This is a genomic window from Citrobacter cronae (genome assembly GCF_016893685.1).
GTDB lineage: Bacteria > Pseudomonadota > Gammaproteobacteria > Enterobacterales > Enterobacteriaceae > Citrobacter > Citrobacter werkmanii.
Map to the genome: position 1 here is coordinate 4900683 of NZ_CP069763.1, position 46037 is coordinate 4946719.

The window sequence follows — 46037 nt, forward strand, 5'->3', positions numbered from 1 at the left end:
TAATGCGCGACAGCGGCACATTTTGGCGCAGCGCCGTGGCAATAGCCGTGGCCGGATCAACGGGCTCATCAATGCTGCTGGTAATATCGATAAAACCGCCTTTGCGGGCATACTCCAGTGCCGCCTGGAACAGGGGTTCCGCACGATTAACGTGAGTCGGCAACAGTTTAGTTATCGGCACGTCGCAGTTTTCAAGGATCTGATATAACGGTTCCAGCATGCGCGGGCTGTCGCCCATATGGAAAACGCTGATCCCCGGTTTGCGTCCTAACAATCCACCGACGCGCGACTGCGCCGCCATGTTCGCCAGTGCCTGAGTATCTGGTGCTGAAGAACGATGGTCCGAAATCGCACACTTCACGCCAATCACTTTATCGATCAGCGCCACGTCGCGATCGATGCTGCCGGTGATAGTCGGGGAAGGCAGAGAATACGCTCCGGTCAGCATCCAGGCGCTGATACCTTCAAACTCCAGCGCGCGGGTTTTCGCCAGCAGCGACTCCGGATGACGGGTAATACCATCTGTGCCCAGCAATCCCACCACCGAAGTGACGCCAGCTTCAACCAGCCGTGACAAACGCACTTCCGGCGTGCGGGTGTGCGGCCCCGCTTCACCGCCACCGCCAATCAAATGGACGTGCTGATCGATAAACCCCGGGCACACAATCGCGCCGTCCAGATTGACGCACTCGCAGCCGGGAAAGTCTTCAGGGGAAATCGACGGCGCGATGGCAACAATTTTGCTGCCGGATACCAGTATATCCTGTCGCCCTAAATCTTCCGGCGCGTACACATGTCCCTGCTGGAACAATGTCAAATTAAGAATTGAACAGTTCATAACCTTCCTTGTCAGGCAATAACCTGCATGACCCAAATAGAGAGCAGTGCATTAATGACGCACACCGCAATAATAAGCGGATAGTAACGAGGATGGACCCCCGCAGTCCCCAAACAACGTCCCACATTTTGCACCGGATTACCCATCAGGTAGATAGCGGGTAATAATACCGTGGCATCATGTCCCGAAAGCGTACCGGCAACAACCAGGCTGGCGCAAACACCGACGCCGCCTCCCATACTCATGACCGCCGCCAGCAGGACGGTGGCAGATTCGCCCGGCAGCCCCCATAACGCCATCACGGGCTCACATACCCGCCCAACAATCTCGAGCAGCCCCGTTACTTTCAGCGCCTGGATAATCACAAACGCCATCACCACGTTCGGTAACAGGCTGGTTGTTGCTATGGTAAACCCGCGCCGTGCGCCATCGATAAACATATCCATGACGTTTTTACGTACCTGCGTTGTCATCTCAGGCCTCCTGCTGCGTACGGCGATTTTCCAACTGCGCAATCCATAAGCGCAGCAGGTTAGCCCCCACAAATTTGAACACGAGGATCACCGCCAGCGGCGTAATCACCGGAACGGTAACCATCGTAAACAGCGCGGCCCCTGAGGAAAAATAGTTGGTAATACAGGCGCTGCCGCTGGTTTGCCAGCAGGCAAAAACGGCACGTTCCTGTTCAGTGATAATGCCCTCTTCAGCCATTTCTTTCGTCATCCCGGCTGCGGCATCGGTATTTTGCAAATTCGCGATCAGCGCCAGCGAACAAACACCTGGAATTCCGAGCAACGGGCGCAGGACTGGCGTCATTAACTGTTGTGCGGCGCGCAATCCACCTAACCCTTCGGTGACGGAGATAATCCCCAGAGAAAGAATGACGGAAGGCGCCAGCTCCAGTGCGAATAAAAAGCCATCTTTAGCGCCCATGCCACCCGTGCCGCGAAAAGAGATGGCCGTATCGCCTGCCGCATTAACCTTCCCAAACGCACCGTTAAGGACGGTGAAGTCAAATACCCGCCACCATTCGGTACTTTTCGCAAACATGCCGGAAAAAAGAATAATTGTAATAAAAAAAGCGAGATAACCGCCCCATCCCACCTTTTGCTGCGTGTGTGTGTTGTGACCCATGTTGTTCTCCTGTTGGTCTTATTCCTTGCGTGACGAAAAGACATCACGCGGGTCAAGTTAAAGACAAACGCGGAGAAAAACGACACCAGAGGAGATTATTCAGAAAGTGTGGATAGAGGTCAGACAAGTTCAGCTCCGGCGACATTGCATCGCCGGAGTTTGCAGATTAAGGTTCGTCAACGGCCTGACCATCAGGCCAGGCATGCATGACGGCTTTGATAAGCGTCGCCAGAGGAATCGCAAAGAATACGCCCCAGAATCCCCACAGCCCGCCAAAAATAACGACCGACAGAATAATCACCAGCGGGTGCAGGTTAACGGCCTCGGAGAACAGTACCGGGACCAGCAGATTACCGTCCAGCGCCTGGATTATCAGGTACACGGCAAAGCAGCTCCAGAACTCGGTGCCAAGCCCGAACTGGAACAACGCCACTCCGACGACCGGAATCGTCACCACAAAAGCGCCGATATACGGGATCAAAACCGAGAACCCCACCAGCACCGCCAATAGCAGAGAATAGTTGAGGCCAAACAGCAGGAAGCCGAGCCAGGTCGCCACGCCGACCACCACCATTTCCAGCACCTTTCCGCGGATATAGTTGGTGATTTGCTGATTCATCTCTTTCCATACCTGTCCCGCCAGTCCGCGATTACGCGGCAGTACCCGACGCACGGCGTTCAGCATCTGACCTTTATCTTTGATCAGGAAGAATACCATCAACGGGACAAGCACCAGATAGACCGCCAGCGTCAGCAATCCGACCAGAGAGGCTAACGAATATTTCACCACCGAATCGCCCATGGTGAGCATCCGCGAGCGCATATTCTCCGCCATCGCATCAATAATGCCCGCATCCATCAGCGCCGGATAACGTCGTGGTAAAGTGGCGGCAAAATCAGATAATTTATTGAGCATACCGGGCATATCGCGGATCAGGTAAATCCCCTGCTGCCACGCGACGGGCATCACCACAAACGCCATCAGCAACAAAATACCGACAAACACCACCAGCACGATTGATGTCGCCCAGCGCCGTGAACAGCCGATATGTTCCAGCCGTACAGTCGGCCATTCGAGCAGGTACGCCAGCACAATGGCGACCAACAGCGGCGCCAAAAGACCGCTAAAGAAGAACAGGATGCCAAAACCGGCAACCAGAATAATTAGCAGGGCGATGGCCTCGGGGTCGCTAAAGCGGCGGCGATACCATTGCATCAACATTTCGAGCATAAAACCCTTCCATGAACCCAATAGCGGGATTGCGATCCCGAATTGTATCGAAATGTCACAAAAAAGACTTCGCTTTTTATGGCTGATTACGCAAAGTGAAAAGACATTTTTCCTGGGTGTTCATCGTCAGGTTTCACAGTTACACTCCCTAAGCTTGCGGAGTGTGAACGATACTTCACGGCATTGGTCAAATGGCTATCTCAAAAAAGAATACAGGACAGAGGTTATGTTCAGGCAGTTGAAAAAAAACCTGGTTGCTACCCTCATTGCCGCACTGACCATCGGTCAGGTTGCGCCCGCATTTGCTGACCCCGCGGACACCCTGCCTGATATGGGAACCTCGGCAGGGAGTACCCTTTCCATAGGACAGGAAATGCAGATGGGCGATTTTTATGTACGCCAGCTGCGGGGCAGCGCGCCGTTAATTAACGATCCGTTGCTGACCCAATATATTAATAGTCTGGGGATGCGTTTAGTTGCACACGCCGACTCGGTAAAAACGCCCTTCACCTTCTTTTTAATCAACAACGATGAAATTAACGCCTTTGCCTTCTTTGGCGGTAACGTTGTTTTGCACTCCGCACTGTTCCGCTATTCCGATAACGAAAGCCAACTGGCATCGGTTATGGCGCACGAAATTTCCCACGTCACGCAGCGTCACCTGGCGCGAGCGATGGAAGATCAGAAACGCAGCGCCCCGCTAACGTGGGTCGGTGCGTTAGGATCCATTTTATTGGCGATGGCCAGTCCCCAGGCGGGTATGGCGGCGCTGACCGGTACGCTGGCGGGTACGCGCCAGGGAATGATCAGCTTTACGCAGCAAAACGAACAGGAAGCGGACCGCATCGGTATTCAGGTACTGCAACGCTCGGGATTCGATCCCCAGGCCATGCCGACGTTCCTGGAAAAACTGCTCGATCAGGCCCGTTACTCTTCGCGTCCACCGGAAATTTTGCTGACCCACCCCCTGCCAGAAAGCCGTCTGGCAGATGCGCGTAACCGCGCCAACCAGATGCGCCCGGTCGTCGTCCAGTCTTCAGAAGATTTTTATCTGGCCAAGGCGCGAACCTTAGGCATGTATAACTCTGGTCGCAACCAGTTGACCGATGACTTGCTGAGTAACTGGTCGAAAGGTAACGTACGCGAGCAACGTGCGGCGCAATATGGCCGGGCGTTGCAGGCAATGGAGGCCAGTAAATACGACGAGGCGCGTAAAGCGCTGCAACCATTGCTGACGGCCGAACCAAACAATGCCTGGTATCTTGACCTGGCAACGGATATCGATCTCGGCCAGAAGAAAACCGGCGACGCGATTAATCGCCTTAAAAATGCTCGAGACCTGCGAGTCAACCCGGTACTGCAGCTCAATCTGGCAAATGCGTATTTACAGGGCGGACAAGCCAAAGAAGCAGCCAATATCCTGAATCGTTATACGTTTAACCATAAGGATGACCCTAACGGCTGGGATTTGTTAGCGCAAACGGAGGCTGCTCTCGGTAACCGCGATCAGGAACTGGCTGCCCGTGCGGAAGGGTATGCCCTTGCAGGGCGTCTTGACCAGGCGATTTCGATGCTCAGCAGCGCAAGTTCGCAGGTCAAACTGGGAAGCCAGCAGCAGGCCAGATACGATGCCCGTATCGACCAGTTGCGCCAGTTGCAAGAACGTTTTAAACCGTATACGAAGATGTAATTATCGAACTCTCACCGGATGGCGATGCTGTAGCGTCGCCATCCGGCAGTATTGTGATGCAAGGAGAAGTCATGTCAGACGCGATTAAAATCTACCATAACCCACGTTGTTCCAAGAGCCGCGAAACGCTGGAATTGCTGAAGTCCAACGGCGTGGACCCGGAAGTAGTACTGTATCTGGAAACGCCGGCAGACGCCGCAACCTTGCGCGAACTGCTGCAGATGCTGGGCATGTCCAGCGCGCGCGAACTGATGCGCCAGAAAGAAGATCTCTACAAGTCGCTTAACCTGGCGGACAAGAATTTGAGTGAAGATGCGCTGATTCAGGCGATGGTTGAAAATCCGAAGCTGATGGAGCGCCCCATTGTGGTTGCCAAAGGCCAGGCGCGGATCGGACGTCCGCCGGAGCAGGTACTGGAAATCGTCGGTTAACCTGAAATCGCCGCACTCTTTTCGGCTGCGGCGTTTACAGTTTCAAAATCTCTTTTACGAACGGAATGGTCAGCTTACGCTGGGCGGTGATCGATGCGTGATCAAGCTGATCCAACGTCATAAACAGCGTACGCATTTCCCGATCCAGACGTTTAAGCAGGAAACGTCCCACATCTTCCGGCAGTTCAAACCCACGAAGCCTGGCGCGTAATTGCAGCGCCTGCAGCTTATCTTCATCGGAAAGCGGCTGCAGCTTGTAGATCTGTCCCCAGTCCAGTCGCGAGGCGAGATCCGGTAACCCCAGATTGAGCTGCCTTGGCGGGCGATCGCCGGTGATCAGCAGACGCGTTTTCCCAGACTCCAGAATACGGTTGTAGAGATCAAAGATTGCCATTTCCCACAGCGAATCACCGGCCACACATTCGATGTTATCAATGCATACCAGCGATAAATGCTCCATACCGTCGAGCACCTCGGGAACAAACCAGGTGCGCTTATCGAGCGGCACGTAGCCTACCGCATCGCCGCGCGCAGACAGTTCCGCACAGGCTGCATGCAGCAAATGACTACGGCCAGCGCCTTCACGCGACCAGAGATAAATATACCCGCTATGTTCCTGACGCAGCACGTTTTGCAGTGCAGCCAGTAAAGAGGAGTTATCCCCCGGCCAGAAACTTGCAAACGTTTCGTCGTCAGGAAGATAAAGTGGCAAAGAGAGCTGTGCCGGTGTGTTCAGAGATACCTCAACCCAGGATTTCATAAAATCGCGTTGAGTTTAACACAGAAATGCGTCGCGATAGAACCGGGCAGCGATGCCGCCCGGTCAGAGACTTACTGTTGCGAGCTGTCTGCATCTTTTGCGTCGAGCACCACTTCTTCCGGACGCAGCAGGCTGATGACTTTAAAAATCAGGCTCAGGCAGACACCGACGATGGTCGCCAGCGCCATGCCTTTCAGCTCTGCGGCGCCAATGTGAACTTTCGCGCCACTCACGCCAATGATCAAAATGACCGAGGTCAGGATCAGGTTCTGAGCTTTGTTGTAGTCAACTTTTGATTCGATCAGTACGCGAATACCGGAAGCACCAATCACGCCATACAGTAACAACGATACGCCGCCCATGACCGGCAACGGGATGATCTGGATCGCTGCCGCCAGCTTGCCTACACAGGAGAGCAGGATGGCAAAAATCGCGGCGCCGCCAATAACCCAGGTACTGTAAACGCGGGTAATCGCCATTACGCCGATGTTTTCGCCATACGTGGTGTTCGGCGTAGAGCCGAAGAAACCGGAGATGACCGTAGACAGGCCGTTGGCGAACATAGAACGATGCAAACCAGGATCGCGAATCAAATCTTTTTTCACGATATTTGCCGTCACTACCAGGTGTCCGACGTGTTCAGCGATAACCACCAGCGCAGCAGGCAAGATGGTCAGAATGGCAACCCATTCAAAACGCGGCGTGTAGAGAGTCGGCAGCGCAAACCAGTGCGCCTGGGCAATCGGCGTGGTGTCCACAACGCCCATCACGAAAGAGAGCGCATAACCGGCCAGCACCCCAATCAGAATCGGGATAATCGCCATAAAACCGCGGAACAGTACGGAGCCAAATACCGTCACCGCCAGCGTCACCATCGAGATGATGATGGTTTTCGAATCCGGTAATTGCCCTTCAGCAGGCAGTAATCCCGCCATGCCCGCAGCAACACCTGCCAGCTCCAGGCCGATGACGGCAACGATTGCGCCCATCGCCGCCGGAGGGAACATCACATCCAGCCAGCCGGTGCCTGCTTTCTTAACGATGAAAGAAACCAGGCAGAACAGGACGCCGCACATAATGAAACCGCCCAGCGCCACTTCATAACCTAACGGCAGCAGCAGCAGCACCGGAGAAATAAACGCAAAGCTGGAACCGAGATACGCGGGAATTTTACCCTTACAGATAAAGAGATACAGCAACGTACCAATGCCGTTAAACAGCAAAACGGTAGCCGGGTTGATGTGGAACAGAACTGGCACCAGTACCGTAGCGCCAAACATGGCGAACAGGTGCTGCAAACTAAGCGGGATTGTCTGTAAAAGCGGCGGTCTTTCACTTACCCCGATAGCACGGCGCGTCATAGTGTTTTCCTCTGAGTGTTGTTTGTTATTAGCGATTAGGTTGTTGTATTCAAAAAAAAGCCGACTCTTAAAGTCGGCTTCTTTTCACTTATTCGTTTACTTGGTACCAAAAATCTTATCGCCGGCATCGCCAAGCCCCGGAATAATGTATCCGTGCTCGTTCAGTCCCTGATCGATGGAGGCCGTGTACAGCTCAACATCCGGGTGCGCTTTTTCCAGCGCCGCGATACCTTCCGGCGCCGCAACCAGCACCAGCACTTTAATGCTGGTGCAGCCTGCATTTTTCAGCAGGTCGATGGTGGCGATAACGGAACCGCCGGTCGCCAGCATCGGGTCTACGATCAGCGCCATACGCTCATCGATGTTAGAAACCAGCTTCTGGAAATACGGAACCGGCTCCAGCGTTTCTTCGTTACGGTACATACCGACAACGCTGATACGCGCGCTCGGAACGTTTTCCAGTACGCCTTCCATCATGCCCAGACCGGCACGCAGGATTGGCACAACAGTGATTTTTTTACCTTTGATTTGGTCTACTTCAACCGGACCGTTCCAGCCCTCAATGGTCACCTTTTCGGTTTCCAGATCAGCGGTTGCTTCATAAGTCAGCAGGCTGCCAACTTCCGAGGCGAGTTCACGAAAGCGTTTAGTGCTGATATCGTTTTCACGCATCAGTCCCAGCTTGTGTTTGACGAGTGGGTGTTTGACTTCCACGATCTTCATACTCTTCTCCTTTCCTCAGACGAGTGGCAACCACAAAAAAAATCGCCGGATTATACCGCTTTTCGTCTCTGGCGCAACACTGCATCCGCTTGATATGGATCAACCAAAGTCGTTTGCGTCTGGATGATGAGTATAAAACAAGCCCCGTACTCATGGCGGAGCTTGTTATCAATGCTATGAATTTTAAAGATATTCAGCATTAGTCTGGATGACGTTTTGATACCATGAAAAAGATTTCTTAGGCGAGCGTGCTAATGTCCCACTACCGTCATTATTTTTATCGACGTAGATAAACCCGTAGCGTTTTTTCATCTCCCCCGTCCCGGCCGAGACTAAATCAATACACCCCCACGGGGTATATCCCATCAGTTCCACGCCATCTTCCACCACCGCTTTTTTCATCTCACGTATGTGGGCGGCAAGGTAGTCGATACGGTACTGGTCGTTGACTGTACCATCGCTCTCGCGCACGTCGATGGCGCCAAATCCATTTTCGACAATAAATAGCGGCAGTTGATAATGATCCCAGAACCAGTTCAGCGCATAGCGCAGACCGACCGGATCAATCTGCCAGCCCCAGTCCGATTTTTGCACGTACGGGTTAGGTACCAGACTTTTCGACTCATCGTAATCCAACTGGGGGTTATCCGCCGTAGCCTGCGTCGCGAAAGACATATAGTAGCTAAAACCGATGTAATCAACGCAGCCCAGGGCCAGCGCCTGACGGTCTTCCTTGGTGATATCGAGTTCAAAGCCACGGCGAGCAAAGTAGTTGAGAAGATGTTGCGGGTATCTACCACGCACATGCACGTCGGTAAACCAGTAACGACGGTGCATGGCGTTCATCGCCATCATCATATCGTCTGGCGCGCAGGTCAGCGGGTAGATTGGACACATGGCAATCATGCACCCTACCTGCAACGCGGGGTTAATTTCACGCGCGGTCTTCACCGCCAGCGCGCTTGCCACCAGTTCATAGTGCGCCGCCTGGTACATGACCGGCTCGCGATCTTCACCAGGCTGGTACTTCAGACCAGAATTAGTAAAAGGGGCGAAGTCTTCGTGATAATTCGCCTGGTTGTTAATCTCATTAAACGTCATCCAGTACTTCACTTTGTGCTGATAACGCGTGAAAACCACCCCGGCAAAACGGACAAAGAAATCGATAAGTTTACGATTGCGCCAGCCGCCGTATTCCGTCACCAGATGGTAAGGCATCTCAAAATGCGACAGCGTAATTACCGGCTCAATGCCATGTTTCAGACATTCGTCGAACAGATCATCATAAAACTGCAGGCCGGCTTCATTAGGTTGCGCTTCATCGCCTAATGGGAAAATACGCGTCCACGCAATGGAAGTACGAAAACATTTAAAGCCCATTTCAGCAAACAGCTTTATGTCCTCTTTATAGCGGTGATAAAAATCAATCGCCTCATGGTTAGGGTAATTTTTACCGGCGATCACACCGTCAGTAATTTCACGCGCTACACCATGCGCCCCCGCCGTCATCACATCAGCAACGCTAATTCCCTTTCCACCTTCCCGCCAGCCACCTTCCAGTTGGTGAGCGGCTACAGCACCCCCCCACATGAAATCTGCTTTAAATCCAGACATACCTTCCCCCTATCATGATTACCCTGTTCAAAACACTCTCGGTGAGGTCCGTAACAGAAAACAGAAACCGGTTTCAGTACGATACTGCGCATTTGGCTGGCTGGTTTCAAGCACAAGAATGTACCCGGTTTCATTTTCGTGGCGCGATTCAAACAAATAGATAAATGACTGTAAAATGCTGAAAAAATCAGCAGATAAAACTTGATGCAGAGCAGGCTCGCAAACGTTTGCTTTCCCTGTTAGAATTGCGCCGAATTTAACTTTTACTGCAAGTAAACATGTGGGGAAGCAGGCAGTGACCGATAAAACCTCTCTTAGCTACAAAGATGCCGGTGTTGATATTGATGCAGGTAATGCTCTGGTTGATCGAATCAAAGGCGTAGTAAAGAAAACGCGTCGCCCGGAAGTAATGGGTGGTCTGGGTGGCTTCGGTGCGCTGTGCGCATTGCCGCAAAAATATCGTGAACCGGTACTGGTTTCCGGCACAGATGGCGTAGGCACAAAACTGCGTCTGGCGATGGACCTGAAACGCCACGACACCATTGGCATCGACCTGGTCGCGATGTGCGTCAACGACCTCGTGGTTCAGGGTGCTGAGCCGCTGTTTTTCCTCGACTACTATGCGACTGGCAAACTGGATGTGGATACCGCAGCCAGCGTCATTAATGGTATTGCCGAAGGCTGTCTGCAGTCAGGCTGTGCGCTGGTGGGCGGTGAAACGGCTGAAATGCCGGGCATGTACCACGGCGAAGATTACGACGTGGCTGGCTTCTGCGTTGGCGTCGTCGAAAAATCCGAGATTATCGACGGTTCAAAAGTGGCTGACGGCGACGTGCTGATTGCGCTCGGCTCCAGCGGCCCGCACTCCAACGGCTACTCCCTGGTACGTAAAATCGTTGAAGTCAGCGGTTGTGACCCTGAAACCACCGAGCTTGAAGGCAAGTCGCTGGCCGATCACTTACTGGCCCCGACCCGTATTTACGTAAAATCCATTCTGGAGCTGATCGAGAAGGTTGATGTGCATGCCATCGCCCACCTGACCGGCGGCGGCTTCTGGGAAAATATTCCGCGCGTCCTGCCAGACAACACGCAGGCAGTGATCGACGAATCCTCATGGCAGTGGCCAGCCGTCTTCACCTGGCTGCAAACGGCGGGTAACGTCAGCCAGCACGAGATGTACCGTACCTTCAACTGCGGCGTAGGCATGGTCATCGCCCTGCCAGCTTCGGAAGTGGACAACGCCCTCGCTTTGCTCAATGAGAAAGGTGAAAACGCATGGAAAATCGGTATCATCAAAGCCTCTGATTCCGAACAGCGTGTGGTCATTGAATGAAAAACATTGTGGTGCTCATTTCCGGTAACGGAAGCAATTTGCAGGCGATCATCGACGCCTGCGAACAGAAAAAAATCAATGGCACCATACGGGCAGTATTCAGTAACAAGGCCGATGCGTTCGGCCTTGAACGTGCACGAGAAGCGAATATTCCGGCGCATTCGCTGGAGGCCGCTCAGTTTGCCAGCCGCGACGCATTTGACCGCCAACTGATACAAGAGATTGACGCCTACGGCCCCGATGTCGTGGTGCTGGCCGGTTATATGCGCATCCTCAGCCCGGCGTTTGTCGCTCACTATTCGGAACGGTTGCTGAATATCCACCCGTCTTTATTGCCGAAGTATCCCGGTTTGCACACGCACCGTCAGGTACTGGATAACGGCGATGAAGAGCATGGAACCTCCGTCCATTTTGTTACTGATGAACTGGACGGTGGACCGGTTATTCTCCAGGCCAAGGTTCCGGTATTTGAAGGCGACAGCGAAGATGACGTCACTGCCCGGGTTCAGGCCCAGGAACATGCGATTTACCCGCTGGTGGTAAGCTGGTTTATCGATGGTCGCCTGAAGATGCGCGATAACGCAGCATGGCTGGACGGCGTTCGCCTGCCGCCGCAAGGCTACGCCGCCGACGAATAATCACATCTTCCGGTAGGCCTGATGGCGCTTCGCTTATCCGGCCTACTATTCTTCCCCCCTTTCTCTTTGCTATCAGACAGTTTATTGTCATATTTTTCTGGCACAGTTGGACATCTGAGAGCAATGCTCGCCATAATAAATCGGTAGTGTCCCGTGAATGAAACGGAGTAAAAGTGGTAATGGGTCAGGAAAAGCTATATATCGAGAAAGAACTCAGCTGGTTAGCGTTTAACGAACGTGTACTCCAGGAAGCTGCTGATAAATCAAACCCCTTGATCGAACGGATGCGTTTTTTAGGCATCTATTCCAATAACCTCGACGAGTTTTACAAGGTTCGTTTTGCCGAACTGAAGCGCCGAATCATCATTAGCGAAGAACAGGGTTCAAACTCTCACTCCCGCCATCTGCTCGGCAAAATCCAGGCCCGCGTATTAAAAGCCGATCAGGAATTTGACGGCCTGTATAACGAATTACTGCTGGAGATGGCGCGTAACCAGATTTTCTTAATCAACGAACGCCAATTGTCGGTGAATCAGCAGAGCTGGTTACGCCATTACTTCAAGCAATATCTTCGCCAGCACATTACGCCGATTCTGATTAACCGTGAGACGGATTTAGTCCAGTTTCTGAAAGATGACTATACCTATCTGGCGGTGGAGATTATTCGTGGTGATACGATCCGCTACGCGCTGCTGGAAATCCCTTCTGACAAGGTTCCCCGTTTTGTGAATTTGCCGCCGGAGACCCCGCGTCGTCGTAAACCGATGATCCTGTTGGACAACATTTTACGTTATTGCCTTGACGATATTTTCAAAGGGTTCTTTGATTACGATGCGCTGAACGCCTATTCGATGAAAATGACCCGCGACGCGGAATACGATTTAGTGCACGAGATGGAATCCAGCCTGATGGAGCTGATGTCATCCAGCCTGAAACAGCGTCTGACCGCCGAGCCTGTGCGCTTTGTTTATCAGCGAGATATGCCTAATGCGCTGGTCGAGGTGCTGCGTGAAAAACTGACCATTTCTCGCTACGACTCCATCGTTCCCGGCGGGCGTTACCATAACTTCAAAGACTTTATTAACTTCCCCAATGTTGGCAAAGCTAACCTGGTGAATAAACCACTGCCCCGTCTGCGTCACATCTGGTTCGATAACGAGAAATTCCGTAACGGATTTGACGCAATCCGCGAGCGTGATGTACTGCTTTATTATCCGTATCACACCTTTGAACATGTGCTGGAACTGCTGCGTCAGGCCTCCTTCGACCCAAGCGTACTGGCGATAAAAATCAACATCTACCGTGTGGCAAAAGACTCGCGCATCATCGACGCGATGATCCATGCCGCGCATAACGGTAAGAAAGTCACTGTCGTCGTGGAACTGCAGGCACGCTTCGATGAAGAAGCCAATATTCACTGGGCCAAACGTCTTACCGAAGCGGGCGTTCACGTCATCTTCTCCGCCCCAGGCCTGAAAATTCACGCCAAGCTGTTTCTTATCTCACGTAAAGAAGGCGATGACGTCGTGCGCTATGCGCATATCGGGACCGGTAACTTCAACGAAAAAACGGCGCGCCTCTATACCGATTACTCATTGCTTACCGCCGATTCACGCATTACTAACGAAGTTCGCCGGGTGTTCAACTTCATTGAAAACCCATATCGTCCGGTAACATTTGATTATCTGTTGGTTTCTCCGCAGAACTCACGTCGCCTGCTGTACGCCATGATCGACAAAGAGATCGCTAACGCACAGCAAGGGTTACCTTCAGGAATTACGTTAAAACTGAATAACCTGGTCGACAAAGGTCTGGTGGATCGTCTCTATGCAGCCTCAGGCTCGGGCGTGCCGGTCAATTTATTGATTCGCGGTATGTGTTCTCTGATCCCGAACCTTGAAGGCATCAGCGATAATATTCGCGTTATCAGCATTGTTGACCGCTACCTCGAACATGACCGGGTTTATATCTTTGAGAACGGCGGCGATAAGCAGGTGTATCTCTCCTCGGCTGACTGGATGACAAGAAATATCGACTATCGTATCGAAGTCGCTACCCCACTACTTGATCCACGCCTCAAGCAACGCGTGCTGGATATCATTGATATTCTGTTTAGCGATACGGTGAAGGCCCGCTTCATCGATAAAGAACTGAGTAATCGCTACGTGCCACGTGGAAACCGCCGTAAGGTTCAGTCACAATTGGCGATTTACGACTACATCAAATCACTCGAGCAACCTGACTAACGATATGCCAATACACGACAAGTCACCACGACCGCAGGAATTTGCTGCGGTCGACCTGGGTTCAAACAGTTTTCATATGGTCATTGCCCGCGTGGTTGATGGTGCAATGCAAATCATCGGACGACTGAAACAACGCGTACATCTGGCGGATGGGCTCGGCGCAGACAACAAGCTGAGCGAAGAAGCAATGGAGCGCGGATTAAGCTGTTTGTCGCTTTTCGCCGAACGACTGCAAGGTTTTCCCCCGTCGAGCGTATGTATCGTGGGAACCCATACTCTACGTCAGGCGCTGAACGCGACCGATTTTCTCAAGCGCGCAGAAAAAGTTATCCCCTACCCGATTGAGATTATTTCTGGCAATGAAGAAGCACGTCTGATTTTTATGGGCGTTGAACACACCCAGCCGGAAAAAGGCCGCAAGCTGGTTATCGATATCGGCGGCGGTTCAACGGAACTGGTGATCGGCGAAGATTTCGAACCCAAACTGGTCGAAAGCCGCCGTATGGGCTGCGTTAGTTTTGCTCAGATGTATTTCCCGGGCGGCGCTATCAGTCGGGAAAACTTCCAGCGCGCCCGCATGGCGGCAGCGCAAAAACTTGAAACGCTAACCTGGCAGTTTCGTATTCAGGGCTGGAACGTTGCGCTGGGCGCGTCGGGTACCATTAAAGCGGCACACGAAGTGCTGCTGGAGATGGGGGAGAAAGATGGTTTTATCACCCCCGAACGTCTGGAAAAACTGACCGCTGAAGTGCTGAAGCACGCGTCATTCGATGCGCTCAGTTTGCCGGGACTGTCAGAAGAACGAAAAGCGGTGTTTGTACCTGGGCTTGCTATTTTGTGCGGCGTTTTTGATGCGCTGGCGATTCGCGAGCTTCGGCTGTCCGATGGCGCGCTACGTGAAGGCGTGTTGTATGAGATGGAAGGCCGTTTTCGCCATCAGGATGTACGTAGCCGCACCGCCAGCAGCCTGGCGAATCAGTACAACATTGACAGTGAGCAAGCCCGGCGTGTGCTGGAAACCACCATGCAGATGTATGACCAGTGGCATATTCAGCAGCCAAAACTGGCCAATCCCCAGTTGGAAGCGTTACTGCGCTGGGCTGCGATGCTGCATGAGGTTGGGCTGAATATTAACCATAGCGGCCTGCATCGCCATTCTGCTTACATTCTACAAAATAGCGATTTACCGGGATTCAATCAGGAACAGCAACTGATGATGGCAACATTAGTTCGTTACCATCGTAAAGCGGTGAAACTTGATGATTTACCCCGCTTTACGCTGTTTAAGAAAAAACAGTTTCTGCCGTTAATCCAGCTATTGCGTCTGGGGGTATTACTGAATAATCAGCGTCAGGCGACAACCACGCCGCCGACCCTGACCCTGCTAACCGAAGACAACCACTGGACCTTACGCTTCCCACATGACTGGTTCAGCCAAAATGCGCTGGTACTGCTCGATCTGGAAAAAGAGCAGCAATACTGGGAAGCGGTAACCGGCTGGCGTCTCAAAATTGAAGAAGAAAGCTCACCCGATATCGCAGCATAAGCTCTTAACAGGTGCCGGCTCGTCTGGCACCTGCTCTTCCAGCGTTTCGCGCAGCGGCAACGGTTTGCCAATCAAATACCCCTGCAGGTAATCAATTCCCAGCGAAATCACCGCGCTGCGTATTTCTTCGCTTTCGACATACTCCGCAACCACCAGCATTCTTTTCATCCGCGCCAGATGACAAATGGAGGCCACGATTTGGTAATCGAGGCTGTTCGAAACGATATTACGAATAAAACTGCCGTCAATTTTCAGGATATCGGCATTCACATTTTTCAGTCGTGCATAGCTGGCATATCCGGTGCCAAAATCATCAATCGCAATCTGACAGCCCAAAGATTGCAGCTGTAGTAACGTCGCCTGTGCCTGTTCCGCATTGGTTAAGGCATTGCTTTCCGTCACCTCAAAGATGAGTTGCCAGGCTTCAACTTTGTATTTCGTCAGTAACTGATTGATGTCATGCGGAAGCCGGGCACGGCATACCGATGTAGGTGATAAGTTAATAGCAAACCGACGGGCAGGCATTTGTTCCCGATTCCGCGCCATAAATTTCAGCGTGTTTTCAATCACCCACATGTCGATGCTGGATGACAAACCAAACTCGTGCGCTACCGGCAAGAAATTATCCGGAGCGATAGTTTCACCATCATCCCCATGAAGTCGCAGCAGAATTTCATGATAGACATCGCCACGCACGCCAGCGATCGGCTGCGCCATCAGGAAAAAGCGATTGTGCTCCAGCGCCTGCTGCAGACGGTTCATCATCGCAACCTTATCTTTCAGGTCACGTTGCAAGTGCATCACGCCGCGTCGCTGCATATTTTCTGGAGAATTGGTCGCCAGAGATATTTCGGCAATGGTGCTTAACTCACCGAGCAATAAATAAATGTGGTTAACCGGAGCGCGAACATAGCAAAAGCTGATGCCAACCTGCGGCTGTAAAGGCATGCCATCCCAGATAAAGCGGAATTGCTTAATATGCCTGTCCAGGGCTTCAATGCGCTCCTGATGAGCCTCTGTGTTAAAACGCAAAACGAGATCATTACCCGATAATTGATAGACATGCTCATCCGGTTCTAACAGAGGTGTTATCCACTGAGCGAGCTTTTGCTTGTACTGGATACGCAGCATAATGCCGTAATTTTTCACCAGCAGTTCCATGCCGGGCACGCGCAAAAAGCAGAGCACTGACCAGGGCGCTTTTTTCAAATCCCGATTCAACGCACGCAAGTTTGGAATATGTACCATTGGATCATAGAATGCCAGACGATGGTTCCGTCGGGTAACAAACCGCTGGCGCGTTGCCAGTACGGCAATGAAATTCACTATAAAGGAGAAAACCAGATAGCTCGATGAGGTAATGGCAAGCTGGGTATCATAGCCCGAATACCAGGGCATATAGCGCTGATAATAATGAATTGCAGTAATAAGTACGACTGACCATATCAACGAAATAAATCTATAACCGTAACGCATTGCGCCCCATAGCATAACGGGCAGTAACAGTGACAAGGTATAATTCGTGCTAAATATTGAGCTTTGTTCATTTAGCGGCATACACAACATTGACATAAATGCGGCCAATATAATCGACCAGACTGCAAGCTCTGTTTTGGTAACTTTGCTGTCAAACTGCTGCTTTAACTGAGAAAAATAGCCTCTCAGGTGCAATGGATTGCGAATCGTTCGAATAATAAGATAGCACAGTGGTACCCCAACCAGATTCCCCGCCAGCATAGCCTGATAATTGATTAACGTGCCGGTGTTAAAGGGCATTACGCCCACCATGCCTGATTTGCTCTCATAGACGCCCACAAAGGCGGCAAACTGGAAGAGAATCAGAAACAGCGTTGCCGGGCAGAACACCTGCCAGAACATTCGCTGAAACATCAGGTGAGAATCGCCGTGGGAAACATTGTTGCGTCGGGGAACGAATACCTTATACCCGCCCCAACTAAGCACTAGCGTAACTATAAAGTGAGAAATTATTGAGAGTGTTTCAAATAGTCCAACCTGCGGATATTTATACCAGATTATGGAAATGATAATTCCTGGCAATGCCGCCCAGCCAAAAAAGAGCATCAGACTAATCATCAGCGCCAATGGCAGATAGAAAAGTATTACGGTCCCCGTACTAATATGGGCATAGGTGTTGGCAGTGCTCAATATAGGCAACAGCAAAGAAGGCAAGATGAGAGGTAACGCCCACCATCTATCTCTAATACCAATATATTTTTTATTGAGTTTCATAGATGCTCAGTAGAATCCCACACATCCTGTAGGGGGTATTCAGACAGGCATCCCACCTGACTTTAAATCGTTAAAGTAATACATCATATTGATTCATCAATTCTAGTTGTCAGCAAAGGCCGACGTTTGATACATATCAAAAAAAATGCCCCTCATTAATCAATTATTACTCTTTTCATTATTTTTTATCGTTAATTCATTATTCGCGCAAATAATCATATTAATTTCCATAACATAAGGGGATAAAACAACTGAAGCAATTTTACATAACGAAGAATTGACCATTCCCTCACAGTATGCCTTAATGTGAGTATCGCCCATGTCGGGTACACTACAAGGAACCTTTTGTGAGCCAGGTTACCAGCCTACGCAAACGACACCGATTTAACAGTCGCATGATCCGGATCGTACTGCTTATCAGCTTCCTCTTCTTCTTCGGACGCTTCGTCTACTCCGCCATTGGTGCGTGGCATCACCACCAGGACAAAAAAGAATCTCAGCAGCTAACCCTGCCGCAACAGACCTCCCCAGCACAAACAGCCCCACGTTAATCGCTCGCAGACCGCGTTGATGTCCTGACCTTCAAGATTCCTTACCGGATGGCTAATCGTCTGACAGTTAACCATCCGGTAAGGGATTTGTGTTCCCTCCTGTCACTACTTTTATAATGCCACATACTCCCCCAGAAAATCATTTTTTGATTTCCGTACAATTGCACAATATTTTCGCTCCCCGTCACCACACTATTCGCACTGAGTTACTATGTTTCTGTGTATTGGAGATAATAAACGTAAATACAGTTCAAATAGTCACACACCAATAGCATTAGTTAATATAAATAACGCACGCATTAATATTTAAAATGTAATCACATATTTATATAAGATTTTGGTCTTTTATATTCAACAAGGTAATACGATGCAGGGCTTTACATTATTTCCGAAAATACGAAGCGGTATTGAATGACTCACTGGGCACAGCGATGCTATCCAACATCACCGCTGGTGTATTGTTGGTTTCCCTGCGACCTTTCCGCGCCGAAGAAATCGTGCAGATTGGCACTGTCACCGGGACAGTTGAAAAAGTGCATCTTTTTTCAACCCCCTACTCACCGCTGATAGTAAAGAGGTGGTGATCCCTCACGGCAAAATCATCGCTGACAATATTGTTAACTACTCTCGCCCCCCGTTTCGCCGCACCGACCTGGTCGATTGTCGATGAAAATACGCTGACCGGGGGGTATTTCCTCTGCTGGGCCGCATTAGCGTTGATTAATAGCTTAAAAACCCACCCTTAAATAAAATTTAAAAATTAAATGCTAACAAAGAGGCCGTAAATATCATCATCGTTACATGTTTCCATGTCTCACATTACAGGCTACAAAAAACAACCTCCCCCCCTCCCCAACATATCTGTACAATACTCTCTATCGTTTTCTATGCGTTATTCATGATGAAGGAATCCATAAAAATGGAACAACCGGTCAAATGTGACCCACATATCCTGTCGTTACTGAAAAAAACCTCCCTCAATCACATAGACTATCTGGTCGACGTGCTGACAGACAACGGCAAGGGCCGGGTAGCATTATCATCGTCCGTTAAAGACTTACTACTCGAAGAGAAGGCAGAACGGGACTACAGCGAGCATGGACTGCGGCATCTGCTACATGAATTGCAGGAATATGGCGGACACTCGCTCGTTAATATTTTCCGCAGTGAGCCGTTGCCTTATTCTGAGTTATTAACCGATGTTCATAAAAAGCTCAATGGCAAAGACAGCAAGAAAAAAAATAACGCCACAAAAGAGCGGGAAATCGTCCTAAGTTTGTTTGGTGATGACTGGCAGTCATTAGCCGATCATGAACGTTGGGAGCGCTGCACAGAAACGAAAGTTGTCTCCGGTTTTTTCAAGATGCAGGATAATCTGCGCATCAACGATAAAGGGGTTGTTATCGGCCTGTCAACTGCGGCAAGCGTAGCGGCATTTGCCGCACTCCGCTTACATCCCGTCACTGCTATCGTCAGTACGATTGGCCTTGCTAACCAAACGCTTGGGGAGGCATACCGGGTAACAATTCCTTTCATTGCCCATATCGCGATGCTCAACATGCTTTACTCGCCCAAAGTAGCGCAGTAAAAATACCGTAACTAACCCAGCAGAATTCACCCTATGTCAACTTTAGCGAACAACAATCAGATAGCTGAGCAAGAAGCGGCCTTCGAGGTGGACATCGTCGACGCGCAAAATAATGCCCTGGTGAAAATACACAGCCAGCCTGGATACTGGCAAGATATTGCGCAACAGGACTCGCAGACGGAACTTGATCCCAGCAGCATTTCACTCTTTAACCACTGGCTCAGTAGCGTACCCACCGTCGCCACTGCCGTTGCAGGTAACGCGACACAATTAATGACCTGTTCTTTCGAATACAGCCAACTGATACAGGCGAAAGATGGCAGCGGAGCAATCGGCGCGGTACTTAATCCAGACACTAACAAAATTGGCGCACAAGCCCGATTTCACGAAGCTGAAAATCTGAAGTCGCTGGTCAATGCCAGCCTGGTTTTTAATATCGCGTCACAACTTCTGGCCCAAAAACATCTTGCCGATATTAATGAGAGACTGCGGATCATCGAACAAAAGATCGATTCGATTAAAAGCCATCTTGAACAATCGCGCCTCGCGAAGATCCAGGCTTTCCATGAACATCTCAATATTATCGGTTTATTACTGAGCCGTAATGACATTATCACCAAAGAGTCACTACTCAACCTGGCCAAAAGCGCGCAGGAAGTACGCTCGCAGGTTAAGCATCTTGAAAAGGATATCACTCAGGCATATCGAGAAATTGAACAATTTGAACCAACCAGTTGGTTTGGATCTGACGATCTCCGGGAAGCGCTCAAACTGAAAATAAGCAATGTGGAGCGGTTGCAGCGTGAGTATCTGACGGGTATGCAATGTTTGTTGGTGGCTAATCTCATCCTGTTCATCAAGCATGACGGCAACCAAGAATTTGTCCTGACAAGCGAAGTCTATTTAAAAGAACTGAATGCCAGCAACGGCATATTTCAGCAATGGGAAAAAATAAAACGTAAAGTCGCCCATCATCTCAGCAAGATGAAGCCGTTATTTGAACGAGCAAGCAGCACCCAGGCAAATGCCTTACAGGTAGAACGCAAGCTAAATCAAACGGATAATCTGCTTAACACTGATAACGTTTTACTTACACAACTCGGCGAACGCATCCAGGCAGCCCAATCACCGCAGGTATTGTTAGAGATTGTGGATAATAAGGTGCTGAGAGGTCGCTTTTTGCGTTAGCACACCGACGCTAACTAACCGTCCAGAATTGGCTATACAATACGAGATGTCGCGGCTGGAAGCAGCGGCATCTCATCAACCAAGCGGGTGAAGGCGTGCTGGCTGTGATTTCCACAAATTATTGATATTTGGCAATCTCATTCTAATGACGATCAACTTGAAATATACGCTGTAAATTCCGCAAAGAATATATCCAGTTTTAGTAATAAGCAGGACATGGAGTCCCCGAAGTAATCAATATGGATATTCATTATTATTAAATGACTTTCTTTATGACTCGACCTGGTTCGACGATTACGTCAAATTTACCGTCAGGAACTGTGCGCCGCATAGAAAATTCATGAATGTACACAAATAAAAACCCCCTGTAAAAACAGAGGGTTGATTGCAATTTTACCTGTTCATGAAAACTCAGGAAAGGTTATCGGCTTATTCCCACTCAATCGTGGCTGGCGGCTTACCGCTGATGTCATACACCACGCGAGAAATGCCGTTCACTTCGTTGATGATGCGGTTAGAGACGCGGCCTAAGAAGTCATACGGCAGGTGCGCCCAGTGTGCGGTCATAAAGTCGATAGTTTCGACCGCGCGCAGAGAGACAACCCAGTCATATTTACGGCCATCGCCCATCACGCCAACGGAACGTACCGGCAGGAACACGGTAAACGCCTGGCTGACTTTGTTGTACAGGTCAGCTTTGTGCAGCTCTTCAATGAAGATAGCGTCCGCACGACGCAGCAGGTCGCAGTACTCTTTCTTCACTTCACCCAGCACACGAACGCCGAGACCCGGGCCCGGGAACGGGTGACGGTAGAGCATGTCGTACGGCAGGCCCAATTCCAGACCGATTTTGCGCACTTCGTCTTTGAACAGCTCACGCAGCGGCTCAACCAGCCCCATCTTCATCTCTTTCGGCAGGCCGCCCACGTTGTGGTGAGATTTGATGACGTGTGCTTTACCGGTCGCGGAAGCGGCAGATTCGATTACGTCAGGATAGATAGTCCCCTGCGCCAGCCACTTCACATCTTCCAGCTTCAGCGCTTCTTCGTCGAATACTTCAACGAACACACGGCCGATGATCTTACGTTTGGCTTCCGGATCGTTCTCGCCTTTCAGCGCTTCCAGGAAGCGCGATTCGCCTTCCACGTGAACAATGTTCAGACCAAAGTGGTCGCCGAACATGTCCATCACCTGCTGGGCTTCGTTCAGACGCAGCAGACCGTTGTCCACGAACACGCAGGTCAGGTTTTTACCGATTGCGCGGTGCAGCAGCATGGCGGTGACGGAAGAATCCACGCCGCCGGAAAGACCGAGGATCACTTTGTCGTCGCCAACCTGCTCGCGAATACGGACAACGGCATCGTCGATGATTTTCGCCGGAGTCCACAGCGCTTCACACTGGCAGATATCGCGTACGAAGCGCTCCAGCATGCGCATACCCTGACGGGTGTGGGTTACTTCCGGGTGGAACTGCACGCCGTAGAAGCGTTTTTCTTCGTGCGCCATAATGGCGAACGGGCAGGTCTCGGTGCTGGCAACGGTGACGAAACCTTCCGGGATCGCGGTTACTTTGTCGCCGTGACTCATCCATACGTCGAGCAGCGGTTTGCCGTCGGCGGTCAGAGAATCTTCGATACCGCGAATCAGCGCGCTGTCGGTCTGTACCTCAACCTGGGCGTAGCCGAATTCACGCTCGTTAGAACCTTCAACGTGGCCGCCCAGCTGCATTGCCATGGTCTGCATACCGTAGCAGACGCCGAAGACCGGCACACCGGCGTTGAAGACATATTCAGGCGCACGCGGGCTGTTTGCTTCGGTGGTGCTTTCCGGGCCACCGGAGAGGATGATGCCGCTCGGGTTGAACTCACGGATTTGTGCTTCAGTAACATCCCATGCCCACAGTTCACAGTAGACGCCCAGTTCACGTACGCGACGTGCAACCAGTTGGGTGTACTGCGATCCGAAATCGAGGATGAGAATGCGATGTTTATGAATATTGTCTGTCATTTGACGATAATTCCGAGGCAAGTGAAACAATAACAAAACGCCCGGTTTAAAACCGGGCGCGGAAACTTATCAGGAGCCCAAGCGGTAGTTCGGGGACTCTTTGGTAATGGTCACGTCATGAACGTGGCTTTCCTGGATACCCGCACCGCTGATACGCACGAATTCAGCCTTCGTACGCAGCAGGTCGATGGTACCACAACCGGTCAGACCCATACAGGAGCGCAGGCCGCCCATCTGCTGGTGAATGATCTCTTTCAGGCGGCCTTTATACGCTACGCGGCCTTCGATACCTTCCGGCACCAGTTTGTCAGCGGCGTTGTCGCTCTGGAAGTAACGGTCGGAGGAACCTTTGGACATCGCGCCCAGGGAGCCCATACCGCGGTAGGATTTGTAAGAACGGCCCTGATACAGTTCGATTTCGCCCGGAGACTCTTCGGTACCCGCCAGCATAGAGCCAACCATGACGGCAGCGGCGCCAGCGGCAATCGCTTTAGCGATGTCGCCGGAGAAACGGATACCGCCGTCGGCGATAACTGGAATACCGGTACCTTCCAGCGCTTCAACCGCGTCAGAAACGGCAGTGATCTGCGGAACGCCCACGCCAGTGACGATACGGGTAGTACAGATGGAGCCAGGGCCGATACCGACTTTCACCGCGCTGCAACCAGCTTCGGCGAGTGCGCGAGCGCCAGCGCCAGTGGCGACGTTACCGCCGATGATTTGCAGGTCAGGATATTTAGCACGGGTTTCACGGATACGTTGCAGCACGCCTTCAGAGTGACCGTGAGAGGAGTCGATCAACAGTACGTCAACGCCGGCAGCAACCAGCGCGTCAACACGTTCTTCGTTACCTGCACCTGCGCCTACAGCCGCGCCGACACGCAGACGACCATGCTCGTCTTTACATGAGTTCGGTTTACGTTCTGCTTTCTGGAAATCTTTAACGGTGATCATGCCGAGCAGGTGGAAGCTGTCATCAACAACCAGCGCTTTCTCAACGCGCTTCTCGTGCATTTTGGCCAGCACGACATCACGCGCTTCACCTTCACGAACGGTCACCAGGCGCTCTTTCGGCGTCATGTATACGCTAACCGGCTGGTTCAGGTCAGTCACAAAGCGCACGTCACGACCGGTGATGATGCCAACCAGCTCGTTGTCTTCAGTCACTACCGGGTAACCCGCAAAACCGTTACGTTCAGTCAGTTCTTTTACTTCACGCAGGGTGGTGGTTGGCAGCACCGTCTGCGGGTCGGTTACCACGCCAGATTCGTGTTTTTTCACGCGGCGGACTTCCTCAGCCTGGCGCTCGATAGACATGTTCTTGTGGATAAAACCGATGCCGCCTTCCTGTGCCAGGGCAATAGCCAGGCGCGCTTCCGTCACGGTATCCATTGCTGCGGAGAGCATAGGAATGTTCAGGCGAATCGTTTTGGTCAGCTGAGTGCTAAGGTCAGCCGTGTTCGGCAGAACGGTAGAATGAGCGGGAACGAGGAGGACGTCGTCAAACGTCAGGGCTTCTTTTGCGATACGTAGCATGGGCAATATCTCACCTGGGAGGTTATTAAATATTGCCGCGGCATTATACAGAGCGTAACCGATTGCATCCACACTTTTTTGCAAAAAAACCTTGCGCTCCTCTGTGAGCATGTTACTTTCGACTGAATAACCTGCTGATTTAGAATTTGATCCCGCTCACATGTTATCCTCTCAGACCGCCTCAATTTTTACCGTAAGCCGCCTGAATCAGACGGTTCGTCTGCTGCTTGAGCAGGAGATGGGACAAGTGTGGATCAGCGGCGAAATATCGAATTTCACCCAGCCCTCTTCCGGCCACTGGTACTTCACCTTAAAAGACGATAACGCCCAGGTGCGCTGCGCGATGTTCCGCAACAGCAACCGCCGGGTGACGTTCCGTCCGCAGCACGGTCAGCAGGTACTGGTACGCGCCAACATCACGCTGTACGAACCGCGCGGCGATTACCAGATAATTGTTGAGAGCATGCAGCCCGCGGGCGAAGGGCTATTACAGCAGAAGTATGAACAGCTGAAAGCCAAACTGCAGGCGGAAGGGTTGTTCGATCAGCAATATAAGCAGCCGCTGCCCTCCCCGGCCCACTGTGTCGGGGTGATTACCTCGAAAACCGGCGCGGCGCTGCACGATATTCTCCACGTTCTTAAACGCCGCGATCCGTCGCTGCCGGTAGTTATCTACCCTACCGCGGTACAGGGCGACGACGCGCCGGGGCAAATCGTTCGCGCCATTGAACTGGCAAACGCGCGCGGCGAGTGCGACGTGTTAATCGTCGGGCGCGGCGGCGGCTCGCTGGAAGATTTATGGAGTTTTAACGACGAACGCGTGGCGCGCGCAATATTTGCCAGCCGCATTCCAGTGGTTAGCGCTGTCGGCCACGAAACCGACGTCACTATCGCCGATTTTGTCGGCGACCTGCGCGCGCCGACGCCGTCGGCGGCGGCGGAAATCGTCAGCCGTAACCAGCAAGAGCTGCTGCGTCAGGTGCAGTCTGCCCAGCAGCGTCTGGGCATGGCGATGGATTACTACCTCGCCAACCGCACCCGTCGTTTCACGCAGCTTTTCCACCGCCTCCAGCAGCAGCACCCGCAGTTGCGTCTGGCGCGCCAGCAAACTTCTCTGGAACGGCTGCGTCAGCGCATGAGCAGCGCGCTGGAAAACCAAATAAAGCAGGCGAATCAGCGCCAGCAACGTATGCTGCAGCGACTGAATCAACAAAATCCACAGCCCCGCATTTATCGCGCACAAGCCCGTATTCAGCAGTTGGAATATCGTCTGATGGAGAATGTACGCACACGTATAAGCGAACAGCGAGAGCGTTTCGGCAACGCGGTTACCCATCTCGAAGCGGTCAGTCCGCTGGCGACGCTGGCGCGCGGCTACAGCGTTTCTACCACCACGGGCGGCGGCGTACTGAAACAGATCAAACAGGTCAGCGCAGGCGATGTCATCACCACCCGACTAGCAGATGGCTGGGTGGAAAGCGAAGTGAGGGGCGTAACGGCGGCGAAAAAAACGCGGAAGAAAAAGCCGGTTTAAACCGGCACATACTCCACGCGTTTTTTCGAAATCAGCCCATGGCCATGCTGACAGAAATAATCCACCGCGCCACAAGCCTTGAGTACTTCGAGTGGTTGATGGCACTCTGGGCAACGTGCTTCCAGTTGAAAATCTTTTTGACAACTCTCACAGCGCGCCGCACCGTTTTGTGGCTCCAGTTCAGCGTGGCAATCCGGACAAATGATAGACATTGCAACTCCAGTACAGGGATCGATTCTTGCGTTGAGTTTAACACGCTGCGCTGAATGTCGCCCAGGTCCAACAAAACGTCATACCTCATCAATTGAATGACCGGGGCATAGTTTCTGCCCCGGCATAATCGAGGTGTTATCAGGCGCTGGTTGCCGGTTTAGTTTGCGTATTTTCCAGCATGCGACGAATGGGAACAATAAGGACAATCAGGACCGCCGCGCAGATCAGCAGCGCAATCGAGCAGCGAGCGAAGAGATCCGGCAGCATATCCAGTTGGTCAGCCTTCACATGACCGCCAATCAGACCTGCGGCCAGGTTACCCAGCGCACTGGCACAGAACCACAGGCCCATCATTTGCCCACGCATTCTTTCCGGCGCCAGCAGCGTCATGGTCGCCAGACCGATCGGGCTCAGACACAACTCGCCAAGCGTCAGCATCAGGATACTGCCTACCAGCCAGAATGGAGAAACGCCGGCCCCGCCGTTGCTGAGAACGTTTTGCGCCGCCAGCATCATCAGGCCAAAGCCTGCCGCCGCACACAAAATACCGATAACGAACTTAGTGATGCTGCTCGGGCGAATGTTCATACTCGCCAGCTTCGGCCACGCCCAACTAAATACCGGCGCCAGCAGGATGATAAACAGGGCGTTTATCGACTGGAACCAGACCGCCGGAATTTCAAAATCACCGATCATACGGTTAGTATAGTCGTTGGCGAACAGGTTGAACGAGGTGGGTTTTTGCTCAAACGCCGACCAGAAGAATGCGGCGGAAACCAGCAGGATAAAGCAAACCAGCAGTCTGGCGCGCTCTTTGCGATTCAGGCCGGCAAAGATGAACAGGTAGATAAAGTAGAGCGCAACAGAGGCGGCAATCACGTACACCAGTATGCTGGCAACCGCGACCGGATTAATCACAATCACGCCCTGCGCAATCAGCGTAACGATAATCGCCACACCGACAGCCAGCGCGAGTAGCCATGCGCCCACACCGTTACGCTTCACTACCGGGCTGTTCCAGGTCGAGTCCAGTCCCACTTCGCTGTCGTAGCGTTTCATCGACGGAACGGCAAACACACGGAAGATGATTAACGCCACCAGCATGCCGATACCACCGATACCAAAGCCCCAATGCCAGCCATGGGTTTTAATCAACCAACCGGAGATCAAGGGGGCGATGAATGACCCCATATTGATGCCCATGTAAAACAGCGAGAAACCGCCGTCACGACGCGCATCGCCTTTTTTATACAATGTGCCAACCATGACCGAAATACAGGTCTTAAACAGACCGGAACCGAGCACGATAAACATCAGGCCGATAAAGAACAGGTTATTACCCATAATGGCCGAAAGCGCAATCGACAGATGACCAAGCGCAATCAGGATGGAACCGTACCATACGGCTTTCTGTTGGCCGAGCCAGTTATCCGCCAGCCAACCACCAGGCAGCGCAGCGAGATACATCGTACCGGCAAAAATACCCACAATCGCCGAGGCGTTTTCACGCGCCAGCCCCATGCCGCCGTCATAGACTGTAGCCGCCATAAACAGGATCAGTAATGGGCGAATGCCATAAAACGAGAAACGCTCCCACATCTCTGTGAAGAACAGCGAGCCGAGCGGATAAGGATGGCCGAAGAAAGTTCGGCTTTCTTTTTGATTAACAGAGGATTGCATAATTCTCCCGAAAGTTATGTCGTCGTGCGTGTATACACCGCATGTACGCCAGCCAGTTACGTATCTGACCGATTTTTTACATGCGGCGAAAAGTTATTTAACCATTTGATAACCTAAGACTAGTTTTGTCTAGTACCAACCCCCGGACTTTAAGATGAAAACTCGACAAATGTCTACTTTCTTAGATTTAAACTTGGTAAAAAACGAATAGTGATTGACATCGCACGGTCAGAAGCTGGCGATGGAATACCGAAAAAAAACCCGCGACAAGCGCGGGTTTTTATCAACATCAGCAACGATTATTTGCTTTTTTTAATGTGCTTAATCAAACGTTTACGTTTACGCATCTGGGTCGGCGTCAGTGTATTACGTTTATTCGCAAACGGGTTTTCCCCTTCTTTGAACTGAATGCGGATCGGAGTCCCCATCACGTCCAGAGTTTTGCGGAAGTAGTTCATCAGATAGCGCTTATATGAATCCGGCAGATCTTTCACCTGATTGCCATGAATCACCACGATCGGCGGGTTATAACCACCGGCATGGGCATATTTCAGCTTCACGCGACGACCACGTACCAGCGGCGGCTGATGATCTTCTACCGCCATGGTCATGATACGCGTCAGCATCGCGGTACTAACGCGACGAGTGGAGCTGTCGTACGCTTCGCGGACCGATTCAAACAGATTACCGACACCGCTACCGTGCAGCGCAGAGATAAAGTGTACGCGCGCAAAATCAATAAAGCCCAGACGGAAGTCCAGCGTTTCCTTGACCTGCTCTTTCACTTCCTGCGTCAGGCCGTCCCATTTGTTGACGACAATAACAAGTGAGCGCCCACTATTGAGGATAAAGCCCAGCAGCGAGAGGTCCTGATCGGAAATACCTTCCCGCGCATCAATCACCAGCATGACCACGTTGGCATCTTCAATCGCCTGCAGCGTTTTGATGACTGAGAATTTTTCTACCGCTTCGGTAATTTTCCCGCGCTTACGCACGCCAGCGGTGTCGATCAGCACATATTCACGTTCGTCGCGTTGCATCGGAATATAAATGCTGTCACGCGTGGTCCCTGGCATGTCGTAAACCACCACGCGGTCTTCGCCGAGAATACGGTTAGTCAGTGTGGACTTACCTACGTTCGGACGCCCGACAATCGCCAGCTTGATCGGCAGATCCTGCGGGTTGAAGTCGTCTTCAGGCTCTTCTTCACCGTTTTCTTTGGCTTCCAGTTGCGCCCAATATTCCGCATCTTCATCGACTTCTTCCTGCGGCGCAACGTCATCCATCCACGGCAGCAGAACATGCTCCAGCAGGCTGAGAACGCCGCGACCATGGGAGGCAGCAATCGGATAAATTTCACCCAGACCCAGCGAGTAGAAATCAACAACCGCCTGATCGGGATCCAGTCCGTCCGTTTTGTTGGCCACCAGGAACGTCGGTTTCTGGCGTGAACGCAGATGTTTAGCAATGGCTTCATCCGCTGGCATCAGGCCAGCACGCGCATCCACCATAAACAGTACAACGTCCGCTTCTTCGATAGCCAACAGAGACTGTTCAGCCATGCGGGTTTCAACACCGTCTTCCGTACCATCAATACCGCCGGTATCAATACAGATAAACTCGCGGCCTTCAATTTCCGCACGACCGTACTTACGGTCACGAGTCAGACCCGGGAAATCCGCAACCAGCGCATCTCGGGTGCGAGTTAGACGGTTAAATAACGTGGATTTGCCAACGTTAGGGCGCCCGACAAGCGCGACCACAGGTACCATGTTTAAAGCCTCATTTAAAAAATCATCAGACAACGCGCACATTTTTGCGCCGTTGTTAAAAACAGTAAAACGGCCCCTGCACCAGGAGCCGTTTTTCAAAGCGAGCGGCCAGGACGATTAACGCGTAATGGAGTACAACGTACCGTCTTTCGCCTGGATCAGCAGTTTACCATCCGCAGAGACTGGCTCGGTCAGGAAACCGGAGCTGTCGACTTTCTGCTGGGCAACAAAGCGACCATCTTCAACGTTAATCCAGTGCAGGTAGCCTTCGCTATCGCCCACAACCAAATTGCCGTTATACAATGCCGGAGACGTCAGCAGACGGTGCAACAGATCGCTTTGCGTCCACAGCGTCACACCGCCGTCGGTGGTCAGCGCCAGTATGCGGTCGTTCTGATCGACCAGGTAGATACGGTTTCCATCGACGATGAAATCATTTACCGAGCCCAGTTCACGTTTCCACATAATCTGGCCACTGCGCAGATCGAGCGCGGTCAGGTTACCATTATAAGCCAGCGCGTAAACAACGCCATTGACGATAACCGGCGTGGTATCAACGTCACTCAGACGATCGATTTCCGTTGGGCCTGTCGCCTGAGAAATACGTTGCTGCCAAATCATCTGGCCCTGCTGCATCAGCACGGCGCTTACGCGACCGTTATCACCACCAACAATTGCTGCGCCAAAGGCCGTCGCAGGGGCAGATTCGCCACGCAGAGACAGGGATGGCATGTCGAGGTTAACGGTCCACTTGATGGTGCCGTCAGCTTCGTTCAACGCCTGCAACTGGCCATTGCTGGTGTGGATCAGCACCACGCCATCGCTCACAACAGGGCGAGACAGCGCTTCACCGGCAACTTTCGTCTGCCATGCGGTGGTACCGTCGCTGGTATTCAACGCATACACCTGCGCTTTTTCACTGCCAATGTAAACATGACCACCGGACACGGTTACGCCGCCAGAAAGCTGTGCAGATGCACGGGAGAACCAACCGTCTTTCTCACCCAGATTAACAGACCACACTTCTTTGCCGTCGTCTGCGTTCAGCGCTTTCACGACACCTGCGCGATCGGCTGCATAGACAACGTTATCCGCCAGCGCAGGATGAAGATTGGAATAGAAATCACCAATACCGTTGCCCACGGAAGTGCTCCAGTCAGTAGACGGAGTAAACTGGTTTTCAACCACCGGCAATGGGGACATCTTAACGACATCTTCTTCGCCACTAAACAGTGAACAGCCGCTCAATAGGGTAACGGAAAGCAGCCCTGGCAGAAGTAATTTACGCAATTGCATCGGGTCCCTCTCAGATGGACAAATTATTGATTTTCATCTGCATCATTTCGCTCAGAGCAGGAGAGGCATCGCTTTTCACACCCGCTTCCCATGCGCTACGCGCACCTTGTTTGTCGCCCTTGCTCAGCAACGCTTCACCGCGCAGATCGGCAACAATGGCCGTCCACCCTTCACCTTTAATGGTGTCGAGTGTTTTCAGCGCGGTATCAGCCTGTTTAAGCTGCACCTGAACACGAGCCAGACGCAGGTTAATCACCGCTTTGAGATTCTCATCGCTGGTTGCAGCCAGGCCTTGTTGCAGCTGGCTTGCAGCTTTCTCAAGTTCATTTTGGTCAACAAACTGCTGCGCAAGTTCCAGTGAAGCTAACGCGCCGTAGGTATTTTTATTCTCTGCTGCAAATTTCTCTGCCGCAGGAATGCTATCCGCTTTACCCGCGCTAACCGCGGTCACCGTATTTTGGTATGCCAGAGAAGCAGAGCGTGCGGACTCCGTCTGATGGCTGGTCCAGTAACGCCAGCCAACCAGTGCGCCAACCCCTAAAATTATCCCAACCGCCAGCGCTTTGCCGTTTTCGGCAAAGAAGCGTTTTACCGCATCAACCTGGTCGTGTTCGTTCTCGTAAATTTCCACGCTGTCCTTCTCCTTAGCCCAGTAGAGTGCGCAAATGCGCGGCAACGCCATCCTGCGCTACTGCCGTTTGCTCACCAGAGCGCAAATCCTTCACTACAACAGTACCGTCAGCCACTTCGGACTCACCCAGTACCAGTGCAACGCGGGCGCCCCACTTATCGGCACGGGCAAACTGTTTCTTAAAGTTGCCGCCGCCGTGGTTGGTCATCAGTTTCACACCAGGAACTTCATCACGCAGACGTTCCGCAAGCCGCATTGCCGCCGACTGCGTGTCTGTGCCTGAAGCAACCAGGTATATATCGACAACAGGGGAGGCAATAAATTCCGGATTCACTGCCTGAACTAATAAAACAAGGCGTTCCAGGCCCATGGCGAAGCCCACAGCTGGCGTTGCACGACCGCCCAGTTGCTCTACCAGACCGTCGTAACGACCACCGGCACACACGGTGCCCTGCGAGCCCAGACTGCTGGTAACCCACTCAAATACGGTGCGGTTGTAGTAATCAAGACCACGAACCAGACGCTGATTAACGGTGTAGGCAATCCCTGCGGATTCCAGTAGTTTGCACAGACCCGCGAAATGCTCGCGAGAGTCGTCATCGAGATAATCACCCAGCGCAGGTGCGTCGTTGAGCAGCGCCTGCACTTCTGGGTTTTTAGAGTCAAGCACGCGCAGCGGGTTGGTGTACATGCGACGCTTGCAGTCTTCGTCCAGTTTCTCTTTATGCTGTTCCAGATAGGCGACCAGCGCATCACGGTAGTTAGCGCGGGCTTCAAGCGAACCAATTGAGTTCAGCTCCAGGCTAACATGTTGAGAAATACCCAGCGCGCGCCACCAGCGAGCGGTCAGCATAATCAGTTCAGCATCAATGTCCGGGCCCTGCAGGCCAAACACTTCGACACCCAACTGATGGAACTGACGATAGCGTCCTTTCTGCGGACGTTCGTGGCGGAACATCGGCCCGATATACCACAGACGCTGTTCCTGATTGTACAGGAGACCATGTTCAATGCCGGCGCGTACGCAGCCCGCAGTCCCTTCAGGACGCAGAGTCAGGCTGTCGCCATTTCTGTCCTCAAAGGTATACATCTCTTTTTCAACCACGTCGGTAACTTCACCGATCGCGCGTTTGAATAACGGGGTCTGCTCTACAATCGGCAAGCGGATTTCACTGTAACCGTAGCTACCGAGCACGTTTTTGAGTGTGCCTTCAATGCGCTGCCAGATGGCGGTTTCGCCAGGCAGATAATCGTTCATGCCGCGAATGGCTTGAATGTTTTTTGCCACGTTTATTCTCTTTATGAATATAAAAATGAACCCTCAGCGCTAACCCGAACAATGCGGGCGCCATGCGGGTTCAATCATACACGGGAAGCACGCCGCTTCCCATCACGTTGTTATTTTTCAAGCTGCTGCACGTCGATACGGCGCGCTTCGTCCAGGATACTCGCTTTAGCGCGAATACGGGCTTCAAGCTGTGTGATCATATCGTCGTTGTCGAGTCGGTCCTTACGCACACCGTCTTCGTACAGGCCGCTTTTCTTGTTACCGCCCGTCACGCCCAGCGTAGAAACCAGCGCTTCGCCAGGACCATTTACCACACAGCCGATGATCGAAACATCCATTGGCGTAATGATATCTTCCAGGCGTTGCTCCAACGCGTTAACCGTACCGATAACGTCGAATTCCTGACGTGAGCAGGTTGGACAAGCGATGAAATTGATCCCGCGCGCGCGAATGCGCAGCGATTTCAAAATATCGAAGCCCACTTTGATCTCTTCCACCGGATCGGCAGCCAGAGAAACACGCAGCGTATCGCCGATCCCTTCTGATAGCAGCAATCCTAAACCGATCGCGGATTTCACCGCCCCGCTACGTGCGCCACCGGCTTCGGTGATCCCCAGATGCAGCGGTTGATCGATCTGTTTCGCCAGCAGGCGATAGGATTCTACGGCGAGGAAAACGTCAGAGGCTTTAACGCTGACTTTGAATTGATCGAAGTTCAAACGATCGAGGTGATCCACATGACGCATAGCGGATTCCAGCAGCGCCTGCGGCGTCGGTTCACCGTATTTTTCCTGCAGATCTTTTTCCAGCGATCCGGCGTTTACGCCGATGCGGATAGGAATATTTTTATCACGAGCGCAGTCTACTACCATACGGATGCGCTCTTCATTACCGATATTGCCTGGGTTGATACGCAGACAGTCAACGCCGTATTCCGCCACTTTCAGCGCGATACGGTAGTCGAAGTGAATATCGGCAACCAGCGGGACATTAACCTGCTGTTTGATAAGCTTGAACGCTTCTGCAGCATCCATTGTCGGTACAGAGACACGAACAATATCTGCGCCTACGCGTTCCAGCGCTTTGATCTGATTAACCGTCGCTTCCACGTCAGTGGTGCGCGTATTGGTCATAGACTGTACGGCGATGGGCGCGCCATCGCCGATCGGCACGTTCCCAACGTAAATGCGTGTCGATTTTCTACGTTGAATTGGAGCCTGGTTATGCATTAAAAAATCTCCCGCATTGCCGTCTGTTACTGAGCCGGTGATTGTTCGGCATTAACGGTCAGACGTGCAACCTGGTTAGTTCTGATAAAACGACTCAGATCGACAGGTTTACCCTGGAACTGAATCTGCACTGCCGCCGGAGCGCCAATTTTCAGTTTGTACGGCGCCTGACCGGTCAAATTCAGATTACCGTCTTTACGCTGCATACCGCTGAACAATTTTTTACCGGTCGCATCGGTTACTTCCAACCAGCAATCGGCGGTAAAGTTCATTACCAGTGCGTTAGGATCGGCTGCTGGGGTACTTACACCCGCCTGGTCAGTCGGCAGCGGGGCCGCATTTGTTGGCGCTGTTGGCGCTGCGGTTGCGGTATCGACATTGGCCTGAGACGGCGCTACAACAGCATTCTGTTGCGCATCCGCGGCTGGCGCCGGGGTTGCCGGAGCATCCGTCGATGGCGCGGCGTCCGCCACTGCGCCATCATCTGCAGTCGGCGTCGTCTCCTGACCTGCTGCGGCGCTGGTATCTAACGGTACATTCTGCGCAGTGTCTTTACCGGCATTCAGCTCAGCAGAAGATTGATCGGCCATGGTGCTGATCTCTTCCTGCTGCGCTTTATGGTTCTGCCACCACCAGGCGCCTGTCAGTCCGACAACGACAAACAGCACCAGCCAGGTGAAGGTCATTAACCAGCCATCGCGCTTTTTACGACGCTTACCGAGCGAGAAGCTCTGCATCGGCGCGACTTTAGCAGGGCGAACTGGAGCCTGTTTTTCCAGCCCTGGCAACAGTTCTTCTTCAGGAATATGCACCAGACGCGCATAAGAACGGATGTACCCACGCAGGAATGTTGAAGCGAGATCGGCTGGTGCCTTATCTTCTTCAATATCGCGTACCGTGGAGACCTTCAGGCACAGTCGTTCCGCGACTGCCTGTTGGCTGAATCCGAGTTGTTCACGGGCATTGCGCAGACGAACGCCGGTGGAGAGTGCTTCATTTTTGTCGTGCGTGGCTTCAGTATTCATTCGCTACAGCTGCGTAAATTTGGGTTCTGGCGCCGGCGAGTCACAATGCTCACCCACACCGCGAAACATCTGGTCAGTTAACCTTCGTCAGACAGTATAAAACGGTCAGACTACCAATGACAAAAAAGCGTAAACCTGAGGGCTAAACTCTTGTTGCGCCGTTACATACTGCCTTAAAGTCGACAAAAACGCACCGTTATTATTGACCTGACGACAACAACCAAAGAACCTCACCTGGCTTACATTGCACTACGGTACAAGAATTATACCGTAGTGCGCTCGACATCAAACGGTTTTGATATCGATAGCATCACCCTGCATACGCTTGCGCAGAGTACGCTTGGTACGGTCGATAACGTCGCCTGCCAATTGGCCGCAGGCTGCATCGATGTCATCGCCACGTGTTTTACGCACGATGGTGGTGAAACCATAGCTCATCAACACTTTGGAGAAACGATCGATACGGCTGTTAGAGCTACGACCATACGGTGCGCCAGGGAACGGGTTCCACGGGATCAGGTTGATCTTACACGGCGTATCTTTCAGCAGTTCAGCCAGTTGATGCGCGTGTTCGGTACCGTCATTAATGTGATCCAACATGACATACTCAATGGTCACACGACCCTGGTTGGCGTTGGATTTTTCCAGATAACGACGCACTGCCCCGAGGAACGTTTCGATATTGTACTTTTTGTTGATAGGCACAATTTCGTCACGAATTTCATCGTTCGGCGCATGCAGAGAGATCGCCAGCGCAACGTCAATCATATCGCCCAGCTTATCCAACGCAGGTACAACCCCTGAGGTGGAAAGCGTAACGCGACGCTTGGACAGCCCGAAACCGAAGTCATCCAGCATGATTTCCATCGCCGGCACCACGTTAGTCAGGTTGAGCAACGGCTCGCCCATCCCCATCATCACCACGTTGGTGATAGGACGAACACCCGTTGCTTTTACCGCGCCGACGATTTTCGCCGCACGCCAAACCTGACCAATGATTTCCGACACTCGCAGGTTACGGTTAAATCCCTGTTGCGCCGTAGAGCAGAATTTACACTCTAATGCACAACCAACCTGTGAAGAAACACACAGGGTCGCGCGATCGTCTTCCGGAATATAAACGGTTTCAACGCGCTGATCGCCAACCGCGATAGCCCATTTGATCGTGCCGTCAGAGGAACGCTGCTCTTCCACCACTTCCGGGGCGCGAATTTCAGCGACTTCTTTCAGCTTGTTACGCAGCACCTTATTGATGTCAGTCATGTCATCAAAGTTGTCGCTGCAATAGTGGTACATCCACTTCATGACCTGATCGGCACGAAACGGCTTTTCGCCCATTTCTTTGAAGAATTCGCGCATTTGCTGACGGTTCAGATCCAGCAGGTTAATTTTTCCATTTTTATTTGGAACCGCAGGAATGACGACTTCAGAGGTGTTAACTAATTCAGACATAATTTTTTCCGGCCTCGTTGTTACACGTTGTGGCCCGTGGAGGGTTAAAAAGAAACGCCCCGGCAAGCGGTCTGCTCTTCCGGGGCGTTGCATTGTACAAAGTCTGGCGCAGGGATGCCACGTTTGCACGAAGCATTAGCGAAAATAATATGTAAAGAAAGAACGTAGGCCTGATAAGACGCCTCGCGTCGCCATCAGGCAAAGCAGAGCCGGATGCGCAAACGCTTATCCGGCCTACAGGACGAGCTTATTAGCGCGTACGCGGGCAAACCTCGCCCTCACCGAAGAAATAGGCGATTTCGCGAGCGGCAGATTCAACGGAATCAGAACCGTGAGTCCCGTTTTCGGTGAAGCTGTCAGCGTAGTCGGCACGCAGGGTACCGGCCAGCGCGTTCGCCGGGTTGGTAGCGCCCAGCAGATCGCGATGACGCTGTACGGCGTTTTCGCTTTCCAGAACGGAAACAACGATCGGACCAGAGGTCATGAATTCAACCAGACCGTCAAAGAACGGTTTGCCGTCGTGCTCAGCATAAAAGCCACGCGCCTGCTCAACGGTCAGGTGCAGCATTTTAGTCCCTACAATCTTGAACCCTGCAGCTTCAAAGCGCGCAAAGATGCTCCCAATAACGTTTTTTGCCACCGCGTTTGGTTTAATGATGGAAAAAGTACGTTCAATAGCCATTGATAACCTCTGTAATATGTTCTGTTGTTGTCTATATAGATGTACGACCTGGCGCGGATTATAAAGAGCATCCCGGCAATTGACTATTGATGAAGGTAACATTTCTTTAAAATAAGATGAGTTTTAGCAACAAATACTCACCAACTGGTCTACTGCACCGAAAATCTCACCGTAGCCACCTGTCCGGCGTCATCCATCACCAGCAGTTGGTAATCCCCTTTGACCGTCAGACGTAGCGTCAGGTGACGCCCGCGCTCGTCCAGACGTTGTCCGTTAAGAAACCACCAGCGATCGCCTGTTCCACCGCTGGTTTGCACCGGCAATGAAGCCTCTGGAGAACCAGGTAAACGCTTCACAATCGCGCCATCGCGTAGACCTGTCAACTGCAACGGTAACCCGGGATCCTGCCCCAACGGCGGACATGTGGCAGAAACAGGCGGTAATCTTGCCCCACGGCGCTCTGATTCCGGCAGCCATGGTTCAAGCGGCAAGGGCCAGACGATAAGCGTCTGTTCGCGCGCCTGCGGGCAATCCGCCGCCACGCGTTTGCCCTCTCCGTCCAGCCAGACAGGGAAACGAATGCCGTTAACGCCTTCCTGCTCGGGTAATAACAGTGTTGGCGGCTGACTGCCATCCAGTAGCCAGGTTGCCAGCCGGCGGCGACAGTTACTGTCTCCAGCCGCAAGAGATTGCCCACCCGGCCAACATACCACGCCGCGGCTAACGGATTCAGGACGGGGGTCTTCCGGCTGATTCGTCCCGCGAGAGAGCAGCAGATTGTTGACCTGATTGAGCAGCGGTACGGCGCTGGCAAAGCCAAACTGCCCCACCACCGGCGTACCGTCGGGCCTGCCGGTCCAGATGCCAATCACATAACGGGCGTTAATCCCAATCGCCCACGCATCGCGATAGCCATAGCTGGTGCCCGTTTTCCACGCCAGAGGAACCACTCTGCTCAGTGCGTTATCCGGTAGCGGTTGTGCTTCGTCAGCCATAATCCGGCGAATAATCCACGCCGCGCCTGCCGACATCAGCGGACGCTCCAGTAGCGGGTCTGCCGGCTGCAGGCGCAATTTACCCGCCTTCCCGTGGCGGGCAAAGGCGCTATACGCCGCCACCATATCATCAAGCCTTGCCCCCGCCCCGCCTAAAATCAGCGACAGATTCGGCGCAGCCCCTGCGGGCAGATATAACGGTAAACCGACGTTACGTAACGATGCGGCAAAACGCTTCGGGCCATAGGCTTCCAGAACCTGGACCGCAGGTAGATTCAGCGAACGAACCAGCGCCTCGCTCATGCTTACCGGTCCGTGAAAACCACTGTCAAAATTCCCCGGTCGATAATCACCGGTTCGCCGTGGTACATCCTGCAACAACGAAGCGGGATGAATTAATCCATCATCCAGCGCCAGACCATAGATAAACGGCTTCAGCACCGATCCCGGCGAGCGGATCGCATTCACCATATCAACATGACCAAAGCGGGAGTCATCATTCATATCCACCGACCCCACCCAGCCACGCACGCTCATATCGGTGTGATCGACCACAATCATCGCCAGCGAACTGCGCGCCGGCAATCGCCCTTTCCAGTTTTGCGCCAGCTCTTCGAGTTGCCGCTGCAACCCGGCGTCAAGGGTAGTCACGATTTTATCGCTGCGGCTTTTTCCCAGCATCATGCGCGAAAATAACGGCGCTAACTGCGGCATCTGCCTGGGGGCCAGCCAGACCGGCTCTTCGCGTGACTCCTGCACCTGTTTTGCGGACCAAATGCCCTGAATTGCCATACGTTCGAGCACTTTATTACGCGCCGCTTCAGCGCGCTCCGGCCAACGGTCCGGACGCAGACGGCTCGGCGCCTGTGGCAGCACAGCCAGCAATGCTGCATCGGAGTAGCTCAGTTGTGCAGGCGATTTGCCAAGATAGGCCCAGCTCGCTGCGGCCACGCCTTGCAGTGTGCCGCCAAACGGCGCACGGTTAAGATACAGCGTCAGAATGTCGCGCTTGGACAGATGCCATTCCAGTTGCAACGCGCGCCAGAGCTGGCGAAACTTGCCGCCAAAGGTGCGCGGGTGGGGATCGAGTAAACGCGCCACCTGCATGGTGAGCGTACTGCCGCCCGAGACGACACGCCCTGAGGAGAGGTCCTGCCATGCGGCGCGCAGCACTGAAAACGGATTGACCCCGGGGTGTTTCCAGAACCAGCGGTCTTCGTAATTGATTAAGGCCTGAAGGTAGCGGGGGGATACCTCATCAATCGTCACCGGATAACGCCAGATACCGTCCGTGTCGGCGAAGCGCCAGAGAGGCGTACCATCGTGCGCCACCACGACACGCGCGGGATCCACCTCATGAAGCGGCAGCGGCCAGATTTTGTCTGCCGCCCAAATCGCCATCACAAACACTAGCGCAACGGCTGCCAGCCAGAGCCCGCAGCCGCGTTTACCCAACCCGCGCATCATTTATGGTCTGACAATCAAAAGCCCCTCTGCCGCACCGGTTGCCCGCCACTGCGGAACATACATTGATTCCACCTGCGGGACGGGAACCTGATACGTTCCCGGTGTTACTGCTCTCGCCAGATAGACCAGCGTAACCGGCTGTCCTTCATTGACCGCCACCGCAGCGACAAAGCGATCGTCACGGAACTCAATATGCTGGATATCCGCCTGCTGCATCTGATTGAGCAGGTTCGCCACTTCGTTACCGCTATCCTGCAGACTGGCGCTGCCGTTAGCCAGATTTTGGTTTTCCAGCTCCAGTCCGGCAGGCAGTAAGTCGACGACCAGCGCATCCGGCACGTTCTGGCTGGCTTTAACGTCCAGCCAGACCAGCACCAGTTCGCCGCTGCGCAGAGAATCCAGTGATTTGCTGCTCCCGTCGAGTCCCAGGATCTGACGTTCAATATGCAGGACGTTGCTGGCAGGCGTCGGTGCGGTTTGCGGATAACCACTGACATCCAGACGCAGCCACAGCGGCAGATTACCGGTATTCGTGACGCTCAGCGTGGACAGCTCGTCGGCATCCAGATTCCGGGTTTGCGATTTATCACCTGCTAACGGCTGTTCAGAGAGTGATGTTTGCGCCTGCCACGTGCCAGGTAAATCCTGTAACGTACGCGCGGCAAGGAACAACGCATTATTTTCCTGAGTAGAGAGCCAGCGCTGACCAAAGGCCTGTTCTGACAATGTGTTCAGCAACGTATTCTGCTCTTCAGGTTTGAGCTTGTTCTCTTCCAGCAAGGCCAGCATCAGCGCGTTGTCGCGTAGCTGACTGCCGTAATCCGCCATCCACTGCTGTGCATCGCGACGCGGTGTATTCAGCGCCAACGTAAGCGCCTGTTCACTGCGATTAGCATCGCCCATGTTTTTCAGCGCGATCCCCAGTTGCAACAGCGGCAAACCAGAAGCCGCCTGAGCGCGGCGCTCCCAGATTTCACGCAGTGCGCCAAGCGGGGCTTTTTGCTGACGAGCCAACACCAGCGCGGCGTAGGCCTGTACAGCAAACCGGCTTGCAGACGAGTCATCGGTATAACGAATCGACATCATCCCCGGATCCTGCAAATAACGCAGCAGCCGCTCGTTCCCCCGGTTAATCACCTCAACCGGGACGCTGTAGCCTTGTTCGTTCGCGCGGACGAGGAAATCCATTACGTACGCGGTCAGCCAGTACTCTTCCGGCCCGTTCTTATCCCACAGCGCAAAACCGCCGTTATCGCGCTGCATTTGCAGTAAACGGGAAATGCCAATCTCTACTGCCGCACGGCGTTTTTCATCACTGTCGCCCGCGATACCTAATGCCTTCAGTTGCGCGGCATTGGTGTATAAAGAGGGGAACAACCCGCTCGCCGTTTGCTCAAGACAACCGTAAGGGTAAGCTTTCAGTTCACGGATGTAGCGCGCCAGATTCAGCGGCGGTTTACCGCTGAACAGCAATTGTCCCTGCATTGTCACAGGAGAGAAATTAGCCAACTCTTCGCCTGGCAGCTGCCAGGTTGCCCCCGGCTGGAGCGCAACGCCATTATTGACAGTTTGCGCGGGAAACGCCGGGCGCACGCCAATCTTCCACTGTTTGTGCTGCACAGGCAGCGTCTCCCCTGGCAGAGACAGACCGCTAATCTGCGCCTGAATTTCCCCCTCGCCAAAGCCTTCCCGCGCGCGCACCGGAATAAAGAGCGTAGTCCGTACGCCTGGCGCCAGATTCACAGGCGCAAGATCTTGCCCTATCAGTTCCAGTAAACCGCTGGCCGCGAGGTTAATATTCAGCGTCTGTGGTTTATCGGTCAGGTTGGTCACGTCCAGCGTCAGGCGCGAAGTATCTCCCCCGGCCAAAAAGCGCGGCATGTTCAGTTCAGCAATCACCGGCGCGGCGACAATCACTTTGCTTTCGCTGCTGCCAAAGTCATCCGCCGTCCAGGCCTGCGCCATGACCCGCAGCTCGCCGTTGAAATCACCAATCGGTAACGTCACCGTACCTTCGCCCTGCTCGTTAAGCGTGACCGGTAACGCCTGTTGCGCCACGATATTGACGTGATTAACCGGAGGCTTACCGCCACGCTTTAACTCATCGCCATCGCCACCAAAGCGCAGCGCCGCCAGACGACCTTGCCCTTCGATGACCTGACCGTAGATATCATAAATATCCGCACCATAGCGTTTTTGCCCGAAAAACGCCTGCCAGGGGTCGGGCGTAACGTAATCAGTGATGTTCAACACCCCGCTATCAACGGCAGAGACCAGTACGTTAACCTGTTTTGGCACGTCGCCATTTTTAACGCTGGCTTTGATCTTGACGGTTAACGGCTGATTTGGGCGTATTTTCGCCGGACTTTCCAGCACCAGTCCCAGACGACGATTTTCATCGCCCAGTGGTAAATGCAGCAACCCAACCGCCCGTTTTGGCGTCGCCGAACGGGATTTGTCGCCAGGACGAACCACCAGCGCACTGAGATACAAATCGTGGCGATTCCAGGTTTTATCGACTGGAATAGTAAGGTCCAGACCATTCGCAGGCACGTCTATTTCTTGCCACCACAACGGTCCTTCGCTGGATTCTACCATCGCATAACCTTTGCCAGCCGCGGGGGCGGCAATATGCAACTTCATGGTATCGCCAGGACGATAGCCGGGTTTATCCAGTTTCAGGGTCACACGATCGGGGCGAACAGAGCCGCTGCCGTCGCTATTATCCTGCCAGCTATAACCCGCCCAGAAGCGCACGCTGCTCACCGCATCATTCGGCGCTTTTACTTCCAGACGATAGGCGCCCCACTCAACCGGGAAGCTCACTTTACCGGTTTCATCGGCCTTAAGATCCAGAGTCTGCTCACCTTCGATCAGATCTTTTTGATCAAACTGCGATTGCCAGCCCTCGCCTTCAGTCCAGTTCCAGTAATAATCACGACGTTCGCGGATCAAACGCACCTGCAAGCCGGACACCGCTTTTTTATTGCCTTGCGCATCGGCATAAACGATATCGAAAGCAGCATTGCTGTCTTCATCGACGATAGGCTGATTCACCGTGGTGTCAGTGCGATAATCATAAACAGCTTTCGCCGCAAACTGCGGTCGAATCCCCGGCAGCGTATCCGTAGGCCAGATGGCTTGTTCAACCCGACGCGTCACCGGGCGGCCACCCGACTCCAGCAGGCTGGCTTGCAACACCACCTGTAACGGGGAATGCGTCTCCTGCCACTGGCTGTTGGCGGTCACTTCACCGCGACCGTGATCGTCCAGCGTGAGCTGAACTTCATCGAGGCTGCGGGAAAGGTTTTCTTCGGCAATATTACCAAACTGAAACCCCGGCAGTGTCTGCACCGCTTCGCGTAACGGGCGCAGGAAAAGCTGGCCTTGCAGAGCGTTGCCGTTGGCGGGCGCGCCGTACAGGTAGTAACCCACCACCGAGAATTTCACTTCATCAGTTGGCGCTACCGGCATTTTGCTGGCGGTGAGATTGAGCGCCATCCGCTCTGGCATAAAATCTTCAACGTGGAAATCCCACATCCGCGACTGGTTGTCGCCAGTATTGGCGCGAATATGCCACATACCGGTCGGCGCGCTGCTATCCAGCGGCCAGCTAAAGCGGTACAGACCGTTCTCCGGCTGGCTGACAACCGAGCGTAAAACCTGTCCGTCGGGCTTGACCACTTCCAGCTTCACCGGCTGGTCGGGCAACGTTTTACCGTCGCTGTCACGTAGTAATCCATTGAGGATCACCGTTTCACCGGGGCGATAGAGATCGCGCGGACCAAACATAAAGAACTGTTTGCTGTATCCCGGTGCGCCGGCAATATCAAACTCAGCCAGATCCAATGCCGGAAGTTTCAGGTCAAGCAGCGTAGTCTGCCCGTCTTTGCGGGCCAGCAATAAGGCAGCTTCTTTATCAGTCTTAAGCTGTACATGCCCCTGCGCGTCACTGGTGGCTTGCGCCAGCGTCTGCCCTTTTTCGTTGAGTAATGTGACTTCAATGCCCTGCTGCGCTGCGCCGTTTTCCAGACTCTGCGTAAAGATATCCAGTTGATTATGGTAACGATGCGCTGACACACCAATATCGCTGAGCGTAAACAGCGTCGCGGCATTACTGTAGTTGTATTTTCCGGCCTGATTCATCACCGCGATGTAAACACCAGCCTGCTGCAACGGTTTGATTTCGCTCAGCGGCAGCAACAGCTTTTCGCGAGTGTTGCGCGCAGGGTTGAGGTCAAAGCGTCCGGTATAGACCAGTTCCGCCATTTTCAGCAGATTATCGGATTCCCAGTTCGACAACGAATTGCGGTATTCCCACTGGCTGACAAACGCGCCGAGCGACTCTGGCTTCACGCGATAAAAATTCACATCCACACTGTTAACGTTGAGCGCCATCACCGGCAGCCCTTCAATCACCTTTCCCGGCAGTAGCGAACCGCGACTGGCGAACCCTACGCTCGGCTGGACGTCACGTGTGGTGATATTTTTTTCATAATCGATACCAAACGTCGCTTTATTCAGCGCCAGTAAATCACGCTCAATGGTAACCACCAGTTCCCGGTTAGGTTCGAGGTGCCGTAAGCGTAGCTCTTTCAGGTTTGGCGCCAGCTCCCAGGCACCATCGACTTTGCCGCTTTTTTTATCGACAACGTGCACTACGCGGGAAAAATCCTGTTCCGGATCGAGGGGAATGGAGAAGGTCAACACGAGCGTTGCCGCGCCGTCGAGCTGGATCTCTGAGGCATCTAACAGCGTCAGCGACTTGCCCTGACTTTGTTGCATCAGCTTCTCTAACTGGGTCTTGTCTTTTGCGGGCGCAGTCTGCGGAGCAGGTGCATCCGGCTTCGCAGCCGTCGTCGATTTTTCGTTATTATTATCACACCCGACAAGTGCCAGCATCAGCATGCAGGCCGCTACGCGTAAATGTTTCATTTTTCATCCCTGGCCGTAGTGGCCCGTTAGCTACGTAGAACAACTATTATGCGTTAGTTTTCAGGCTGTGGAAGCCAGTAAATGAACAACGTTGTCCTAATTTTCGTGATTAATGTGGATTCGCCTGACAAATCAGCCTCTTTTACTTGTCGCTTTGCACTAAACGTCCGACAATTTGCCAAAACCTGGTAAAAATGGAGATGCCTATGACCACCGCCTTCTTTGTCGCTGCCGACTGGCTTGCCGAACACATTGACGACCCGGAAATACAAATCCTTGATGCCCGGATGGCACCTCCAGGTCAGGAAGATCGCGATGTTGGCGAGGAGTATCGCGCAGGTCATATTCCTGGCGCCGTTTTTTTTGATATTGAAGCGCTTTCCGACCATACCTCGCCCTTGCCGCACATGATGCCGCGCCCGGAAGCCTTCGCTGTCGCGATGCGCGAATTGGGTGTTCATCAGGATAAACATCTGGTTGTCTACGATGACGGCAATCTGTTTTCGGCGCCGCGCGCATGGTGGATGCTGCGGACTTTTGGCGTCGAGAATGTCTCCATTCTGGCGGGCGGTCTTGCTGGCTGGCAGCGCGATGAGCTCATGCTGCAGGAAGGAAACGAGGAGTTACCCGAAGGCGAATTTAACGTCGCATTTACGCCTGAAGCCGTGGTGCGCGTCACCGATGTGCTGCTGGCCAGTCATGAAAAAACGGCGCAGATCGTCGATGCCCGCCCGGCTGCGCGTTTTAATGCCGAAGTTGACGAGCCGCGTCCAGGCCTGAAGCGTGGTCATGTACCCGGTGCGCTTAACGTTCCGTGGACAGAGCTGGTTCGTGACGGCGAACTCAAAACTACCGATGAGCTGGATGCTATTTTCTTCAGCCACGGCGTGAGCTTTGACCGCCCCATTATCGCCAGCTGCGGCTCCGGCGTAACGGCTGCCGTGGTGGTACTGGCGCTTGCCACGCTGGATGTTTCGAACGTCGCACTGTATGACGGGGCGTGGAGCGAATGGGGAGCGCGCAACGATTTACCGGTAGAACCATGTGAGGCTAAATAAAATCTGATTTACTCATCTTTTTCGCCCACAAAAAAACCGCCCAAATGAGCGGTTTTTTTGTGCCAGTCCGGTTCGCGGCCTTTCCAGCAGGCGTTGTTGCCATAGCAACGCAAGC

Annotated in this window: 34 protein-coding genes and 1 pseudogene (1 of these 35 only partly in view); 12 read left to right on the plus strand and 23 right to left on the minus strand. The window is 52.9% G+C overall.

Annotated elements, in window-relative coordinates; translation table 11 throughout:
- From iadA to JSN25_RS21240, 4 genes are all read right to left on the minus strand, one after another.
- Positions 1-838: the 5' portion of a beta-aspartyl-peptidase gene (gene iadA / locus JSN25_RS21225; RefSeq protein WP_159121849.1), read on the minus strand. It extends 326 nt beyond the left edge of the window; the window shows 838 of its 1164 coding nt (coding positions 1-838); its start codon is at positions 836-838; its stop codon lies beyond the left edge, outside the window.
- 11 nt (positions 839-849) lie between these two features.
- Positions 850-1311: a YjiG family protein gene (locus JSN25_RS21230; RefSeq protein WP_003037948.1), complete on the minus strand. Its 462-nt coding sequence runs from the start codon at positions 1309-1311 to the stop codon at positions 850-852.
- Between the two features lies 1 nt (position 1312).
- Positions 1313-1972 carry a nucleoside recognition domain-containing protein gene (locus JSN25_RS21235; RefSeq protein ID WP_085049255.1) on the minus strand — a complete coding sequence of 220 codons (660 nt, stop codon included), beginning with the start codon at positions 1970-1972 and terminating at the stop codon, positions 1313-1315.
- A gap of 166 nt (positions 1973-2138) precedes the next feature.
- Positions 2139-3203: an AI-2E family transporter gene (locus JSN25_RS21240; protein WP_006683504.1), complete on the minus strand. Its 1065-nt coding sequence runs from the start codon at positions 3201-3203 to the stop codon at positions 2139-2141.
- A 226-nt stretch (positions 3204-3429) separates the two neighbouring features.
- Here JSN25_RS21240 and bepA point away from each other — a divergent pair, with 226 nt between their 5' ends.
- Positions 3430-4893: a beta-barrel assembly-enhancing protease gene (gene bepA / locus JSN25_RS21245; protein ID WP_087856423.1), complete on the plus strand. Its 1464-nt coding sequence runs from the start codon at positions 3430-3432 to the stop codon at positions 4891-4893.
- A gap of 71 nt (positions 4894-4964) precedes the next feature.
- On the plus strand, positions 4965-5324 hold the full coding sequence (gene arsC, locus JSN25_RS21250) for an arsenate reductase (glutaredoxin) (RefSeq protein ID WP_003037937.1): 360 nt from the start codon (positions 4965-4967) through the stop codon (positions 5322-5324).
- A 34-nt stretch (positions 5325-5358) separates the two neighbouring features.
- Here arsC and JSN25_RS21255 read toward each other — a convergent pair whose 3' ends face one another.
- The 4 genes from JSN25_RS21255 to JSN25_RS21270 all read right to left on the minus strand — a co-directional run bounded on the left by JSN25_RS21255 (position 5359) and on the right by JSN25_RS21270 (position 9782).
- Positions 5359-6060, minus strand: coding sequence for a DnaA inactivator Hda (locus tag JSN25_RS21255; protein WP_211924219.1), 702 nt, complete (start codon positions 6058-6060; stop codon positions 5359-5361).
- A gap of 95 nt (positions 6061-6155) precedes the next feature.
- Positions 6156-7445 (minus strand): uracil permease, encoded by a 1290-nt coding sequence (uraA, locus tag JSN25_RS21260; RefSeq protein ID WP_204525331.1) that lies wholly within the window; start codon positions 7443-7445, stop codon positions 6156-6158.
- 96 nt (positions 7446-7541) lie between these two features.
- Positions 7542-8168 carry a uracil phosphoribosyltransferase gene (upp, locus tag JSN25_RS21265; protein ID WP_038642580.1) on the minus strand — a complete coding sequence of 209 codons (627 nt, stop codon included), beginning with the start codon at positions 8166-8168 and terminating at the stop codon, positions 7542-7544.
- 183 nt (positions 8169-8351) lie between these two features.
- Positions 8352-9782, minus strand: coding sequence for a 6-phospho-beta-glucosidase (locus tag JSN25_RS21270; protein ID WP_137350937.1), 1431 nt, complete (start codon positions 9780-9782; stop codon positions 8352-8354).
- 295 nt (positions 9783-10077) lie between these two features.
- Between JSN25_RS21270 and purM the strand changes: the two genes are divergently transcribed.
- The 4 genes from purM to ppx all read left to right on the plus strand — a co-directional run bounded on the left by purM (position 10078) and on the right by ppx (position 15545).
- Positions 10078-11115 (plus strand): phosphoribosylformylglycinamidine cyclo-ligase, encoded by a 1038-nt coding sequence (gene purM, locus JSN25_RS21275; protein WP_069324467.1) that lies wholly within the window; start codon positions 10078-10080, stop codon positions 11113-11115.
- The gene (gene purN, locus JSN25_RS21280) at positions 11112-11753 is read left to right on the plus strand and encodes a phosphoribosylglycinamide formyltransferase (RefSeq protein WP_085049257.1); all 642 of its coding nucleotides are present in this window, start codon (positions 11112-11114) and stop codon (positions 11751-11753) included. Before purM ends, purN begins: the two co-directional genes overlap by 4 nt.
- A 179-nt stretch (positions 11754-11932) precedes the next feature.
- Positions 11933-13999 carry a polyphosphate kinase 1 gene (ppk1, locus tag JSN25_RS21285; protein WP_069324466.1) on the plus strand — a complete coding sequence of 689 codons (2067 nt, stop codon included), beginning with the start codon at positions 11933-11935 and terminating at the stop codon, positions 13997-13999.
- Positions 14000-14003: 4 nt separating this feature from the next.
- The gene (gene ppx / locus JSN25_RS21290) at positions 14004-15545 is read left to right on the plus strand and encodes an exopolyphosphatase (protein WP_038642590.1); all 1542 of its coding nucleotides are present in this window, start codon (positions 14004-14006) and stop codon (positions 15543-15545) included.
- On the opposite strand, the gene JSN25_RS21295 is transcribed toward ppx, so the two are convergent.
- Entirely contained in the window at positions 15525-17795 is a 2271-nt protein-coding gene (locus JSN25_RS21295; RefSeq protein WP_085049259.1) for a bifunctional diguanylate cyclase/phosphodiesterase, read from the minus strand. The two genes, ppx and JSN25_RS21295, sit on opposite strands and share 21 nt — an antisense overlap.
- A gap of 347 nt (positions 17796-18142) precedes the next feature.
- On the opposite strand from JSN25_RS21295, the gene JSN25_RS21300 reads away from it, so the two are divergent.
- The 4 genes and pseudogenes from JSN25_RS21300 to JSN25_RS21315 all read left to right on the plus strand — a co-directional run bounded on the left by JSN25_RS21300 (position 18143) and on the right by JSN25_RS21315 (position 21122).
- Entirely contained in the window at positions 18143-18346 is a 204-nt protein-coding gene (locus tag JSN25_RS21300; RefSeq protein WP_071888163.1) for a YfgG family protein, read from the plus strand.
- A 434-nt stretch (positions 18347-18780) separates the two neighbouring features.
- A pseudogene (locus JSN25_RS21305) lies at positions 18781-19004 on the plus strand (mechanosensitive ion channel domain-containing protein); the annotation flags it as partial.
- A gap of 261 nt (positions 19005-19265) precedes the next feature.
- Positions 19266-19934, plus strand: coding sequence for a YaaW family protein (locus tag JSN25_RS21310; RefSeq protein ID WP_085049260.1), 669 nt, complete (start codon positions 19266-19268; stop codon positions 19932-19934).
- 33 nt (positions 19935-19967) lie between these two features.
- Positions 19968-21122: a hypothetical protein gene (locus JSN25_RS21315; RefSeq protein ID WP_087856421.1), complete on the plus strand. Its 1155-nt coding sequence runs from the start codon at positions 19968-19970 to the stop codon at positions 21120-21122.
- Between the two features lie 429 nt (positions 21123-21551).
- On the opposite strand, the gene guaA is transcribed toward JSN25_RS21315, so the two are convergent.
- The gene (gene guaA / locus JSN25_RS21320; RefSeq protein ID WP_038642595.1) at positions 21552-23129 is read right to left on the minus strand and encodes a glutamine-hydrolyzing GMP synthase; all 1578 of its coding nucleotides are present in this window, start codon (positions 23127-23129) and stop codon (positions 21552-21554) included.
- Positions 23130-23198: 69 nt separating this feature from the next.
- The gene (gene guaB / locus JSN25_RS21325) at positions 23199-24665 is read right to left on the minus strand and encodes an IMP dehydrogenase (protein ID WP_038642597.1); all 1467 of its coding nucleotides are present in this window, start codon (positions 24663-24665) and stop codon (positions 23199-23201) included.
- Positions 24666-24825: 160 nt separating this feature from the next.
- Between guaB and xseA the strand changes: the two genes are divergently transcribed.
- Positions 24826-26199 (plus strand): exodeoxyribonuclease VII large subunit, encoded by a 1374-nt coding sequence (xseA, locus tag JSN25_RS21330; RefSeq protein ID WP_085049327.1) that lies wholly within the window; start codon positions 24826-24828, stop codon positions 26197-26199.
- Here the strand turns inward: xseA and JSN25_RS21335 are convergent.
- From JSN25_RS21335 to JSN25_RS21390, 12 genes are all read right to left on the minus strand, one after another.
- Complete coding sequence (locus JSN25_RS21335) at positions 26196-26411, minus strand: zinc ribbon domain-containing protein (RefSeq protein WP_074458516.1); 216 nt, start codon at positions 26409-26411, stop codon at positions 26196-26198. The genes xseA and JSN25_RS21335 overlap by 4 nt on opposite strands.
- Positions 26412-26550: 139 nt before the next feature.
- Positions 26551-28092, minus strand: coding sequence for a peptide MFS transporter (locus JSN25_RS21340; RefSeq protein WP_069324461.1), 1542 nt, complete (start codon positions 28090-28092; stop codon positions 26551-26553).
- A gap of 299 nt (positions 28093-28391) precedes the next feature.
- On the minus strand, positions 28392-29864 hold the full coding sequence (gene der, locus JSN25_RS21345; protein ID WP_038642605.1) for a ribosome biogenesis GTPase Der: 1473 nt from the start codon (positions 29862-29864) through the stop codon (positions 28392-28394).
- 117 nt (positions 29865-29981) lie between these two features.
- Positions 29982-31160 (minus strand): outer membrane protein assembly factor BamB, encoded by a 1179-nt coding sequence (gene bamB / locus JSN25_RS21350; protein WP_204525332.1) that lies wholly within the window; start codon positions 31158-31160, stop codon positions 29982-29984.
- Positions 31161-31170: 10 nt separating this feature from the next.
- The gene (locus JSN25_RS21355) at positions 31171-31791 is read right to left on the minus strand and encodes a YfgM family protein (RefSeq protein ID WP_038642608.1); all 621 of its coding nucleotides are present in this window, start codon (positions 31789-31791) and stop codon (positions 31171-31173) included.
- Positions 31792-31804: 13 nt separating this feature from the next.
- Positions 31805-33079 (minus strand): histidine--tRNA ligase, encoded by a 1275-nt coding sequence (gene hisS, locus JSN25_RS21360; protein ID WP_069324459.1) that lies wholly within the window; start codon positions 33077-33079, stop codon positions 31805-31807.
- 110 nt (positions 33080-33189) lie between these two features.
- Positions 33190-34308, minus strand: coding sequence for a flavodoxin-dependent (E)-4-hydroxy-3-methylbut-2-enyl-diphosphate synthase (gene ispG, locus JSN25_RS21365; RefSeq protein WP_016154000.1), 1119 nt, complete (start codon positions 34306-34308; stop codon positions 33190-33192).
- 26 nt (positions 34309-34334) lie between these two features.
- Entirely contained in the window at positions 34335-35333 is a 999-nt protein-coding gene (rodZ, locus tag JSN25_RS21370) for a cytoskeleton protein RodZ (RefSeq protein ID WP_204525333.1), read from the minus strand.
- Positions 35334-35618: 285 nt separating this feature from the next.
- Positions 35619-36785 (minus strand): dual-specificity RNA methyltransferase RlmN, encoded by a 1167-nt coding sequence (rlmN, locus tag JSN25_RS21375; RefSeq protein WP_003037713.1) that lies wholly within the window; start codon positions 36783-36785, stop codon positions 35619-35621.
- Between the two features lie 250 nt (positions 36786-37035).
- A complete protein-coding gene (gene ndk / locus JSN25_RS21380) occupies positions 37036-37467 on the minus strand; it encodes a nucleoside-diphosphate kinase (RefSeq protein ID WP_003037710.1) in 432 nt (143 codons plus the stop codon).
- Positions 37468-37616: 149 nt separating this feature from the next.
- Complete coding sequence (gene pbpC, locus JSN25_RS21385; RefSeq protein WP_204525334.1) at positions 37617-39929, minus strand: peptidoglycan glycosyltransferase PbpC; 2313 nt, start codon at positions 39927-39929, stop codon at positions 37617-37619.
- Positions 39930-44864 carry an alpha-2-macroglobulin family protein gene (locus tag JSN25_RS21390; protein WP_204525335.1) on the minus strand — a complete coding sequence of 1645 codons (4935 nt, stop codon included), beginning with the start codon at positions 44862-44864 and terminating at the stop codon, positions 39930-39932.
- A 206-nt stretch (positions 44865-45070) separates the two neighbouring features.
- On the opposite strand from JSN25_RS21390, the gene sseA reads away from it, so the two are divergent.
- Positions 45071-45922, plus strand: coding sequence for a 3-mercaptopyruvate sulfurtransferase (gene sseA / locus JSN25_RS21395; RefSeq protein WP_204525336.1), 852 nt, complete (start codon positions 45071-45073; stop codon positions 45920-45922).
- Positions 45923-46037 lie beyond the last annotated feature (115 nt).

Bases quoted from the DNA above. Each gene is read 5' to 3' on its own strand.
- guaA (WP_038642595.1), bottom strand. From the start codon at position 23,129: ATGACAGACAATATTCATAAACATCGCATTCTCATCCTCGATTTCGGA.
- ppx (WP_038642590.1), top strand. From the start codon at position 14,004: ATGCCAATACACGACAAGTCACCACGACCGCAGGAATTTGCTGCGGTC.
- upp (WP_038642580.1), bottom strand. From the start codon at position 8,168: ATGAAGATCGTGGAAGTCAAACACCCACTCGTCAAACACAAGCTGGGA.
- der (WP_038642605.1), bottom strand. From the start codon at position 29,864: ATGGTACCTGTGGTCGCGCTTGTCGGGCGCCCTAACGTTGGCAAATCC.
- pbpC (WP_204525334.1), bottom strand. From the start codon at position 39,929: ATGATGCGCGGGTTGGGTAAACGCGGCTGCGGGCTCTGGCTGGCAGCC.
- JSN25_RS21240 (WP_006683504.1), bottom strand. From the start codon at position 3,203: ATGCTCGAAATGTTGATGCAATGGTATCGCCGCCGCTTTAGCGACCCC.
- rodZ (WP_204525333.1), bottom strand. From the start codon at position 35,333: ATGAATACTGAAGCCACGCACGACAAAAATGAAGCACTCTCCACCGGC.
- JSN25_RS21390 (WP_204525335.1), bottom strand. From the start codon at position 44,864: ATGAAACATTTACGCGTAGCGGCCTGCATGCTGATGCTGGCACTTGTC.
- sseA (WP_204525336.1), top strand. From the start codon at position 45,071: ATGACCACCGCCTTCTTTGTCGCTGCCGACTGGCTTGCCGAACACATT.
- rlmN (WP_003037713.1), bottom strand. From the start codon at position 36,785: ATGTCTGAATTAGTTAACACCTCTGAAGTCGTCATTCCTGCGGTTCCA.
- ppk1 (WP_069324466.1), top strand. From the start codon at position 11,933: ATGGGTCAGGAAAAGCTATATATCGAGAAAGAACTCAGCTGGTTAGCG.
- bamB (WP_204525332.1), bottom strand. From the start codon at position 31,160: ATGCAATTGCGTAAATTACTTCTGCCAGGGCTGCTTTCCGTTACCCTA.
- JSN25_RS21235 (WP_085049255.1), bottom strand. From the start codon at position 1,972: ATGGGTCACAACACACACACGCAGCAAAAGGTGGGATGGGGCGGTTAT.
- bepA (WP_087856423.1), top strand. From the start codon at position 3,430: ATGTTCAGGCAGTTGAAAAAAAACCTGGTTGCTACCCTCATTGCCGCA.
- arsC (WP_003037937.1), top strand. From the start codon at position 4,965: ATGTCAGACGCGATTAAAATCTACCATAACCCACGTTGTTCCAAGAGC.
- xseA (WP_085049327.1), top strand. From the start codon at position 24,826: ATGTTATCCTCTCAGACCGCCTCAATTTTTACCGTAAGCCGCCTGAAT.
- JSN25_RS21335 (WP_074458516.1), bottom strand. From the start codon at position 26,411: ATGTCTATCATTTGTCCGGATTGCCACGCTGAACTGGAGCCACAAAAC.
- JSN25_RS21315 (WP_087856421.1), top strand. From the start codon at position 19,968: ATGTCAACTTTAGCGAACAACAATCAGATAGCTGAGCAAGAAGCGGCC.
- ispG (WP_016154000.1), bottom strand. From the start codon at position 34,308: ATGCATAACCAGGCTCCAATTCAACGTAGAAAATCGACACGCATTTAC.
- uraA (WP_204525331.1), bottom strand. From the start codon at position 7,445: ATGACGCGCCGTGCTATCGGGGTAAGTGAAAGACCGCCGCTTTTACAG.
- guaB (WP_038642597.1), bottom strand. From the start codon at position 24,665: ATGCTACGTATCGCAAAAGAAGCCCTGACGTTTGACGACGTCCTCCTC.
- JSN25_RS21230 (WP_003037948.1), bottom strand. From the start codon at position 1,311: ATGACAACGCAGGTACGTAAAAACGTCATGGATATGTTTATCGATGGC.
- JSN25_RS21310 (WP_085049260.1), top strand. From the start codon at position 19,266: ATGGAACAACCGGTCAAATGTGACCCACATATCCTGTCGTTACTGAAA.
- purN (WP_085049257.1), top strand. From the start codon at position 11,112: ATGAAAAACATTGTGGTGCTCATTTCCGGTAACGGAAGCAATTTGCAG.
- JSN25_RS21340 (WP_069324461.1), bottom strand. From the start codon at position 28,092: ATGCAATCCTCTGTTAATCAAAAAGAAAGCCGAACTTTCTTCGGCCAT.
- JSN25_RS21270 (WP_137350937.1), bottom strand. From the start codon at position 9,782: ATGTCTGGATTTAAAGCAGATTTCATGTGGGGGGGTGCTGTAGCCGCT.
- ndk (WP_003037710.1), bottom strand. From the start codon at position 37,467: ATGGCTATTGAACGTACTTTTTCCATCATTAAACCAAACGCGGTGGCA.
- JSN25_RS21295 (WP_085049259.1), bottom strand. From the start codon at position 17,795: ATGAAACTCAATAAAAAATATATTGGTATTAGAGATAGATGGTGGGCG.